General features: G+C 69.1%; 54 protein-coding genes and 1 pseudogene. 18 read left to right on the top strand and 37 right to left on the bottom strand.

Features of this window, described 5'->3' with window-relative positions; all coding sequences use genetic code 11:
* The 4 genes from AC2YHT_RS19590 to rimP all read right to left on the bottom strand — a co-directional run.
* Positions 1-395: translation initiation factor IF-2 associated domain-containing protein (locus tag AC2YHT_RS19590; protein ID WP_487291583.1), on the bottom strand; the 395-nt coding region annotated here is incomplete at its 3' end.
* Positions 396-600: 205 nt separating this feature from the next.
* Positions 601-1,251, bottom strand: coding sequence for an RNA-binding protein (locus tag AC2YHT_RS19595; protein WP_110118431.1), 651 nt, complete (start codon positions 1,249-1,251; stop codon positions 601-603).
* A gap of 63 nt (positions 1,252-1,314) precedes the next feature.
* Positions 1,315-3,033, bottom strand: coding sequence for a transcription termination factor NusA (nusA, locus tag AC2YHT_RS19600; protein ID WP_487291584.1), 1,719 nt, complete (start codon positions 3,031-3,033; stop codon positions 1,315-1,317).
* A 2-nt stretch (positions 3,034-3,035) separates the two neighbouring features.
* Positions 3,036-3,662, bottom strand: coding sequence for a ribosome maturation factor RimP (gene rimP / locus AC2YHT_RS19605; protein ID WP_110118429.1), 627 nt, complete (start codon positions 3,660-3,662; stop codon positions 3,036-3,038).
* Positions 3,663-4,016: 354 nt separating this feature from the next.
* Here rimP and ppa point away from each other — a divergent pair, with 354 nt between their 5' ends.
* The 9 genes from ppa (at position 4,017) to trmB (ending at position 12,571) form a co-directional block, all read left to right on the top strand.
* Complete coding sequence (gene ppa, locus AC2YHT_RS19610) at positions 4,017-4,550, top strand: inorganic diphosphatase (RefSeq protein WP_110118428.1); 534 nt, start codon at positions 4,017-4,019, stop codon at positions 4,548-4,550.
* Positions 4,551-4,690: 140 nt separating this feature from the next.
* Positions 4,691-6,043: a tRNA (N6-isopentenyl adenosine(37)-C2)-methylthiotransferase MiaB gene (gene miaB / locus AC2YHT_RS19615; protein WP_487291585.1), complete on the top strand. Its 1,353-nt coding sequence runs from the start codon at positions 4,691-4,693 to the stop codon at positions 6,041-6,043.
* The gene (locus AC2YHT_RS19620) at positions 6,040-6,987 is read left to right on the top strand and encodes a PhoH family protein (protein ID WP_487291586.1); all 948 of its coding nucleotides are present in this window, start codon (positions 6,040-6,042) and stop codon (positions 6,985-6,987) included. Before miaB ends, AC2YHT_RS19620 begins: the two co-directional genes overlap by 4 nt.
* A gap of 11 nt (positions 6,988-6,998) precedes the next feature.
* Positions 6,999-7,475 (top strand): rRNA maturation RNase YbeY, encoded by a 477-nt coding sequence (gene ybeY, locus AC2YHT_RS19625; protein WP_487291658.1) that lies wholly within the window; start codon positions 6,999-7,001, stop codon positions 7,473-7,475.
* A 12-nt stretch (positions 7,476-7,487) separates the two neighbouring features.
* The gene (locus tag AC2YHT_RS19630; RefSeq protein WP_110118426.1) at positions 7,488-8,393 is read left to right on the top strand and encodes a transporter associated domain-containing protein; all 906 of its coding nucleotides are present in this window, start codon (positions 7,488-7,490) and stop codon (positions 8,391-8,393) included.
* Positions 8,390-9,991, top strand: a complete 1,602-nt coding sequence (lnt, locus tag AC2YHT_RS19635) for an apolipoprotein N-acyltransferase (protein WP_487291587.1) — start codon at positions 8,390-8,392, stop codon at positions 9,989-9,991. Before AC2YHT_RS19630 ends, lnt begins: the two co-directional genes overlap by 4 nt.
* Positions 9,992-10,024: 33 nt before the next feature.
* Entirely contained in the window at positions 10,025-10,450 is a 426-nt protein-coding gene (locus AC2YHT_RS19640) for a helix-turn-helix domain-containing protein (RefSeq protein WP_110118424.1), read from the top strand.
* A 124-nt stretch (positions 10,451-10,574) separates the two neighbouring features.
* Positions 10,575-11,798, top strand: a complete 1,224-nt coding sequence (gene metK, locus AC2YHT_RS19645) for a methionine adenosyltransferase (RefSeq protein ID WP_487291588.1) — start codon at positions 10,575-10,577, stop codon at positions 11,796-11,798.
* A 92-nt stretch (positions 11,799-11,890) separates the two neighbouring features.
* Entirely contained in the window at positions 11,891-12,571 is a 681-nt protein-coding gene (gene trmB / locus AC2YHT_RS19650) for a tRNA (guanosine(46)-N7)-methyltransferase TrmB (RefSeq protein WP_487291589.1), read from the top strand.
* Positions 12,572-12,652: 81 nt separating this feature from the next.
* Here trmB and AC2YHT_RS19655 read toward each other — a convergent pair whose 3' ends face one another.
* From AC2YHT_RS19655 to rhuM, 12 genes are all read right to left on the bottom strand, one after another.
* Positions 12,653-13,060 carry a Fur family transcriptional regulator gene (locus AC2YHT_RS19655; protein WP_109101055.1) on the bottom strand — a complete coding sequence of 136 codons (408 nt, stop codon included), beginning with the start codon at positions 13,058-13,060 and terminating at the stop codon, positions 12,653-12,655.
* A gap of 47 nt (positions 13,061-13,107) precedes the next feature.
* Positions 13,108-13,560, bottom strand: a complete 453-nt coding sequence (locus tag AC2YHT_RS19660) for a GNAT family N-acetyltransferase (RefSeq protein ID WP_487291590.1) — start codon at positions 13,558-13,560, stop codon at positions 13,108-13,110.
* The gene (tsaB, locus tag AC2YHT_RS19665) at positions 13,557-14,201 is read right to left on the bottom strand and encodes a tRNA (adenosine(37)-N6)-threonylcarbamoyltransferase complex dimerization subunit type 1 TsaB (protein ID WP_487291591.1); all 645 of its coding nucleotides are present in this window, start codon (positions 14,199-14,201) and stop codon (positions 13,557-13,559) included. Before tsaB ends, AC2YHT_RS19660 begins: the two co-directional genes overlap by 4 nt.
* Positions 14,202-14,203: 2 nt before the next feature.
* Positions 14,204-14,863: a DUF1131 family protein gene (locus tag AC2YHT_RS19670; protein WP_487291592.1), complete on the bottom strand. Its 660-nt coding sequence runs from the start codon at positions 14,861-14,863 to the stop codon at positions 14,204-14,206.
* A gap of 69 nt (positions 14,864-14,932) precedes the next feature.
* Positions 14,933-15,520 (bottom strand): malonic semialdehyde reductase, encoded by a 588-nt coding sequence (locus tag AC2YHT_RS19675; protein ID WP_487291593.1) that lies wholly within the window; start codon positions 15,518-15,520, stop codon positions 14,933-14,935.
* A gap of 101 nt (positions 15,521-15,621) precedes the next feature.
* Positions 15,622-16,191: a NifU family protein gene (locus AC2YHT_RS19680; RefSeq protein ID WP_487291594.1), complete on the bottom strand. Its 570-nt coding sequence runs from the start codon at positions 16,189-16,191 to the stop codon at positions 15,622-15,624.
* Positions 16,192-16,264: 73 nt separating this feature from the next.
* Positions 16,265-17,299 carry a tryptophan--tRNA ligase gene (gene trpS, locus AC2YHT_RS19685; protein ID WP_487291595.1) on the bottom strand — a complete coding sequence of 345 codons (1,035 nt, stop codon included), beginning with the start codon at positions 17,297-17,299 and terminating at the stop codon, positions 16,265-16,267.
* 280 nt (positions 17,300-17,579) lie between these two features.
* Positions 17,580-19,217, bottom strand: a complete 1,638-nt coding sequence (gene murJ, locus AC2YHT_RS19690; protein ID WP_487291596.1) for a murein biosynthesis integral membrane protein MurJ — start codon at positions 19,215-19,217, stop codon at positions 17,580-17,582.
* Between the two features lie 91 nt (positions 19,218-19,308).
* A complete protein-coding gene (locus AC2YHT_RS19695; RefSeq protein ID WP_487291597.1) occupies positions 19,309-20,160 on the bottom strand; it encodes an alpha/beta hydrolase family protein in 852 nt (283 codons plus the stop codon).
* 160 nt (positions 20,161-20,320) lie between these two features.
* On the bottom strand, positions 20,321-23,143 hold the full coding sequence (locus AC2YHT_RS19700) for a [protein-PII] uridylyltransferase (protein ID WP_487291598.1): 2,823 nt from the start codon (positions 23,141-23,143) through the stop codon (positions 20,321-20,323).
* Between the two features lie 78 nt (positions 23,144-23,221).
* On the bottom strand, positions 23,222-25,924 hold the full coding sequence (mutS, locus tag AC2YHT_RS19705) for a DNA mismatch repair protein MutS (protein WP_487291599.1): 2,703 nt from the start codon (positions 25,922-25,924) through the stop codon (positions 23,222-23,224).
* Positions 25,925-25,957: 33 nt separating this feature from the next.
* A complete protein-coding gene (rhuM, locus tag AC2YHT_RS19710) occupies positions 25,958-27,013 on the bottom strand; it encodes a RhuM family protein (protein WP_487291600.1) in 1,056 nt (351 codons plus the stop codon).
* Positions 27,014-27,154: 141 nt separating this feature from the next.
* On the opposite strand from rhuM, the gene AC2YHT_RS19715 reads away from it, so the two are divergent.
* Complete coding sequence (locus tag AC2YHT_RS19715; RefSeq protein WP_487291601.1) at positions 27,155-27,661, top strand: energy transducer TonB family protein; 507 nt, start codon at positions 27,155-27,157, stop codon at positions 27,659-27,661.
* 71 nt (positions 27,662-27,732) lie between these two features.
* Here the strand turns inward: AC2YHT_RS19715 and dnaJ are convergent, their stop codons facing one another.
* The 4 genes from dnaJ to AC2YHT_RS19735 all read right to left on the bottom strand — a co-directional run bounded on the left by dnaJ (position 27,733) and on the right by AC2YHT_RS19735 (position 34,424).
* Positions 27,733-28,884, bottom strand: a complete 1,152-nt coding sequence (gene dnaJ, locus AC2YHT_RS19720; RefSeq protein WP_487291602.1) for a molecular chaperone DnaJ — start codon at positions 28,882-28,884, stop codon at positions 27,733-27,735.
* A 43-nt stretch (positions 28,885-28,927) separates the two neighbouring features.
* On the bottom strand, positions 28,928-29,377 hold the full coding sequence (locus tag AC2YHT_RS19725) for a hypothetical protein (RefSeq protein WP_487291603.1): 450 nt from the start codon (positions 29,375-29,377) through the stop codon (positions 28,928-28,930).
* A gap of 201 nt (positions 29,378-29,578) precedes the next feature.
* Entirely contained in the window at positions 29,579-31,483 is a 1,905-nt protein-coding gene (dnaK, locus tag AC2YHT_RS19730) for a molecular chaperone DnaK (RefSeq protein WP_487291604.1), read from the bottom strand.
* Positions 31,484-31,784: 301 nt separating this feature from the next.
* Positions 31,785-34,424, bottom strand: a complete 2,640-nt coding sequence (locus tag AC2YHT_RS19735) for a M1 family metallopeptidase (protein WP_487291605.1) — start codon at positions 34,422-34,424, stop codon at positions 31,785-31,787.
* Positions 34,425-34,517: 93 nt separating this feature from the next.
* Between AC2YHT_RS19735 and AC2YHT_RS19740 the strand changes: the two genes are divergently transcribed.
* A complete protein-coding gene (locus AC2YHT_RS19740) occupies positions 34,518-35,135 on the top strand; it encodes an alpha-ketoglutarate-dependent dioxygenase AlkB (protein ID WP_487291606.1) in 618 nt (205 codons plus the stop codon).
* On the opposite strand, the gene AC2YHT_RS19745 is transcribed toward AC2YHT_RS19740, so the two are convergent.
* The 6 genes from AC2YHT_RS19745 to mutM form a co-directional block, all read right to left on the bottom strand.
* The gene (locus tag AC2YHT_RS19745) at positions 35,132-35,500 is read right to left on the bottom strand and encodes a hypothetical protein (RefSeq protein WP_487291607.1); all 369 of its coding nucleotides are present in this window, start codon (positions 35,498-35,500) and stop codon (positions 35,132-35,134) included. The two genes, AC2YHT_RS19740 and AC2YHT_RS19745, sit on opposite strands and share 4 nt — an antisense overlap.
* Before the next feature lie 113 nt (positions 35,501-35,613).
* A complete protein-coding gene (dnaA, locus tag AC2YHT_RS19750) occupies positions 35,614-37,101 on the bottom strand; it encodes a chromosomal replication initiator protein DnaA (protein WP_487291608.1) in 1,488 nt (495 codons plus the stop codon).
* A gap of 425 nt (positions 37,102-37,526) precedes the next feature.
* Positions 37,527-37,802, bottom strand: a complete 276-nt coding sequence (gene rpsT, locus AC2YHT_RS19755; RefSeq protein ID WP_110118379.1) for a 30S ribosomal protein S20 — start codon at positions 37,800-37,802, stop codon at positions 37,527-37,529.
* Positions 37,803-37,940: 138 nt separating this feature from the next.
* On the bottom strand, positions 37,941-38,726 hold the full coding sequence (locus AC2YHT_RS19760) for an enoyl-CoA hydratase (protein ID WP_487291609.1): 786 nt from the start codon (positions 38,724-38,726) through the stop codon (positions 37,941-37,943).
* Positions 38,727-38,754: 28 nt separating this feature from the next.
* Positions 38,755-39,615: a TraB/GumN family protein gene (locus tag AC2YHT_RS19765; RefSeq protein ID WP_487291610.1), complete on the bottom strand. Its 861-nt coding sequence runs from the start codon at positions 39,613-39,615 to the stop codon at positions 38,755-38,757.
* Between the two features lie 48 nt (positions 39,616-39,663).
* A complete protein-coding gene (gene mutM, locus AC2YHT_RS19770) occupies positions 39,664-40,527 on the bottom strand; it encodes a bifunctional DNA-formamidopyrimidine glycosylase/DNA-(apurinic or apyrimidinic site) lyase (protein ID WP_487291611.1) in 864 nt (287 codons plus the stop codon).
* An 82-nt stretch (positions 40,528-40,609) separates the two neighbouring features.
* On the opposite strand from mutM, the gene AC2YHT_RS19775 reads away from it, so the two are divergent.
* Together AC2YHT_RS19775 and ubiB are read left to right on the top strand one after the other, a co-directional pair.
* Positions 40,610-41,368 (top strand): class I SAM-dependent methyltransferase, encoded by a 759-nt coding sequence (locus tag AC2YHT_RS19775; RefSeq protein WP_109455180.1) that lies wholly within the window; start codon positions 40,610-40,612, stop codon positions 41,366-41,368.
* Positions 41,369-41,372: 4 nt separating this feature from the next.
* Complete coding sequence (gene ubiB, locus AC2YHT_RS19780) at positions 41,373-42,881, top strand: 2-polyprenylphenol 6-hydroxylase (RefSeq protein ID WP_487291612.1); 1,509 nt, start codon at positions 41,373-41,375, stop codon at positions 42,879-42,881.
* A 132-nt stretch (positions 42,882-43,013) separates the two neighbouring features.
* Here ubiB and AC2YHT_RS19785 read toward each other — a convergent pair whose 3' ends face one another.
* Both AC2YHT_RS19785 and AC2YHT_RS19790 read right to left on the bottom strand, forming a co-directional pair.
* A complete protein-coding gene (locus AC2YHT_RS19785; protein WP_487291613.1) occupies positions 43,014-43,439 on the bottom strand; it encodes an HIT domain-containing protein in 426 nt (141 codons plus the stop codon).
* The gene (locus AC2YHT_RS19790) at positions 43,432-44,478 is read right to left on the bottom strand and encodes a MaoC family dehydratase (RefSeq protein WP_487291614.1); all 1,047 of its coding nucleotides are present in this window, start codon (positions 44,476-44,478) and stop codon (positions 43,432-43,434) included. The genes AC2YHT_RS19785 and AC2YHT_RS19790 overlap by 8 nt, the downstream gene beginning before the upstream one ends.
* A 132-nt stretch (positions 44,479-44,610) precedes the next feature.
* On the opposite strand from AC2YHT_RS19790, the gene mdh reads away from it, so the two are divergent.
* Complete coding sequence (mdh, locus tag AC2YHT_RS19795; protein WP_058347105.1) at positions 44,611-45,573, top strand: malate dehydrogenase; 963 nt, start codon at positions 44,611-44,613, stop codon at positions 45,571-45,573.
* 216 nt (positions 45,574-45,789) lie between these two features.
* Here mdh and AC2YHT_RS19800 read toward each other — a convergent pair whose 3' ends face one another.
* Positions 45,790-46,218: a CBS domain-containing protein gene (locus AC2YHT_RS19800; RefSeq protein WP_487291615.1), complete on the bottom strand. Its 429-nt coding sequence runs from the start codon at positions 46,216-46,218 to the stop codon at positions 45,790-45,792.
* Positions 46,219-46,308: 90 nt separating this feature from the next.
* A complete protein-coding gene (locus AC2YHT_RS19805; RefSeq protein ID WP_487291616.1) occupies positions 46,309-47,205 on the bottom strand; it encodes an NmrA family NAD(P)-binding protein in 897 nt (298 codons plus the stop codon).
* Between the two features lie 96 nt (positions 47,206-47,301).
* On the opposite strand from AC2YHT_RS19805, the gene AC2YHT_RS19810 reads away from it, so the two are divergent.
* Together AC2YHT_RS19810 and AC2YHT_RS19815 are read left to right on the top strand one after the other, a co-directional pair.
* Positions 47,302-47,715 (top strand): winged helix-turn-helix transcriptional regulator, encoded by a 414-nt coding sequence (locus tag AC2YHT_RS19810; protein ID WP_487291617.1) that lies wholly within the window; start codon positions 47,302-47,304, stop codon positions 47,713-47,715.
* Between the two features lie 1,009 nt (positions 47,716-48,724).
* Complete coding sequence (locus AC2YHT_RS19815) at positions 48,725-49,231, top strand: DUF1993 domain-containing protein (RefSeq protein WP_487291618.1); 507 nt, start codon at positions 48,725-48,727, stop codon at positions 49,229-49,231.
* A 5-nt stretch (positions 49,232-49,236) separates the two neighbouring features.
* On the opposite strand, the pseudogene AC2YHT_RS19820 reads toward AC2YHT_RS19815, so the two are convergent.
* The 3 genes and pseudogenes from AC2YHT_RS19820 to AC2YHT_RS19830 form a co-directional block, all read right to left on the bottom strand.
* Positions 49,237-49,330 (bottom strand): annotated as a pseudogene (locus tag AC2YHT_RS19820) (hypothetical protein); the annotation flags it as partial.
* 225 nt (positions 49,331-49,555) lie between these two features.
* Positions 49,556-50,431 carry a methylated-DNA--[protein]-cysteine S-methyltransferase gene (locus AC2YHT_RS19825; protein WP_487291619.1) on the bottom strand — a complete coding sequence of 292 codons (876 nt, stop codon included), beginning with the start codon at positions 50,429-50,431 and terminating at the stop codon, positions 49,556-49,558.
* Between the two features lie 56 nt (positions 50,432-50,487).
* Positions 50,488-50,964 (bottom strand): DUF2244 domain-containing protein, encoded by a 477-nt coding sequence (locus AC2YHT_RS19830; protein WP_487291620.1) that lies wholly within the window; start codon positions 50,962-50,964, stop codon positions 50,488-50,490.
* A 52-nt stretch (positions 50,965-51,016) separates the two neighbouring features.
* On the opposite strand from AC2YHT_RS19830, the gene nth reads away from it, so the two are divergent.
* Complete coding sequence (gene nth / locus AC2YHT_RS19835) at positions 51,017-51,715, top strand: endonuclease III (RefSeq protein ID WP_487291659.1); 699 nt, start codon at positions 51,017-51,019, stop codon at positions 51,713-51,715.
* A 3-nt stretch (positions 51,716-51,718) separates the two neighbouring features.
* Here the strand turns inward: nth and AC2YHT_RS19840 are convergent, their stop codons facing one another.
* Positions 51,719-52,942, bottom strand: a complete 1,224-nt coding sequence (locus tag AC2YHT_RS19840; RefSeq protein WP_487291621.1) for an MFS transporter — start codon at positions 52,940-52,942, stop codon at positions 51,719-51,721.
* A gap of 43 nt (positions 52,943-52,985) precedes the next feature.
* Between AC2YHT_RS19840 and AC2YHT_RS19845 the strand changes: the two genes are divergently transcribed.
* Positions 52,986-53,498 (top strand): MarR family winged helix-turn-helix transcriptional regulator, encoded by a 513-nt coding sequence (locus tag AC2YHT_RS19845; RefSeq protein ID WP_487291622.1) that lies wholly within the window; start codon positions 52,986-52,988, stop codon positions 53,496-53,498.
* A gap of 123 nt (positions 53,499-53,621) precedes the next feature.
* On the opposite strand, the gene AC2YHT_RS19850 is transcribed toward AC2YHT_RS19845, so the two are convergent.
* From AC2YHT_RS19850 to AC2YHT_RS19860, 3 genes are all read right to left on the bottom strand, one after another.
* Positions 53,622-53,963, bottom strand: a complete 342-nt coding sequence (locus AC2YHT_RS19850) for a DUF2218 domain-containing protein (protein WP_487291623.1) — start codon at positions 53,961-53,963, stop codon at positions 53,622-53,624.
* Between the two features lie 25 nt (positions 53,964-53,988).
* Positions 53,989-54,582, bottom strand: coding sequence for a PadR family transcriptional regulator (locus AC2YHT_RS19855; RefSeq protein ID WP_487291624.1), 594 nt, complete (start codon positions 54,580-54,582; stop codon positions 53,989-53,991).
* Positions 54,583-54,671: 89 nt separating this feature from the next.
* On the bottom strand, positions 54,672-55,172 hold the full coding sequence (locus AC2YHT_RS19860) for a hypothetical protein (protein WP_487291625.1): 501 nt from the start codon (positions 55,170-55,172) through the stop codon (positions 54,672-54,674).
* Positions 55,173-55,257: the final 85 nt, after the last annotated feature.

The following is a 55,257-nucleotide window of genomic DNA, read 5'->3' on the forward strand; positions in this document are numbered from 1 at the left end:
GCCGCGTTCGCCTCGGCGGCGGCGCGGGCCTCGGCGGCGCGACGTTCGGAAGCCTGACGCTCCTGGTTTTCGCGAGCGGCTTCGATGGCGCGCTGACGCGCGCGCATCTCGTCCTGCGACAGACCGCCGGCCGACGAACCGCCGCCACCGCCCTGCCCTTGCGGACGCGGAGCGTCGTAGCGACGCTCGGCCTGCGACGGCGCGGCGAGGTTGCCGGCGGCGGGCGCATGCGGACGCGTGCGCTTGGTCTCGACGACCACCGTCTTCGTCCGGCCGTGGCTGAAGCTCTGCTTCACAACGCCCGCGCTCACCGAGCCCTGGCGGGGCTTCAGGGTGATGGGGGCTCGCCCACCGGGGTTGGAACCAGGCCGACCGTTATCGTTCTCGTCGCTCATGCGCTCGCTTGTACTTCCGCCGGGCGGGTTCCCGGCCCAAAAACCGATCAATCCATACGAGAAAGGGGCCTGGACGTACCTCCAATAGGAAGCGCGTTTCCCGGCCCTTCGCTCAAGAGCGCGACGCCTTAGGCGGCTTGCTCCAACATTCAGGTTCTAGACCTTTCGCACCGCCGGATGAAGTCATCCGAGGACGCATCGAAGCCTAGGGCTCCTCGTTCTGACGCACCACCCAGTCCGGCGGCATGAGAGGACGGAAGCCTGATAACCGCTCGACATCCAAAGTCCAGCGATCCGTGCCTCGCCCCGTGAGGAGCGCCGTGTGTATCACATTCTCCCCGCCCAAGGCCAAACCCAATTCGTCGGATGTGAACATCCCGAGGATTCTGGGCGTGTTAGGCGCTTTGCGGGCGGCTGAAAACACCTTGCGGCGGCCGTCTTCGGCGCCATTGGCGGCTTCGATCAGCCAGGCGGTCTTGCCCGAGGCGAGGGCCGCCAGAACCTTTTCGTACCCGGAGATAATGCCGCCGGAGCGTCGTGCAAGGCCCAGCCCGTCCAGAACCCGCTTGGCAAGCAGCCGTTCCACCTGGTCGGGCAGATCGGCGGGCGCGGCCAGCTTGGTCTTGGCCGAGCGCGAAAACGCGTTCTTCTTCACCGCCGCGGCGACGGACTCGCGATCGGACGCGACCCACATGCCCCGGCCCGGCAGCTTGCGAGCCACGTCGGGCACCACCACGCCGTCGGGACCGGCCACGAACCGCACCAGGCGCGCCTCGTCGACCGCTTCGCCCAGGACGACGTCCTTGCGCTGGCGGTTGGCTTCGGCGTGCGTCTTGGGGGCGGCCTGGTCGATCATGAAGTCCGTGACGGGGTCCTGAAAGGAAGCGGCCCCTCCGAAGGCCGGAGGGGCCGGGGTTTCTTACTGCTCTTCGGCGGCTTCTTCGGAGGCGGCCTCTTCGGCGGGGGCTTCTTCGGCGGGGGCTTCTTCGCCTTCCGCCTCGATCTCGCCTTCGAGCTCGGCCTCGGCGTCAGCCTCGCCCTCGAGAGCCTCTTCTTCTTCGTATTCCGGCTCCGGCGGAGCCTCGACCCAGCCCATGACGATGCGGGCGCGCATGATCAGCGCTTCGGCGTCGTCGGGCGACAGGTTGAAGCTTTCGAGGATGCCCGGCTCGCGCACGCGCTCGCCGTTCTTGCTCTCGAACCAGCCGCGCATGTCGTCGGGCACCAGGCCAGCCAGGTCTTCCACCGACTTCACGTCGCCTTCGCCCAGGGCCACGGCCATGGCGAGGGTCACGCCTTCGATGGCCAGCAGGTCGTCCTCGACGCCCAGCTCGACGCGCTTGGCGTCGAGGGCGGCGGCTTCCTTCTCGAGGAACTCGCGGGCGCGGGCCTGCAGTTCTTCGGCGGTCTCCTCGTCGAAGCCCTCGATCGAGGCGACTTCGTGCGACTCGACATAGGCCACGTCTTCCACGGCGGTGAAGCCTTCGGTGACCAGCAGCTGGGCGATGACTTCGTCGACGTCCAGGGCTTCCTGGAACAGGGCGGTGGCCTCGGCGAACTGCTTCTGACGGCGCTCGCTCTCCTGGCTTTCCGTCATGATGTCGATCTGCCAGCCGGTCAGCTGCGAGGCCAGGCGGACGTTCTGGCCGCGGCGGCCGATGGCCAGCGACAGCTGCTCGTCCGGCACCACGACTTCGACGCGCTCGTCTTCCTCGTCCATGACGACCTTGGAGACTTCGGCCGGGGCCAGGGCGTTGACGATGAAGGTGGCTTCGTCTTCCGACCACTGGATGATGTCGATCTTCTCGCCCTGCAGCTCGGCGACCACCGCCTGCACGCGCGAACCGCGCATGCCGACGCAGGCGCCGACGGGGTCGATCGAGCTGTCGTTCGAGATGACGGCCATCTTGGCGCGCGAACCCGGGTCGCGGGCCACGGCGCGGATTTCGATGACGCCGTCGTAGACTTCCGGCACTTCCTGCGCGAACAGCTTGGCCATGAAGCCGCCGTGGGCGCGGCTCAGCATGATCTGCGGGCCCTTGGTCTCGCGACGGACGTCGTAGATGTAGGCGCGGATGCGGTCGCCGACGTTGAAGTTCTCGCGCGGGATCGACTGGTCGCGGCGCATGATGCCTTCGCCGCGGCCCAGGTCGACGATGACGTTGCCGTACTCGACGCGCTTGACGCTGCCGTTGACGATCTCGCCCGAGCGATCCTTGTACTCTTCGTACTGGCGCTCGCGCTCGGCTTCGCGAACCTTGTGCATGACGACCTGGCGGGCCATCTGGGTCTGCACGCGGCCGATCTCGAACGGCGGCAGGGATTCTTCGTAGACCTTGCCGATCTCGGCGTCGCGCCAGGTGCGCTTGGCCGACGAGATCTGGACCTTGCCGATCTCGCCTTCCATCTCGTGGTCGTCGCCGACGACTTCGATCACGCGCTTCTGGGTGGTCTCACCGGTGCGCGGATCGATCTTGACGCGGATGTCGTGCTCGGCGCCGTAGCGGGCGCGAGCGGCCTTCTGCAGGGCCTCCTCGATCGCCTCGATGACGACTTCCTTCTCGATGCCCTTCTCGCGGGCGACCGCGTCGGCGATCTGCAGCAGTTCAAGCCGGTTGGCGGCGATGCCGATGGCCATGGTCAGTCCTCTTCACTTTCGGACAAATCGTTGTCGTTCTCGGCGCCCACGCGGGCGGCGCGCTGGTCGGCGCCCCGCTTCATCAGCTCGTCGGTCAGAACGAGCTTCGCGTCGACGATCCAGGCGAACGGGAAATAGACGGTGACGTCGTCCTCGCCCTCGATGTTGAGGCCGACCTGGTCGTCCTCGACGCCGGCGAGTTCGCCCTTGAAGCGCTTGCGGCCCTCGGCCACGCGGTCGAGCTCGATGCGCACTTCCAGACCGGCGTAGGTCTCGAAGTCCTTCAGGCGGGTCAGCGGGCGGTCGACGCCCGGGCTGGAGACTTCCAGGGTGTATTCGCCGGCGATCGGGTCGGCGGCGTCCATGACCTCGGAGATGGCGCGGGACAGCTTGGCGCAGTCCTCGACGTTCATGTCGCCGCCCGTTCCATCTTCCTGGAGCGGACGTTCGGCCATGATCTGCAGGCGGCGCTGCTCGGCCCCGCCCATCAGGCGCAGGCGGACGATCTCGTAGCCGACGGTCTCGGCGACGGGATCGAGAATCTCGATCAGGTCCAGGTCTTCTCGCGTCTTGCCGCGCACGGTTCTCTTCTCAAATTCGCGGGCCGCCCGAGCCGACCAGAAAGCCAAGCTGGCGAGCGACCAAAGAAAAAGCGGCAGCCTTTCGGGCCGCCGCTCGAAAGCGCCATCTAGCGCTAACGGACGATGTAGGAGCTATATAGCGCGATAGGCGAGCGGGTGGAAGCCCCTAGCGAACGGGCCCCGACAGCGGTCGGCGCGCCCCGTCCCCGCCGTCCGTAAACCACGTCGTCGCGCTGTTCTCACGGTCACTGAACGGGCGCGGTCGTAGATCCGATATGCTTTCTGCGGCCAAGTCGAGGCGCGAGCACGCCCCCTCTTTCGCATCGCAACACTTGTGGCCTATACAGGCGGCCGCTTGAGGCCCGCCTCCCCGCGGGAACCTTCCCACAACGAAGAGTCACTATGGACCTCTCCAAGATCGCCGTGGGCGTGAACCCGCCCTACGACCTGAACGCCGTCATCGAGATCCCGCAGGGCGGCGAGCCGGTGAAGTACGAGATCGACAAGGAAAGCGGCGCCCTGATGGTGGACCGCTTCCTGCACACGGCGATGTTCTACCCGGCCAACTACGGCTTCATCCCGCACACCCTGGCCGACGACGGCGACCCGGCCGACATCATGGTCGTGGGCCCGACCCCGGTGGTGCCCGGCGCGATCATCCGCTGCCGCCCGATCGGCGCCCTGATGATGGTCGACGAGGCTGGGTGCGACGAAAAGATCCTGGCCGTGCCGGTCGACAAGCTCCACCCGTTCTACACGGGCGTGAACAGCTGGCGCGACCTGCCGACCATCCTGACCGAGCAGATCGCCCACTTCTTCCAGCACTACAAGGATCTGGAAAAGGGCAAGTCGACCAAGATCACCGGCTGGGCCGATCCGGACGAGACCGCCGAACTGATCCGCGCGGCGATCAAGCGCCACGACGAGAGCTACTGATCTTTCCAAGATCGAAGAACGACGGCGCCGGAGACCTCTCCGGCGCCGTTTTCTTTTGGGGCTTCTTCAGCGGGTTCGGCCGCCGGGTGTGACCATGGCGACCTTGCGCGCGGGGCCGCTCGACCCCATAACCTCGCCGGATGAGCGAGACCCCGCAAAAGCGCCTCTATATCAAGACCTACGGCTGTCAGATGAACGTCTACGACAGCGAGCGCATGACCGACGTCCTGCGTCCGCTGGGCTATGGCGTGGTCGATGATCCCGAGGGCGCGGATCTCGTCGTGCTCAACACCTGCCACATCCGCGAGAAGGCCACCGAGAAGGTCTATTCGGAACTCGGCCAGATCAAGCTGATGAAGGACCGCAAGGCCCAGGCCGGCGGCAAGATGACCATCGCCGTGGCCGGCTGCGTCGCCCAGGCCGAGGGCCAGGAGATCATGACCCGTCAGCGGGCCGTGGATCTCGTGGTCGGCCCGCAAGCCTATCACCAGCTGCCCGAGCTGATCGCCCGCGCCCATCGGGCCAGCGGCGAGCGCCTGGCCGCCGACTTCGCGGCCGACGAGAAGTTCGACGCCCTGCCGGCCGAGCGTAAGGTCGACGGCGTCACCGCGTTCCTGACCGTGCAGGAAGGCTGCGACAAGTTCTGCACCTTCTGCGTGGTGCCCTACACCCGCGGCGGCGAGTGGTCGCGGCCTCCGGAAGCCATCGAGGACGAGGCCAGGCGCCTGGCCGACCAGGGCGTGCGCGAGGTCACCCTGCTGGGCCAGAACGTCAACGCCTATGACGGCGGCGGCCTGACCCTGGCCAAGCTGGTCCGTCGCCTGGCGAAGATCCCCGGCCTGGACCGCATCCGCTACACCACCAGCCACCCGCGCGACATGGGCGACGACCTGATCGAGGCCCACGGCGAGCTGCCGCAGCTGATGCCCTATCTGCACCTGCCGGTGCAGGCCGGATCGGACAAGATCCTCAAGGCCATGAACCGCGACCACACGGCCGAGAGCTATGTGAAGCTGATCGAGCGCATCCGCGCCGCCCGGCCCGACATCGCCATGAGCGGCGACTTCATCGTCGGCTTCCCCGGCGAGCGCGACGGTGACTTCGAGAAGACCCTCGACCTGGTGCGCGAAGTCGGCTTCGCCAGCGCCTTCTCGTTCAAGTATTCGCGCCGCCCCGGCACGCCGGCCTCGGCCATGCCCGGCCAGGTCGACGAGGCCGTGAAGTCCGAGCGCCTGGACCGCCTGAACCAGCTGCTCGACGAGCAGCAGCGGGCCTTCAACGCCAGCCAGGTCGGCAAGACCCTGCCGGTGCTGTTCGAGAAGGCCGGCCGCCACCCCGGCCAGATCGTCGGCCGCAGCCCCTATCTGCAAGCCGTCCACGCCTCGGGCGGGGAGCACCTGATCGGGACGATCGTTCCCGTCCGTATCGAGAGCGCCGCCAAGATGAGCCTGGCCGGCGTGCTCGCCAATGAACCTGTTCTGGAGACCGCGTGAGCCGCACGCCTGAGTTCCTGCCGCTTTCCGACGACGCCGTCGTCGCCGTCACCGGCCCGTCCGGCCGCCACGCCGCCCTGATCGAGGACGCCTTCAAGGTCCTGCTCGAAACCCCGGGCGGCGGGATCAAGATCACCGGCGACGTCAAGGGTCGCTCGTCGGCCAAGCGCGCCCTGATCGCCCTGGCCGAGCGCGCCGACGCGGGCCATGAGGTGGTCGAGGCCGACATCCGCGTGGCCGTGGGCGAAGCCCACAGCGCCGGCGGCCAGGCCTCGCCGCGCGCCGTGCGCCGCGGCGCCGTCTCGCCCAAGACCAAGAACCAGGCCCGCTACATGGAGTCGATGACCCGGCATCCGCTGGTCTTCGGCCTGGGTCCCGCCGGCACCGGCAAGACCTTCCTGGCCGTCGCCCAGGGCGCGGGCATGCTGCTGCGCGGCGAGGTCGACCGCCTGATCGTCACCCGCCCCGCCGTCGAGGCCGGCGAGAAGCTCGGGTTTCTGCCGGGCGACCTCAACGAGAAGGTCGACCCCTACATGGCCCCGGTCTGGGAGGCCCTGACCGACATCATGGGCGCCGAGCAGCTGCGCCGCCGCCGCGACAAGGGCGAGATCGAGGTCGCCCCGATCGCCTTCATGCGCGGCCGCACGCTGGCGCACGCCTTCGTCATCGTCGACGAGGCCCAGAACTGCTCGCGCCTGCAGATGAAGATGGTGCTGACCCGCCTGGGCGAAGGCGCCCGCATGGTCGTCACCGGCGACCCCACCCAGATCGACCTGTTGAACCCCCGCGACTCCGGCCTGGCCCACGCCGTCTCGATCCTGGAAGGGGTCGAGGGCGTGGACGTGGCCCGCTTCACCGCGACCGACGTCGTGCGCCACCCGCTGGTGGAGCGCATCGTCAAGGCCTACGACGCCGACGCGGCCCTGCTGGCGACTCCCCGATGATCACCGTTGATATCGAAATCGAAGACGAGGCCTGGACCAAGGCCGAGCCCGAAGCCGAGGCCCTGGTCTGGCGCGCCGCCCAGGCGGTGCTGGACGCCCACGAGGACATCGAGGGCAAGGGCATCGTCATCCTGCTGGCCGACGACGACAGCGTCCAGGCGCTGAACCGCGACTTCCGGCAGAAGGACTACGCCACCAACGTGCTGTCCTTCCCCGCGCCCCAGGACCCGGCGGCCAATCCGGAAGGCCAGATCGGCGACATCGCCCTGGCCTACGGCGTCTGCGTCCGCGAGGCGGCCGAGCAGGGCAAGCCCCTGGCTCACCACCTGCAACATCTTGTGGCGCACGGGGTGCTGCATCTTTTAGGATACGACCACGAGGGCGACGACGAGGCCGAGGCCATGGAAGCGCTCGAACGCGAGATCCTGGCGGGACTGGACGTTCCCGATCCTTACGCCGACGATGCGTCGGCGACCGACGAGGGGTAGACACCTAAAGGCATGCCCGACGACGACCAGAGTTCCACGCCCGCCGGCCCGGCTCGACTTAGCCGAGGCCTGCGGGCGTTCTTCCGCAAGCTGCGTCGCGGCGGCGCGCCGGCCGAGCCCGCGCGACCGATCGATCCCGACACGCCCCCCGCCCCCGACCTGGTCGACCAGGCCGAGGCCTTCAAGACGCTGAAGGTGGGCGACGTCATGACCCCCCGCCCCGATGTGGTGGCGGTCGAGGTCGAGACCCCCTTCGCCGTGGTCGTGGCCCAGTTCGTCGAGGCCGGCCATTCGCGCATGCCGATCTATCGCGAGGCCCTGGACGCCCCGATCGGCGTGGTCCACGTCAAGGACGTGTTCCTGCTGCTGGCCGACGGCGACCTGCGGCCCGAGCCCGAGGATCGCATCCTCGAACAGCTGCGCCGCGACATGCTGCTGGTCCCCGCCTCGATGCGGGCCGCCGACCTGCTGCTGAAGATGCGCACCAAGCGCATCCACCTGGCCATGGTCATCGACGAGTTCGGCGGGGTCGACGGCCTCGTCACCATGGAAGACTTGATCGAGTCCGTAGTCGGCGACATCGACGACGAGCACGACGACGCCGCGAGCGTCAGCGTCACCGTCACCGACGACGGCGCGCTGGAGACCGAGGGCCGCACGCCGCTCGAGGATCTCGAAGCGATGGTCGGCGAGACCCTGGCCCCGCCCGAGCACGAGGAAGAGGTCGACACCGTCGGCGGCCTGGTCGCCGCCCTGGCCGGCCAGGTGCCAGAGCAGGGCGAGATCGTGCGCCATCCGGCCGGCTTCGATCTCGAAGTGCTGGAAGCCGACGCCCGGCGGGTGCTGCGCGTGCGCGTACGCCGCGCCGAAGAGACGGCCGAGGCCGACGTCCCGCTCGACGCGGTGGACGTCACTTGAAGCTTTCCGTGCTGACCAAGCGATCACCGTGGCGTGACCGCGTCCTGGCGCTGGTCGCGGGCCTGGCCGCGGCCCTGGCCCATCCGCCGTTCGGCATCCTGCCCGGCCTGCTGGGCTACGCCCTCTTGCTATGGCTGCTGGACGGGATCGACGGGCCCCGGCCGCTGCGCTCGGCCTTCCTGCGCGGCTGGCTAGCGGGCCTGGCCTATTTCGGCCTCGGCACCTGGTGGATCGGCGAGGCCTTCATGGTCGACGCCGCCAACCAGGGCTGGATGGCGCCCTTCGCGGTGGCCGCCATGGCCGCCGGCCTGGCGCTGTTCTGGGGCCTGGCCGCCCTGCTCTATCGCCGCTTCCGCCCCGCCGGCGCCGTGCGCGTGCTAGCCTTCGCCGCCGCCCTGTCGGCGCTGGAGTGGGTGCGCGGCCACGTGTTGACCGGCTTTCCCTGGAACCTGCCGGGCGAGACCTGGCGGGCCGGCTCGGCCCCGTCCCAGGCCGCGGCCCTGATCGGCGCCTACGGCCTGACCTTCGTCACCCTGGCCATCGCCGCCGCCCCCGCCGTCTGGCGCCAGGGCCGTTCGGGCCGGATCGCGCTCGGCGTGGCCGCCGCGGCCCTGGTCGGCCTCTATGCCCACGGCGCCTGGCGGCTGCTGAACGCTCTGGAGTTTACCGCCTCCGCCGTCGCGCCCCGGGTGCGCATCGTCCAGGCCAATGTCCAGCAGGCCGCCAAGTGGGACGCCGCCAGCTTCCAGGCGATCGTCCGCGACTACGTGACGCTCACCGCCCAGCCCTATGCCGACGGCAAGCCGGCCGAGGTGGTGGTCTGGCCCGAAGGCGCCCTGCCCGCCGCCATCGACGACTATCTGGCCCCCGGAACCTGGGTACGCCAGGCGATCACCGACGCCCTGCAACCAGGCCAGCTGCTGCTGATCGGCGGCTACCGCTACGAAGGCTCGGCCGAGCACCCGACCTACTACAACAGCCTAGTGGCCCTGCGCCGCGATGCGGGCGGCCTGTCGGTGGTCGGAATCTACGACAAGCACCGGCTGGTGCCGTTCGGCGAATACCTGCCGGCCGAGGGCCTGCTGACCGCGATCGGCGTCAAGAGCATGGCCCACCTGGGCGACGGCTTCGCCATAGGCCCCCGCCCCGCGCCGCTGGCGATCGCGCCGGGCCTGAAGGTCCAGCCGCTGATCTGCTACGAGAGCCTGTTCCCGGGGCTGGCCCGCCCCGATCCGGCCGTGCGGGCGCTGGTCAACGTCTCCAACGACGCCTGGTTCGGGGTCACCTCCGGCCCGCTGCAGCACCTGAACCTGGCCAGCTACCGCGCCATCGAGGCCGGCCGGCCAATGATCCGCGCCACGCCCACGGGCGTCTCGGCCATGATCGACGCCCAGGGACGGGTGGTCGGCGGCCAGCGCCTCGACCTTGGCCAGCGCGGCGTGATCGACGCCAACCTTCCCGCGACCGGCCGCGACACGTTCGCGCCCAGGGTAGTGGACTGGCCGTTTTTGGCGTTCATTCTCGCGTCGGTGGCGATCTGTATCGGAAGTTCGCGTAACCGCGGCCGCAAGTTTGCCGACGTGAAAGATATAGGCTGAACTAAAACCGCAATCTCAGGTCTATGCCTAAGCATGACCGTCGCCATTGAATCCCCCACCGAAATCGAGCGCTCGCCCAACCCCGTGGACCTGCACGTGGGCGCCCGCATCCGCATGCGCCGCAAGATCCTGGGCGTCAGCCAGGAGAAGCTCGCCGAGAGCCTGGGCCTGACCTTCCAGCAGGTGCAGAAGTACGAGCGAGGCGCCAACCGCGTCAGCGCCAGCAAGCTCTACGAGATCGCTCGCAGCCTTCAGGCCCCCGTGGCCTACTTCTTCGAAGGCCTGGCCGATCCGTCCGAGCCCGGCGACGGCGAGGTCCGCAACGACCTCCAGGTCCACGAGTTCCTGATGACCCCCGAGGGTCTGGAACTGGCTGGCCTGTTCCCCAAGCTCACCAAGGCCCCGGTTCGTCGCCGGCTGCTGGACCTGGTGCGCTCCATGGCGGACGAAGAGCTCTAGCTTCAACGCCGTACGCGGGTCGGCTTCGGCCGACTTGCGGACATAAACTTATCTTTATATGCTCTGCGGCATGCTCGCGGGGCCGGTCGCCGCGTGGGCGCTGGTCCTAGCCGGAGCGTTCCACTTGAACCGTTCGTCCTACATTTTCACGAGTGAGAGCGTTTCCGAGGGCCACCCCGACAAGGTGGCCGACCGGATCAGCGACACCGTCGTCGACGCCTTCCTGAGCGTCGATCCCGAGGCGCGCGTCGCCTGCGAGACCCTGGTCACCACCAACCGCATCGTCCTGGCGGGCGAGGTTCGCGCCGGCAAGCCGGACGGCGACAAGGCCGCCAACAAGGCGCTGACCAAGGATATCCTCAAGTCGCTGGAGCCCAAGGTTCGCGCGGCGATCAAGGACATCGGCTACGAGCAGAAGGGCTTCCACTGGGAGAAGGCCAAGTTCGCCAACTACCTGCACGGCCAGTCGGCGCACATCGCCCAGGGCGTGGACGCCACTGACAAGAAGGACGAAGGCGCCGGCGACCAGGGCATCATGTTCGGCTACGCCAGCACCGAGACCCCGGAGCTGATGCCGGCGACCCTGCAGTACAGCCACAACATCCTCAAGCGCCTGGCCGAGCTGCGCCATTCGGGCGAGCTGTCGGAGCTGGAGCCCGACGCCAAGAGCCAGGTGACCCTGGAATACGACGGCGCCGGCGTGCCGCAGCGCGTCGTCTCGATCGTCGTGTCGCACCAGCACAAGAAGAAGATCGACGGCAAGACCCCGACCTCCAAGCGCGTGCTCGACCTGATCAAGCCGCACATCCTGCCGATCTTCCCCGAAGGCCTGATCACCAAGAAGACCCAGTGGCTGATCAACCCGACCGGCCGCTTCGAGATCGGCGGCCCGGACGGCGACGCCGGCGTCACCGGCCGCAAGATCATCGTCGACACCTACGGCGGCGCGGCGCCGCACGGCGGCGGCGCCTTCTCGGGCAAGGACCCGACCAAGGTCGACCGTTCGGCCGCCTATGCCTGCCGCTACCTGGCCAAGAACGTCGTCGCCTCGGGCCTGGCCGAGCGCTGCACCATCCAGATCGCCTACGCCATCGGCGTGGCCCAGCCGGTCTCGTTCCACGTCGACCTGCACGGCACCGGCAAGGTGGATCCGGCGATCCTGGAAAAGACCCTGCCCCAGCTGATCGGCGGCGCCACCCCGCGTTCGATCCGCGAGCACCTGCAGCTGAACCGTCCGATCTACGCCCGCACCGCCGCCTACGGCCACTTCGGCCGCACGCCGGACAACGAAGGCGGCTTCTCGTGGGAGAAGACCGACCTGGTGTCAGAGCTGAAGGGCCTGGCGTAAGCCTTTCCATCCTTCGGAATTGAAGAGCGGGCCTCGGTCACAAGACCGGGGCCCGTTTTCTTTTCGCCTTCAAGCCTCTAAAGACCCGCCCCATGACCAATCCCCAACAGCCCCACGGGCCGCTGCGCTCGTTCGGCCGCCTGAAGTCGCGGCCGGTGAAGCCCCGGCAGCAGGCCCTGCTCGACAGCCTGCTGCCGACCATCAGCGTGCCGCACGAGGCCTTCCAGCCCCGCGACCTGATGCCCGACGCCAAGGAAGTCTGGCTGGAGATCGGCTTCGGCGGCGGCGAGCACATGGCCGCCCAGGCCGGCCGCCGTCCGGACGTGCTGGTGATCGGGGCCGAGCCCTTCGTCAACGGCGTGGCCAGCGCCGTCCGCCACGTCGAGGAACAGGCCTTGGGCAACGTCCGCATCCACGAGGGCGACGCCCGCGACGTGGTCGGCTGGCTGCCCGACGCCAGCATCGACCGCCTGTTCGTGATGTTCCCCGATCCCTGGCACAAGGCCCGGCACAACAAGCGCCGGATCATCCAGCCGGAGTTCGTGAACGAGCTGGCCCGGATGCTGAAGCCCGGCGCGGCCTTCCGGTTCGCCACCGACTGGGCCGACTACGCCGAGTGGACGATCGAGCGGGTTCTGGCCAGCCCCGCCTTCCGCTTCGCCGAAGCGGACGCCGACCGTCAGGCCATCCCGGCCGACCACGTCACCACCCGCTACGAAGAAAAGAAGCTGGGCGACTGCGCCCCCGTGTTCCTCGACTTCGTGCGGACCTGAGCCGTCCCTGAACCGCCGAGGCCGGACCCAAAAGAAAAGGGCGCGGGTTGAACCCGCGCCCTTTGTCTTGATCCAGGTCAATCACTCTTCGATCGGCACGCCGTAGAGTTCGAGCCGGTGATCGATCAGCTTGTAGCCGAGCTTTCGGGCGATCGCGTGCTGCAGGGCCTCGATCTCCTCGTCCACGAACTCGACGACCTTGCCGGTCTTCATGTCGATCAGGTGGTCGTGGTGATGGGTCGGGGTCTCTTCGTAGCGCGAGCGGCCGTCCCGGAAGTCGTGGCGCTCGATGATGCCGCTCTCCTCGAACAGGCGGACGGTGCGATACACCGTCGCGATCGAGATGTGCGGGTCGATGGCGTGGGCGCGGCGGTGCAGCTCCTCGACGTCGGGATGGTCGTCAGCCGACGACAACACACGGGCGATGACACGACGCTGGTCGGTCATGCGCATGCCTTTTTCGATGCAGAGCTTTTCGAGGCGGTCCAAAGCGCAATCTCCGTCGGGGGATTCGCGGCACAATAGGCAATCGCTTCTTAAGTGTTAAGCGCCCGCCGCATGACGACGGCGTCCTTGGCGCCGTCAGGATGGGGATAATAGCCCTTCCTGAGACCCACTTGCGAAAAGCCGGTCGCCTTGTAGAGCCCGATCGCCGCCAGATTGTCGGCCGCGACCTCCAGGAACAGGTCGAAGGCCTTGGCTTCCGTGGCGATCCCGGCGGCCATCTCGACCAGGGCCGCGCCCCAGCCGCGTCGACGGGCGGCCGGATCGACGGCGATGGTCAGGATCTCGGCCTCGCCGGCGATCGCCCGGCACAGGATGAAGCCGCGCGGCGCTTCGGGATCACCGGAACCGCCCAGCACCGCGAAGACCCCGGGCGAGTTGAACAGGGCCTCGAACTCAGTCGGGCTCCAGGGGCGGTCGAAGGCCTTTTCATGCAGGTCCGCCAGGTCCCAGCACGCTTCCAGTCCGACAGGGCGCAGGTTCATGCGGCGGGCATCGTGGCGTAAGGGGCGCGCAGATAGAGCGGCCGAGGCGAATGGGTCGGGGCCGGCCGGGCGGCGGCCAGGCGGGCGATGGCGACCGGATCGGCGGACGCCGGGGTCAGGACGGTGGCCTCGGCCAGGACGCCCTCCAGCAACGGCGCGCCGGAGCCCACCAGGGTCGCCGGACCGCCGGAATAGAGCTCGGCCAGTCGGGCCGTGGCCGCGCCCAGGTCGAGGGCGTCAGGAGCCATCAGCGCCGTCCCGCCGTCGAAGACCTGCAGATAGACCTGGCCCATCTTGGCGTCGAGCACGGCGGCGACGAAGCCCTTGGCCTCCGACGAGGCCGCCAGGGCCTCCAGGCTGTTGACGCCCACGCAGGGGATCGACAGCGCCTGGGCCAGGCCCTTGGCGAAGGACAGCCCCACGCGCAGGCCGGTGAAGGATCCCGGGCCGACGGTGACGGCGATGCGGTCAAGCTGGGAAAAGGCGATCCCGGCCTCGGCGGCGACCGCCTTGGCCAGGGGCGCGATGCGCTCCTGGTGGCCGCGGGTCATGGGTTCGGTGCGGGCGGCCAGGGTGCGGCCGTCCTCGATCACGGCGACCGAGGCGGCCGCCAGGCAGGTGTCGACGGAAAGAACGCGCAAGGTCAGGCGGCCCCGACCTGGGCGGTCTCGGCCGGACGCCAGACGAATTCGTTGAGCTGAGCCTTGGCCTTCAGGGTCTTTTCGTCGGGCACGCCGCCCTTGGTCCAGCCGGGCACGCCGAAGACGTAGGACACGGTCGGGGCCTCGGGGCGCACGCAGACCACCGCATTGACCGTGCGGCCCTCGCCGGCCCGGCACTGATCGACGGTGAAGCCCAGGGCCTCCCACTTGGCCAGCAGGCTCTCGCCCTTGGGGCCGCGCACGTCGCCGGCCGCCAGGCGGATCTCGGAAATGCCGCCGTCGGCGCCCTTGCCGATCTCCAGCAGCGGGACCTTGTCCTGCTCGACGACGATGATCGGCCCGGGCGGGCCCTCGCCGACATGGATGAAGGCGCTCTTGACCTGGGCCTTCGGGAACAGGGCCGCGATGGTCGGCTGGTCGAAGGCGGTGGCGGCGGTGATCGGTCCCACCCCCGCGGCGCCCACCTGCAGCGGACCGCCGACATAGGGGGTGATCTTCACGGCGACGGGACCGTCGGCCGGCTTGCCCGCTTCCTGCTCGGCCTGCGGAGCCGCTGCGGATTTGGCGGGGGTCTTTTCGGCGGGGCCGCAGGCGGCCAGCAGGGCCAGCGGGGCGGCGAGGAGCGCGAGACGAAGGGTCATGACGAGGTTCTAACGCCGAAGCGCGAAAATCGCACGCCATCGTGCGATTTTCGCGCCTGGGGTCGCACGTCAGACGATCGAGGCGGCTTCCTCGAAATCGAGGCGCGGGCTGCGCGGGAACAGGTTCTCGTCGGTGCCGTAGCCGATCGAGGCGATGAAATTGCTCTTGATGTTGGTGCCCTCGAAGAAGGCCGCGTCGACGCCGGCGTTGTCGAAGCCCGACATAGCCCCGACGTCCAGGCCGAGCGCCCGGGCCGCGAGGATGAAATAGCCGCCCTGCAGCGAGCTGTTGCGGAACGCGCCCCATTCCTTAGCCACGGGGTCGCCGAACCAGTTCTTGGCGCCCGGCGCGTGCGGGAACAGCTTGTCGAGGGTCTCTGGGAAGTCGAGGTCGTAGCCGACGATGACGGTGACCGGGGCCTGGCGGATCTTCGGGCCGTTGGAGCCCGACGACAGGGCGGCCAGCTTCTCCTTGGCTTCCGGGCTGGTCACGAAGACGAAGCGGGCCGGGGTCGAGTTGGCGGCGGTCGGGCCGAACTTCACCAGGTCGTACAGCTCACGCAGCACCGCTTCGGGCACGGGGTCGGACTTCCAGCCGTTGCGCGTGCGCGCCTCGGTGAACAGTTGGGCCAGGGCGGCGGTGTCGAGCTTGGACATCAGCAATCCTTATAGGGAGCCATAATAGCAACTTATAGAGTTACAGTATGGTGTTCCCAGCGGATCACGGCAAGGCCGGCGATGCGCGCCGGGACCGAAAATCAGAGCGTCTGCTCGACCCGGGTCACTTCCGGCACATAGTGCTTGAGCATGTTCTCGACGCCCGACTTCAGCGTCGCCGAGGACGACGGGCAGCCCGAGCAGGCGCCGCGCATGTGCAGCCACACGACGCCCGTGGCCGGCTCGAACTTGCTGAACACGATGTCGCCGCCGTCCTGGGCCACGGCCGGACGGATGCGGGTGTCGAGCAGTTCCTTGATCTCGGAGACGATCTGGGCCGCCTCCTCGTCATAGACGCCGTCGTCGTCGTGGCCGCTCTCGACCTGGTCCAGCAGCAGCGGGCGGCCGCTGGTGAAGTGGTCCATGATGGCGGCCAGGATCGGCGCCTTCAGGTGCGGCCACTGGGCGTCCTCACCCTTGGTGACGGTCAGAAAGTCCGGACCGAAGAACACCCGCGTCACATCGCCCAGCCGGAACAGGGCGTCGGCCAGCGGCGAGGCCTCGCCTTCCTCCGGCGTGCGGAACTCCCGAGCGCCCTCGCCCAGCACTTCGCGGCCGGGCAGGAACTTCAGGACCTCGGGGTTGGGCGTGGTTTCGGTCTGGATGAACATGGGCGAGATGTGGCGCTTGGATGAGTGAAGAACAAGGGGGCGCGGCGCCGCGCCCCCTCCGAAGGGTCCGCGATCAGGCCCCCCAGAAGCCGACCAGCTTCTTGACCTCGGCCACCGTCGGGGCGGCGACCTCCCGGGCCTTTTCGGCGCCGGCGGCCAGGATGCGGTCGAGCTCGCCCTTGTCGGACAGCAGGCCGCGCATCTTCTCGCCCACCGGGGCCAGCTTCTCGACCGCCAGTTCGGCCAGGGCCGGCTTGAAGGCGCCGAAGCCCTTGCCGGCGTAGTCGGCCAGCACCTCGGCCTTCGAACGGCCCGACAGGGCGGCGAAGATGCCGACCAGGTTGTCGGCCTCGGCGCGGGTCGCCAGCTCCTCCAGGGTCTCGGGAAACGGCTCGGGGTCGGTGCGGGCCTTCTTGATCTTGCCGGCGATGGCGTCGGCGTCGTCGGTCAGGTTGATGCGGCTGTAGTCCGACGGATCGGACTTGCTCATCTTGGCCGAGCCGTCGCGCAGGCTCATGACCCGCGCGCCCGGACCCTGGATCAGCGGATCGGGCTGCGGGAAAAAGCCCGGGGCCTTGAAGTCGTGGTTGAACTTCTGGGCAATGTCGCGGGTCAGCTCCAGGTGCTGCTTCTGGTCCTCGCCCACCGGCACGTGGGTGGCCTTGTAGATCAGGATGTCGGCGGCCTGCAGCACCGGATAGGTGTAGAGGCCCACGCTCGAGCGCTCCTTGTGCTTGCCGCTCTTCTCCTTGAACTGGGTCATGCGGTCGAGCCAGCCCAGGCGGGCGACGCACTGGAAGATCCAGGACAGTTCGGCGTGCTCGGGCACGGCCGACTGCGGGAAGATGGTGGCCTTGGCCGGGTCGAGGCCGGCGGCCAGATAGGCCGCGGCGATCTCGCGGGTCTGATCGGCCAGGGCTTCCGGCTCCTGCCAGACGGTGATGGCGTGCAGGTCGGCGACGAAGATGAAGGTGTCGATCTCGTGCTGCAGGCGGGCGAACTTCACCAGCGCGCCGAGATAGTTGCCCAGGTGCAGGGCGCCCGAGGGTTGGACGCCGGACAGCACGCGGGACGGACCCGTATAGGCGACGGGAGCTTGATCGGTCATGGCTTCAGCCTTGGATGTCGGAAACGGGTATGGCGGGACGCGCGGAAGCGCGGGCCGCATCCGGAGACGCGGCGGTCGGGTTCAGAGCCAGTTGCGCCATCGGGGCGCATGGGAACCGTTGAAAGCCATGCAAGGCTGGTTAGCTGGCCGGGAGCCCTAGAGCAAGCCTCCCCACATCCGAGCGCCCCCGCGAAGGCGGGGGTCCAAGCGGAATTTCCGCTGTGGCGCCCCAAGCTCAGCTTGGGTCCCCGCCTTCGCGGGGAAGGACGGAGATCCTAGCTCAAGCCTTGCCCCGCCGCAGGACGGCCTTCAGCTCGCTGGGCTTAACGCCTCCGAACAGGAACAGCAGCGGCGGATAGACGGCCGCGCCGGCCAGACAGGTCAGGGCCAGGGCGAACTCCTTGGCGCCGATGGCGTGGCCGGTCAGGCCGATGCCGCGCAGCGGGGCCTCGATCAGGTGACGCCAGTGCGAGGCGGCGGCCAGCAGCAGGGCCATGCCCAGGCTGGCGGCCAGGATCCGCGCCAGGCGCGACCAGGTGTCGAGCGAGGGGTTGTAGTCCTTCTTGCGCCACAGGCCGAAGGCCATCTGGCCGACATTGAGCCACGAGGCCACGGCGGTGGCGGCGGCGATGCCCTTCACCCCCATCAGCTGGAACAGCAGGAGGCCCAGGCCGATGTTGACCGCCACCGAGATCAGGGCGAAGCGCATCGGGCTCTTGGTGTCGCCGCGGGCGAAGAAGGCCCGCGAATAGAGCTGCTGCAGCACGAAGGCCGGGGTGCCCAGGCCGTAGAAGAACAGCGCCGCGGCCGTCTGGCTGGCGTCGAAGGCGGTGAACTCGCCGCGGGTGTAGAGGCCGTCCGACAGGAAACCCGGCATGGCCGCCAGAGCGGCGGCGGCCGGCAGGGTCAGGGCCATGGCCAGGGCGACCGCCTGGTCCATCGCCCCTTGGGCGTCCTCGCGGTCGCCCGAGTGCACGGCGCGCGACAGGCGCGGCAGCAGGGCGACGCCGATGGCCACCCCCACCAGGCCCAGCGGCAGCTGGTACAGGCGGTCGGCGGTGGCCAGCCAGGTGCGGCCGCCGGGAACGTGGCTGGCCAGGGCCCCGGAGATGAAGATGTTGACCTGGGTGGCGCTGGCCGCCAGGGCGCCGGGGATGGCCTTGCCGATCAGCTCGCGCACTTCCGGCGTCAGGCGCGGCAGCCGCCAGTGCACCTTGGCCCCCGACTTGTTGACGCCCCAGGTCAGCAGCGCGGCCTGGGCGACGCCCGCCACCACCACGCCGACCGAGCCCCAGGTGGCCGCCGAGACCGCCGTGGTCTGGGGCAGGATGAAGGCCAGGGTGAAGATGTTCAGCAGGATCGGCGCGCCGGCCGACAGGATGAAGCGGTCGCGGGCGTTCAGCACCCCCGACAGGTGGGCCACGATCGCCATGCACGGCAGGTAGGGCATGGTGATCTGGGTCAGCAGCACCGCCAGCTTGTACTTGTCGGTGCCCCAGCCGAAGCCCGGGCTGATCAGCATCATCAGCCACGGCATGGCCAGCTGGCAGATGACGGTGATGATGATGGTCGAGGCCGCAAGCGTGGCCATGGCGTCGGCGGCCAGGATGTCGGCCTTCTCCTCGCCGTCGCGCTGCAGCGACTTGGCGTAGGCCGGCACGAAGGCCGCCGCGAAGGCGCCCTCGGCGAAGAACCGGCGGAACAGGTTCGGGAAGGCCAGGGCGGCGTTGTAGGCGTCGGCCGCCGGGGTGGCGCTGGCGCCCATCCGGTAGGAGACGGCCAGGTCCCGCGCGAAGCCCATGAACCGGCTGACCAGGGTCAGGCCGGAATAGATCGCCGACGACCTGAACAGCCCTCCGCCCTTCTTGGCGGCGGGAGCGGGCGTCGGTTCGGGCGCGGCGGCGGGAGTGTCGGTCACGTCCGGCTTCTGGGCGCTGAGCGAACAGGCGTCAAGCTACGGCGCGGCGGCTGCATCGAGGTTTCACCGGAACTGCACCAAAGCCCCCGTCTCAGAACGGCGTCAGCGTCACTTGAGCCGGCAAGGTCACGCGCGCCATGCCGCCGCCGGCCGCCACCTTGGCGTTGATCGCGGTCAGGATCATGGCCAGGGTCGCCGCGTCTGGACCATGGCCGGCGCCGTGGACGGCGAACATCGCGCCCGGCCGGCGGGCGGCCACCGCCGCGGCCCGCAGGGCCTGGCCCTGGGCGAAGGGGACGACGTCGTCGGCGTCGCCGTGGATCAGGAAATAGGGCTCGTCCAGCTTCGCCACGGCGGCCTTGTTGTCGTAGCGATCGATCAGTAGCGGCCGGGCGATCGCCGGCGCCATGGCATGCAGGCTCGAAAACGTGCCGATGGTGACCAGGGCGTCCAGGGTCTGACGACCGGCCAGGCCGAAGGCGACGCCGCCACCCAGGCTGTGGCCGACCACGATCAGCTTGCCCGCGCCGGCCGTCTGTCGCGCCCGGGCGTAGAAAGCGTCGGCGTCGGCCGCCAGGCCCTTCTCCGACGCTCGGCCCGGATTGCCGCTGTATTCGCGATACTCGGCCGCCACCACGCCGTAGCCCTCGGCGATCAGCGGGGAGAGCCAGTCGATGCTGTCCGACGCGGCCGAGCCGTTGCCGTGGAAGAACAGGAAGGTCGGCATGCCCGGCCTGGGCGCGACCTCGATCCCCTTCAGCGGCAGGCCATCGGCCGCAGTCACGGTGATGAAGGCCGAGCCCTCCGGCAGGCCCGAGAGGCTCAGCGGCGCGGTGGGAGCGGGATAGACCCTCTGATGCACCTGACCGAAGGCGGCGACGCCCACGCCCAGTACGGTCAACACGAGAGCCACGAGGATCGTCCAGCGCCGGCGATGGGTCATGTCCTGCGCTCTCCCCCTCGCGCGTCGCCTGGTCGCTACCGACGACGAAACCGCATGCGGTCAAGCTAGGCCGTGATCGACTTCGACGCCAAGTTGAATCGCGCCACCCCTTTTGGAGCGCATCAGGCGGCGAAACCGCTCAGACTTTCGCCTGACGCGCTCAGCGCGCCACGCTGGCCCGGGCCCGCTTCAGGCCCGGACGGGTGCTGGGCGCGCCGGCTTCGTTCTGCTCCAGGGCGGCCAGCAGGTCAGCCTTGAGGGTCGAGATCTTGCGGCTATCGCCCAGTTTCCCGCCCTCGGCGGTCTGGACGTAGAAGGCGTCGACCGCCCGCTCGCCATAGCCGTCGATATGGGCCGACTGGATGGACAGGCCGTTGTCGGCCAGGGTGCGGGCCAGGGCCTGCAGCAGGCCAGGCCGATCGCGGCCCGAGGCCTCGACGACGGTGGCCTCGTTGGAGGCCTCGTTGTCGACCACCACGGTCGGGGCGATGGCGAAGGCGGCGGTACGGGCCAGTTCCGCGCCGCGCCGGCTCTCGACGCTGACGCCCTCGCCGCGCCCGGCCGCTTCCAGGGCGTCGGCCAGGCGGCGCAGGGCGCGCGGGTTCTCGCAGCCGAGCGGCGCGCCGGTGACGTCCTGCACGTAGAACACGTCCAGCGCCTGCCCCTGGCGGGAGGTGAAGACCCGCGCCCCGACGACGTTGCCGCCCAAGGACGAGATGGCCAAAGCGAGGTCGGCGAACAGGCCGCGACGGTCCTTGGCGGCGATGACGACCTCGGCGGCGTTCGAGCCCGAGGCCACCCGCCCCTCGGCGGCGGCCCCGCCCTGGATGGCGGCGCGGCGGGCGAGAGCGGCGTGGTCAAGCAGGTCCTGCGAGCCGAAGGCGCCGAAATAGGCGTCCTCCATGGCCGCGGCCCAGCCCTTGGCGGCCGGATCGGCGGCGACCAGGGTCTCGCGCGCCCCGGCGGCGGCGGCTTCCTGGTGGCGCTGGACGTGGATGGCCGCGTCGCTGCCGCGCCCGCCGCGGAACACGGCCTCGGTGGCGTTGTAGAGCTCGCGCAGAAGCTGGCCCTTCCAGCCGTTCCACACCCCCGGCCCCACGGCCCGGATGTCGGCGACGGTGATGACCAGCAGCAGGCGCAGGCGCTCGGGGTTCTCGACGATGCGGGCGAAGGCCGCGACCGTGCCGGGATCCGAGACGTCGCGCTTCTGGGCGAAGTCGCTCATCACGAGATGGTTCTCGACCAGCCAGGCGACGAGCTCGACCTTGCTGCGCTCGACGCCCAGGCGCTCGCAGGCGCTGCGGGCCGATCGGGCCCCGGCCTTCTCCTGGCCGCCCACGCCGCCCTTGCCGGTGTCGTGCAGCAGCATGGCCAGGAACAGGGCCTCGCGGTCCTCGATCAGCGGCATGATCGACACGGCCAGCGGGTGGTCTTCCGACAGCCGCCCGGCGGCCATGTCGCCGATCAGGCCGACGGCCCGCAGGGTGTGCTCATCCACCGTGTACGAGTGGTACATGTTGAACTGCATCTGGGCCACGACCCGGCCGAACTCCGGGATGAAGCGGCCCAGCACGCCGGCGTCGTTCATCAGGGTCAGGGTGCGGTAGCTGCGCTTGCCCCGCGCCAGCAGGTCGAGGAAGGCCTGGGTGGCGTGCGGGTCGCGACGCACCTTCGAGGTGATGAGGCCCAGATTGCGGGTCACCGCCGTGAAGGCGTCGGGGTGCAGATCCAGGTCGCGCTCGTCGGCGATCTTGAACAGGCGGATCAGGTTGACCGGATCGCGCTCGAAGACCTCCGGCCCCTCGATGTTCAGCCGGCCGCCGTCCTCGTAGAAGCCCGGCGCGTCCAGGGCCTTGCGCTTGGGCTTGCCGCCCGGGAGGAAGCGCGAGATGCCCTTGGGCTCGTTCTTGAAGTGCTCGGCCTCCAGCTTGGCCGAGAAGGCGCGGGTCAGGGCCCCGACCTCCTTGGCGATCAGGAAGTAGCGGCGCATGAAGCGCTCGACCGCCGGGGCGTCGCCACGGTCGCCATAGCCCATGCGGCGGGCGATCTCGGGCTGCAGGTCGAAGGTCAGGCGCTCTTCGGGCCGGCCGGTCGTGAAGTGCAGGTGGGCGCGCACCGCATGCAGGAAATCGAAGGCGCGGATGAAGGCCTTGGTCTCGCGGCCGGAGAACAGCTCCAGCTTGAAGACGTCCTCGGGCTTGTCGACCGGATGCAGGTACTCGGCGATCCACACCAGGGTGTGCAGGTCGCGAAGACCGCCCTTCCCTTCCTTGACGTTGGGCTCGACCATGTAGCGGCTGGCGCCGGCGCGGGCCTGGCGGTCGTCGCGCTCCTTGAGCTTGGCGGCCACGAACTGCTGGCCGGTGCCCTTCATGACCTCGTCGCGGAAGCGCCTCTTGAGGTCGGCCGCCAGACGCTCGTCGCCGGTCAGCCGCCGCGCCTCGAGGATCGAGGTGCGGATCGTGAAGTCCTCCTTCGACAGGCGGACGCATTCCTCGATGGTGCGCGAGGCGTGGCCGACCTTGAAGCCCAGGTCCCACAGCGCATAGAGCATGTACTCGATCACGCTCTCGACGTGCGGCGTCTGCTTGTAGGGCCGCAGGAACAGCAGATCGATGTCGCTGAACGGCGCCAGGGTGGCGCGGCCGTAACCGCCCACGGCCAGCAGGGCCAGGCGCTCGCCCTCGGTCGGGTTGCGGGCCCGGAACACGTGCACCGTCGTGAAGTCGTAGAGGGCGGTGATCACCTCGTCGGTGACGCCGCTGAGCAGGCGGGCGGTCTCGACCCCGCTGGCGCCGTTCTCCAGCCGCTCCTTGGCGATCATCCGGCCGCGGAACAGGGCCTGCTTGAGAATCTCGATGGCCCGGGCGCGCTGAGCGGCCTCGTCGCCAATGGCGTCCAGCGCGGCGGCCGAGAGGCGCGCGCGCAGGGCGTGGCCGTCGACGACGTGTTCCAGGGGCGTGGGGCGAAGGCGACGGGGCATGACGGTTATATGGTTACCCCAACGAGACGGCCAAAGCAGCCGCCGTGAGCGGCCGCCGCCATGCTCCTATGATTGATCTCAAGCCTTGAGCAGACCCTTAAGACGATAAAGCGCCTCCAGGGCCTCGCGCGGGCTCATGCCGTCGACATCGAGGTCCTTGAGGGCCGCATCGACGACACTGGGCGCCGAAACCGCAGGCGCCGCCATGACCGGGGCCGAGGCCGCGAACAGCGGCAGGTCGTCGAGCTTGGCCGGTGATTCGGTCTTGCTCTCCAGGCGGTCGAGCACCTCCTTGGCGCGGGCGACCACCTGCGGCGGCACGCCGGCCAGCTTGGCCACCTGTACGCCGTAGGAGCGGTCGGCCGGACCGTCGGCCGCCTCGTGCAGGAAGACGAGGTCGCCGTTCCACTCCTTGGCCCGGAGGCTGAGGTTGGAGACGTACGCCATCCGCTCCTCCAGCGTCGCCAGCTCGTGATAGTGCGTGGCGAACAGGGCGCGGCAGCGGTTGGTGTCGTGCAGCGACTCCGCGCAGGCCCAGGCGATGGCCAGGCCGTCATAGGTGGCGGTGCCCCGGCCGATCTCGTCGAGGATGACGAGGCTGCGCGGCGTGGCCTGGGTCAGGATGGCGGCGGTCTCGACCATTTCCATCATGAAGGTCGAGCGGCCCCGGGCCAGGTCGTCGCCGGCGCCGACGCGGCTGAACAGGCGGTCGACCACGCCGAGCCGGAAGCTCTTGGCCGGCACGTAGCAGCCCGACTGCGCCAGGATCGCCAGCAGGGCGTTCTGGCGCAGGAAGGTCGACTTACCGGCCATGTTCGGGCCGGTGACGATGGAAAGACGCGCGGCGACCTCGCCGGCGGCGTCCAGCCGGCAGTCGTTGGGGGTGTAGGGATCGCCGGCGCGGCGCACGGCGGCCTCGACCACCGGGTGGCGGGCGGCCTTGGCCTCGAAAGCCAGCGACTTGTCGACCACCGGCCGCACGGCCCCGGCGTCCTCGGCCCACTCGGCCAGGGCGGCGGCGACGTCGAGACGGGCCAGGGCCTCGGCGGCGGCCTGGATCGGCGCGGCCAGGGCGGCGGCCTCGGCGCGCCAGTCCTCGAAGGCGGCGACCTCCATGGCCAGGGCCCGCTCGGCGGCCTGGGCGATGCGGGCGTCGAGATCGGCCAGCTCCACCGTGGTGAAGCGCACCTGGTTGGCCAGGGTCTGGCGGTGGATGAAGGTGGCGTTCAGCGGCGGCTGGAACAGCGGGTCGGCCTTGCCGGCCGTGGCCTCGACGAAATAGCCGAGCACGCCGTTGTGGCGGATCTTCAGCGGGACGCCCGCCTCTTGAATGAGCCGCTGCTCCAGCGCGGCCACCACCCGGCGGCTGTCGTCGCGCAGGGAGCGGGCCTGGTCGAGCTCGGGACGCACGCCGGGGGCCACGAAGCCGCCGTCGCGGGCCAGGGCCGGCAGGTCGGGACCAAGGCCGGCTTCGAGGGTGCTCAGGAGCTGCGAAATCCCCTGGTGCAGAGACGGCGTCAGGGCCGAGAGCGCGCCCTCCAGCTCGACCGGCGGCGGCGACAGCGGGTCGCCCGAGCCGCCGACCATGCCGGCCAGCTTCTCGCCGGTCTTCAGGCCGTCGCGCAGGCAGGCCAGGTCGCGCGGACCCCCGCGCCCCAGCGCCAGGCGGGCCAGGCCCCGCGCCATGTCGCCCGCGCCCTTCAGCTGCTCGCGCAGGCGCTCGCGCAGGGAGCGGTGATCGACGAACCACTCGACGGCGTCCAGGCGCTGGTCGATGACGGCCGGGTCGAGCAGCGGCCGGGCCAGGCGCGCGGCCAGCATGCGCGCGCCGCCGGCGCTGACCGTGCGGTCGATGACCGCCAGCAGAGAGCCGTTGCGGTCGCCGCCCTGAGTGCGGTCGATCTCCAGGCTGGAGCGGGTGGCCGGGTCGATCGACATGACGTCGGCCTCGGCCGCGCGGCGCGGGGCGCGCAGGGCCGGCAGCTTGCCGGCCTGGGTCATTTCCAGATGCGCGGCGATCAGGCCCAGAGCGCCGACCTCGGCGGGGGAAAGTCCGCCAAAGCCGTCCAGGGTGTCGACGCCGTAGAGGCGCTTGACCCGGGTCTCCGAGGCCTGCGGCTCCGACAGGGCCGAGGGCATGGGCTGGATCAGGCCGCCGCAGATCTTCAGGGTCTGGGCCAGGTGGTCGTCGGACAGCAGGCGGTCGGCGACCAGGGTCTCGGACGGCGACAGGGCCGCCAGCAGCGGGCCGACCCCGTCCTTGCCGGTCGAGAAGCACTCGACCTCGCCGGTGGAGAGCTCGACGGACGCCACGGCGGCCTGGCCGGCGCGGATAGCCACGGCCGCCAGGCGGTTGGCCCCCCGGGCGTCCAGCAGGCCGTCCTCGGTCAGGGTGCCCGGCGTGACCACCCGGACGATGTCGCGGCGGACCACCGACTTGGAGCCGCGCTTCTTGGCCTCGGCCGGATCTTCCATCTGCTCGCAGACGGCGACCTTGAAGCCCATGCGGATCAGCTTGGACACATAGGCCTCGGCCGCGTGGTGCGGCACGCCGGCCATCGGGATCGGCTGGCCGTTGTGGTTGCCCCGGAAGGTCTGCGAGATGCCCAGGGCCGCCGCCGCGCGGATCGCGTCGTCGAAAAACAGCTCGTAGAAATCGCCCATCCGGAAGAACAGCAGCGCGTCGGGCTGCCGGGTCTTCATGTCGAAGAACTGCTGCATCACCGGCGTGGCGCCGGTGGCGTCGAAGGTCTGAGTGGGCGGAGAAACCGGGGCGTTCATCCGACCGGAAACTACAGAGCGTCGCGGTTTTCGTTAAGGGGTGCGACGGGGGTTTTTCGGCCCAGGACGAACTTTCGGCAGGGCCTTGTCGGCCGCCTTTAACGCGGAAAGTTCGCGATCGACTTCCGCACGCCGCGAGATTTTTCGCCGCTCATCGAACAGCCTGTACTGGGCCTTAGCGCCAGCTTCGGCCTGATCGTGTCGGACACGACCGCCGTGATCCAGCACAAGGCGGTTCAGGTTCGCCAATTGCTGGTCCAGCAAGCCAGCGGCCTGCTCCATCGTCACCAGACGGCCGATCTCCAACTGGTCCTCGAAGATGCCGAGCAGAATGTCGGTGAGACGGTTCAATTCCTTGAGTTCCCCTGGGGCCAGATAGTTCTTGGCGATCAGGGCGTCGGCCTGCCGGATCTCGTCCTTTGGCCAGGACTGCAGTCCCATGTTCGGCACAGCGGCGTCGGCGCGCTCTTCCAGCACCTCGGACGGCGTGCGATTGACCACCGCGTAGAACAGCTTGGCCTGGGTGCGGCGATAGAACGTCGTCGCAGCCTGCGAGCTCGGCTCATAGTCCTGGCACATCGCGCAGATGCGCCTGAGCTCGGCGTAGAGATTGGCCTCCGAGGCTCGAATGTCGCGAACGATCTCGCGCAGTTCGCGGACGCGATCGTTCTCTTCAGGATTCTTCAGACGGGCGGCGTCGATGACGAAGCCCTTGGTGGCGAAACGGACCAGGACGCCTGTGGCCCATTTCCGAAACAAGGTTGCTTGAACGGAACTGACTCGGTAGCCAACCGAGATCACCATATCGAGGCTGTAGAGGGTGCCGGGACGCCCCGCGCCAATTACTTGCATTTTTTGCAAGTTATTCGCTTCTGCCAGTTCGCCTTCGTCGAGGATGTTGGTGACGTGGCGATAGATGACGGAAGGGTCCCGCCCAAACAGCTGCGCCATCTGGGCCTGGGTCATCCAGAGAGCGTCGCCGTCATGGCGCAGTTCGACGCTGACGCCGCTTTCGGTCGCGTAGATCAGGAAGCGGTGGCCGTTGTCATCTTCGATCAGATGAACCGGCGTTGCTTGATCCTGCTCCAAGTTCGTCGCCCTCGGTGAATAAGAACGTTGATAGAACAAGAATGCCACAACCGATAGCCATCCCCTGTGGAATCCCCAGCAATAAGTGCGATTGCCCGAGCCAGCCCCCCTCCCTAAGCTCGAACCGAACGCGGGGGCGGCATGAGCGGCGACGGGAATAGCGGGACGAGCACCTACAGGCCCGACTGGCTGCGCAAGCCGACGGCCGACCAGATGGCCGAGTACTATCCGGAGCAGGCGCAGAAGGACGAGGTCGGCGGTTCGGCCGTCATCCGGTGCAAGGTCGGGATCGCAGGACGGCTAAACACCTGCGAAGCCATCAAGGAAACACCCGAAGGCTACGGCTTCGGCCAGGCGGCGGTGCGCCTGTCGGCCGAGTTCCTGATGACCTCGCCGCCGCCCGAACTGATCGACCAGAAGGAGGTGACCATCCCGGTCACCTTCAGTGTTCCGCCGCCCTCGCCGCTGTTCGAGCCGCCCGCCGCCCTGGTGCAGGCCGGGGCCAGGATCACCCGAGCGGTGGACGACGCCGGCCGTTTCGCCCGCTCGGACGCCGGCACGGCGACGATCCTGGCCGCCGCGATCCTGATCGGCGGCCTCTTCGGCCTGATCCGCGCCCTGAAGGCCGATCGCCGGACCGATCTCTAGGCCCGTTCAGACGCGAAAAGGCCCGCCACAAGGGCGGGCCCATCCTGCAACCACATCGGGGCCGTCCGGCCTCAGCTCCCCGTCACTTCTTCCCAGAAGCGCTTGGCCTTGCCGACGAAGTTGGCCGACTTGGGGTTCTGCTTGTCGTCGCACAGGCCGGCCAGCTCCTTGAGGAGCTCCTTCTGCCGGGCCGACAGGTGGGTCGGGGTCTCGACGAACAGCTCGACCACCAGGTCGCCGCGCTGGCGGTTGCGCAGCGACGGCATGCCCTTGCCTTTGAGGCGGACGGTCTTGCCGGTCTGGGCGCCTTCGGGAACCTTGACGCTGACGCGGCAGGTGCCGTCGCAGGTCTCGCCGCCCTTCAGGCACGGGGCCTCGATCTCGCCGCCGAGGGCCGCGACCGTCATCGGCACCGGCACGGTGCAGAGCAGATCCAGGCCGTCGCGCTCGAAGAGCTCGTGCGGGGTCACCGACAGGAAGAGGTAGAGGTCGCCGCGCGGACCGCCGCGCACGCCCGCGTCGCCCTCGCCCGCCAGGCGGATGCGGGCGCCGTCGTCGACGCCGGCCGGGATGCGCACCGACAGGATGCGTTCCTTGCGGACCTGGCCGTGGCCATGGCAGCCGGCGCAGGGGTCGAGCACCAGGCGGCCCGAGCCGCCGCAGCGCGGACAGGCGCGCTCGACCGAGAAGAAGCCTTGCGTGGCGCGCACGCGGCCGGCGCCGCCGCACGAGCCGCAGACGGTGGGGCTGGTGCCGGGCTTGGCGCCCGAGCCGTCGCAGACCTCACAGGTCATGGCCGCCGGGACGGTGATCTCGACCTCGGCGCCGGCATAGGCCTGCTCGAGGCTGATCTCCAGGTCGTAGCGCAGGTCCTGGCCGCGTTGCGGGCCATTGGACTGGCGACGGCCGCCGCCGAACATCTCGCCGAAGACGTCACCGAACACGTCGCCGAAGATGTCGCTGGCGTCGAAGCCCTGGCCGCCGCCGGGACCGCCCTGCGGGCCGTTGACGCCGGCGTGGCCGAAGCGGTCGTAGGCCGCGCGCTTCTGCGGATCGGAGAGAACCGAATAGGCCTCGTTGATCTCCTTGAACCGCCCGCTGGCGTCCTCGCAACCGCCGTTGCGGTCGGGGTGGTGCTGCATCGCCAGCTTGCGGAAGGCGGACTTCAGGCCCGCGTCGTCGCAGGTCCGGTTCACGCCGAGGATTTCGTAATAGTCGCGCATCGGCCTTACATCTCGCCGCGGAAAACGGCTCGACCGCTCCGCGTCAGGTTAACGCTGTTCCAGGCTTTCGCCGCGTCACGGCTCGGGATTTCTGCCAGGCCGCCTGGATCAGGCTCCAGGCGATGACGACGACCAGAACGAGCCAGAACGAATAGCCAAGCAGATATTGAATGGGATGGATCTGATAGGCGGGAAGCGGGTCGGGCAGAAGCCCGGCCTTCTGGGCGATGGCGATCTTTTCCGGCGTCAGGACGTAGTAGGCCTTGTCGTCCCCGGCCACGCCCAGGACGTAGCCGTCGTCCTTCAGATAGAGGCCGCCGCCCAGCCAGTAGGTGGTGATCTTGTTGCCCAGATAGAGGCTCTCGCCGCTCGGCCCGGGAAGCGAGACCGGCGCGATCCGCTGGACCTCTTCCCGCTTGCCGAAGCGCGCGGCGCTCGCCGCCGTCGGCACGAGCAGCATCAGTCCCAGCAGCAGGACGACGAGACGCTTCATGATATCCCCCAACCATAAGATTAGGGAAATCTACCGACGCAACCTTGCGATTGCAACGACGGGACGCGCTTTGCGCCCCTGGGGAGCGCGGCGATGGAAGAGCTTTCGACATCGGCCTGATCGCTACTGACACCCGAATGAGGTGGGGGACGGGGAACCCCGGCGCAAGACGTTCGCGCCCGGGTTCCCCGCGACCCTTGGTCACGCGGCCGGCTTGTCGTTGCCGTCGACTTCCTCGAACTCGGCGTCGACCACGCCGTCGTCCGCGGCGGCTTGCGCGCCGTCAGCGCCCTCGCCGTCCTGCTGCGAGGCGTACATGGCTTCGCCCAGCTTCATCGAGGCCTGGATCAGCGCCTGGGTCTTGGCCTGGATGGCCTCGACGTCTTCGCTTTCCAGAGCGGCCTTCAGCTCGGTGATCCCGGTCTCGATGGCGGCCTTCTCGGGCGCGCCGACCTTGTCGCCGTGATCGGCCAGGGCCTTCTCGGTCGAGTGCAGGATCGCCTCGCCCTGGTTCTTGGCCTCGACCAGCTTCTTCTTCTGCTCGTCGGCGGCCTTGTTGGCCTCGGCTTCCTTGACCATGCGCTCGATGTCCGCGTCCGACAGGCCGCCATTGGCCTGGATGCGGATCGAGTGCTCCTTGTTGGTCGCCTTGTCCTTGGCGTGGACCTGGACGATGCCGTTGGCGTCGATGTCGAACGTGACCTCGATCTGCGGCACGCCGCGCGGCGCCGGCGGGATGCCCACCAGGTCGAACTGGCCGAGGATCTTGTTGTCCACGGCCATCGGGCGTTCGCCCTGGAACACGCGGATGGTCACGGCCGACTGGTTGTCGTCGGCGGTCGAGAAGGTCTGCGAGCGCTTGGTCGGGATGGTGGTGTTGCGCTCGATCAGCGGGGTGAACACGCCGCCCAGAGTCTCGATGCCCAGCGTCAGCGGGGTCACGTCGAGCAGCAGCACGTCCTTGACGTCGCCTTGCAGCACGCCGGCCTGGACGGCCGCGCCCAGCGCCACGACTTCATCGGGGTTCACACCCTTGTGGGGTTCGCGACCGAAGAAGTCCTGCACCGCCTGCTGGACCTTGGGCATGCGGCTCATGCCGCCGACCAGGATCACTTCGTCGATGTCGCTCTTCTTGAGGCCGGCGTCCTTGAGGGCCTGTTCGCACGGACCGATGGTGCGGGCGATCAGGTCGTCGACCAGGGCTTCCAGCTTGGCGCGCGACAGCTTGATGTTCAGGTGCAGCGGGCCCGAGGCGTTCATGCTGATGAACGGCAGGTTGACCTCATACTGAGCCGTCGAGGACAGCTCTTTCTTGGCCTTTTCCGCCTCTTCGCGCAGGCGCTGGAGAGCCAGCTTGTCCTTGCGCAGGTCGACGCCCTGCTCCTTCTTGAACTCGTCGGCCAGGTAGTCGACGATCCGAAGGTCGAAGTCCTCGCCGCCCAGGAAGGTGTCGCCGTTGGTCGACTTCACCTCGAACACGCCGTCGCCGATCTCAAGGATCGAGACGTCGAAGGTGCCGCCGCCGAGGTCGTAGACGGCGATCTTCTTGCCGTCATTCTTGTCCAGGCCATAGGCCAGGGCGGCCGCGGTCGGCTCGTTGATGATGCGCAGCACTTCCAGGCCGGCGATCTTGCCGGCGTCCTTGGTAGCTTGGCGCTGGGCGTCGTTGAAGTAGGCCGGAACGGTGATGACGGCCTTGGAGACCGGCTCGCCGAGGTGGGCTTCGGCGGCTTCCTTCATCTTCTGCAGAATGAAGGCCGAGACTTCCTGGGGCGAGTAGTCCTTGCCGTGGGCCTTGACCCAGGCGTCGCCGGTCGGACCCTTGACGATCTCGTAGGGCACCATGCCCTTGTCCTTCTCGACCACCGGGTCGTTCGCGTTGCGGCCAATCAGGCGCTTGATCGCGAACAGGGTGTTGGTCGGGTTGGTCACGGCCTGGCGCTTGGCGGGCTGGCCGACCAGGCGCTCACCGTCCTCAAGGAAGCCGACCACCGACGGGGTGGTGCGAGCGCCTTCGGCGTTCTCGATCACCTTCGGGTTCTTGCCGTCCATGATGGCCACGCACGAATTCGTGGTGCCAAGGTCGATACCGATAATCTTGCTCATGTGTGGTGCCTGCAGCTCCTCGAATGGCGGACGGCGGTGACAAGGGCCTCATGAAAGCGCCCCGGTTTTTCTCGGTCCGTCCCCGTTGGTCGCGTTGATCCAAAATCCTGCCGCCCGCGAACGGGCGAAAGGAGAGGGTTCAATCGAAGTTGACGAGCCCGTCAACCCCGCTTCGATGCCCGATATGGGGGATACGCAGCGACCCGCAAGCCCATTCCCGCAGGGAAAGAAGGGGAATCTGCAAGACAGAAGGCCGCAGCGTCGGGCTGTCGACGCTGCGGCGATGCTTTGAAAGGCCCGTTCAGCCGGCCTTGGCGACCCAGGCGGTGATCGCCGGCAGGCGCTCGGACCGCACCTTGGCCCGATATTCGATGGCCGCGATCGCCTTGTCGGCCTCCTTGCGCGAGCCTTCGGCCAGGTTCGCCGCCGCCCAGGCCTTCAGCCTGGCGGCCGTCTCCGGCTTGCCCGAGGCGGTGGCGAGGCTGGGGATGAAGCGGGTGCGGGCGCCGTTGTCGACCTTGTCGTTGACCGCGTCCTTGTGGGCGGCGGCGAAGTCGAAGGCCAGGTCCGGATGGCGGCCGGCCACGCCCGAGATCATGCTCGAGGCGTTGGTCTCGCCCGGCTCGGCGGTCAGGGCCAGGTCCAGCGCCTTGCGGGCCAGGGCCTCGTCGCGGGCCGAGGCCAGCAGGCTGTAGAGCTGGGCGCGGACCAGCGGGGTCTTCTCGGCCGCCGCCCGGGCATGGATCGCGTCCCAGGTCGCCGCGTCGGCGTTGACCGCCACCACGCCGAGGATCGCCTTGCGCAGCGGACCGGGGATCGCGGTCGGATCGGTCTTGTCGGCGGCGAAGCGCCGCTGCGCCTCGGCGACCACCGCCGGGTCGCCCAGTTCGCCCAGCGTGGCGATCAGGTCGCCGCGCAGAATGGCCACCGGATCGGGCTCGCCGGCCTTGGGCGCCCAGCCCACGCGGTCCAGCATCGGCGCCAGGCGGGCGACGGCCAGCTTGCGGAAGGCGGCGCGCTCGGGCTGGCCCTGGTAGTAGCCGTCGATGGCCGACAGCACCGAGGCCACCTTGGACAGCACCTGCGGGTCGGCGTCGGCCGGCGCAGCGGCGATCAGGTCCAGGGCGTCGGCCGCGCCCTGCTGGCCCGCCGTGCCCATGGCCCAGGCGTCGGACAGCAGGCCCAACTGGTCGATGGCCGCCAGCTTGCCGAAGCTGGCCGCCAGAGCCTGGAAGCGGGCCGGCGCGTAGAGGGTGCGGTAGTAGCCGCTCTGGCCGGCGTTGACGACGACCGGGCCGCAGCCCTCGACCGTCAGGCTGGCCTTGCCGCCCTCGACCACGGTCTTGGCGATGCTCGAGCCGTCCAGCGCCTTGGCGTTGACCGGCACGCGCCAGGCCAGCGGCGTCTTGTTGGGGAAGTCCTTGCTGTACTCGCCCTGGGTCAGGGTCAGGACCTGCTTGCCGGCCTGGCAGGCGCCGCCGTCGACGCGGATCAGCGGCACGCCAGGCTGCAGGGTGAAGTCGTGGGCGATGGCGGTGATCGGCTTGCCCGCCGAGGCCTCGACCGCCTTCCACAGGTCGTCGCTGACCGTGTTGCCGTAGGCGTGGGCCTTGATGTAGGCGCGCACGCCGCTGCGCCAGGCGTCCTCGCCGACATAGCCCTCGAGCATGCGGATCACCGCCTCGCCCTTCTGGTAGGTGATGCCGTCGAAGGCCTGGCTGGCCTGCTCCACCGTCTCGACGTGCTGCACCACCGGGTGGGTCGAGGACAGGCCGTCGAGGTTCATGGCGTATTCGCGCCCCGCCACCGCGCCCAGTTCCGACTTCCACTCGGGATGGAACTTCTCGGTGGCCCGGCCCTCCATCCACGAAGCGAAGCCTTCGTTGAGCCACAGGTCGTCCCACCAGGCCATGGTCACCAGGTTGCCGAACCACTGGTGGGCGGTCTCGTGGGCGATGGTGGTGTAGACGTTCTGGGCGTCGCGCTGGGTCGAGATCGCCGGATCCATCAGCAGGGCGTATTCGAAATAGAAGATCGCCCCCCAGTTCTCCATGGCGCTGAAGAACTGGCTGCGGCCGGGGGCGGCGATGTGGTCGAGCACCGGCAGCGGATAGTCGACGCCGAAATAGTCGTTGTACCAGGCCACCAGCGGCCCGGCGGATTCCAGGGCGAACCTGGCCTTGGGCAGGTCGCCCTTCTTGGTGACCACCCCGATGTCGACCCCGGCGGACTTGATGCTGGCGCGGTCGAACTCGCCCAGGCCGAAGAACAGCAGATAGGTCGACATCTTCGGCGAGGTCGCGAAGGTCACCCGCGTCTTGCCGCCGGGAAGGTCGACGCTCTTGGCGAACGGCATGTTGCCCAGGGCCATCTGGCCGGTGGGGATGGTCGCCTCGACGCTGAACGTGGCCTTGTGGAACGGCTCGTCCCACGAGGGGATGAACCGGCGGGCGTCGGAGTTCTCGAACTGGGTGTAGAGGGCGCGCCTGGAGCCCTCCTCGGTGTCGTAGTCGAGGGCGAACAGGCCCGCGGCCTGGGTGTAGATCTTGCCGGCGTAGTCGGCGCTCAGCAGATGCTTGCCCTTGGCCAGGGGCGCGGCCAGGGTGAAGGTCACGGTCTGAGCCTCGTCGTCGACCGTGACGGTCGCCGGCTTGCCGTCGATCGCGGCCTTGGCGAAGGTCAGGTCGGCCGCCTGCAGGGTCAGGGTGCGGGTCGGCTGCGTCACCTCGACGGCGATCTTCACCGAGGCGGTGAAGCTCATCTTGGCCGCATCGGGCGTGAACGAGAGGTCGTAGTGGATCGGATGGGCGTTGCGCGGCAGCTGGGTGGTGACCGTGGCGGGCGTCGCGCCCTTGGTTCCGATCGGGACGGTCGCCGCCAGGGCGGCCTCGGAAGCGAAAAGCAGCGCGACCGCCGCGGCGGTGGACAGAAGACGACGCATGTACGGCCCTGGTATGCAACGATCGTGCGGCCAACGGCCGCTTGGCGCGAAACCAACACCCATCCGGCCGCTGGGCGGCATTAATTCCGCGTAATGATGAACCCCGTCAGCCTCGTACCCGGCTTCGATCTCTGGCCCGGCCTGTTGTCGCCGGACGCTCAGCAGGCGCTGGTCGAGACCGTGCTGGCGGCCGCCGCGATCGCGCCGCCGGCCCACTACGCAACGCCCTACGGCAAGGCGATGAGCGTGGCCATGACCAGCCTCGGCCCGCTCGGCTGGACCAGCGACGCCGACGGCTACCGCTATGCAGACCGCCATCCCGGCACGGACGCGCCCTGGCCGGAAATCCCCCAGGCCCTGCTCGATCTCTGGGCGCGGTTCGGCGACCCCGAGGTCCCGCCCGACGCCTGCCTGGTCAACCTCTACGGCCCCGAGGCCCGCATGGGCCTGCACCAGGACCGCGACGAGGCCGACCCGCGCTTTCCGGTGCTGTCGATCTCGCTGGGCGACACGGCGGTGTTCCGCATCGGCGGAACCTCGCGCAAGGACCCGACTCGCTCGGTGCGGCTGTCATCGGGCGACGTCTGCCGGCTGTCGGGGCCCGCGCGTCTGGCCTTCCACGGCGTGGACCGGATCCTGCCGGGCTCCTCGCGGCTCGTGCCGGGCGGAGGGCGGATCAATTTGACCTTGAGAAGGGCGCGGCCGGGCTAGTTCTCAGACCTGAGAAGTTCCTGATTGTAGACCAGGGCGTAGGCGGCGGCCTTCTTGTTGAACCGTGCATGCCCGAAGTCACGGATCTGGTCGCCGGTGTCCTCGATGAACAGGACCGGCCGACCAGCGGCGGCGGGGTCGTCTACGCCGGGAACGAGGGCGCTGTAGCCATGGACGCCCAGCAGGTGATGGTCTCCGCGGCCGAGCGCCTTGGCGGCGTCCGCCCGGGCGTTGCCGGGATTCACCTGCGCCATCGAAAGCCTGATCTCGTCCCGCGCCACGGGCTGGCCCGCGTGCGGGTTCGCATACGGCGGCGAACACCCGGTGATCGCCACCAGCAGCAAGAGCCAGGCTGTCCGTTTCATTCCAGTCCCCCGCCCATCGGCGAGCACCATGGTTATGACGGTCGCCGCCTGTCGCCCAAACGAAAAAGGCCGCCCCTTGCGGAGCGGCCCCTTCGGTCGTCTCGGAAGTCCGATCAGCCGCGCAGCTTGCGGGTGATGGTCTCCAGGTCCTGGCTGAGCACGGCGTCGTCCTGGCGCAGGGCCTCGATGCGGCGCACGGCGTGCAGGACGGTGGTGTGGTCGCGACCGCCGAAGCGACGGCCGATGTCCGGCAGCGAGCGGGTGGTCAGCTGCTTGGCCAGCCACATGGCCGCCTGGCGCGGACGGGCAATGGCGCGGTTACGGCGTTCGCTGAGCAGGTCGGCCTGCTTCATGCCGTAGTGCTCGGACGTAGCCTTCTGGATGTCGTCAATGGTGATCCGCTTTTCACCGCCGCGCAGGTGCGGGCGCAGGATCGCCTGGACCTCGTCCAGCGTCAGGCGCGGCAGGCGCTCGCCGGCGCGGGCCGTCAGGGTGTTCAGCGCGCCTTCCAGTTCGCGGACGCTGTCGGTGAAGCGGTCGGCCAGGAATTGCAGCACTTCGGGACGCACGGCGCCGACGAAGCCCTGGGCGCGGCCCAGCGCCTCGATCTTGCGCTCCAGGATGCCCAAGCGCAGCGAGCGGTCGGCCGGCTCCAGGCCGCAGACCAAGCCCGCCGACAGGTGCGAGCGCAGGCGGGCGTCCATCTCGGTCATGGCCGAGGGCGGACGGTCGGCCGAGAACACTACCCGGCGGCCGTCCTCGACGAGGGCGGTCAGGGTATGGAACAGCTCTTCCTGGCTCGACTGCTTGCCGGCGATGAAGTGCACGTCGTCGATGATCAGCAGGTCGGCGCCGCGCAGCTCGTCCTTGAAGGCCGTGGTCTGGCGATCCATCACCGCCCGCACGAAGGTCGACAGGAAACGCTCGGCGGTCAGGTACACGACGCGCTTGTTCGGCGCGTTGCGCATGGCTTCCCAGGCCAGGGCGTTCAGCAGGTGCGTCTTGCCGAAGCCGTAGGGGCCGTGGAACAGCACCGGGTTGAAGTGGCCGTCGGCCCAGCTGGCGACGCGGCGCGCCACGGCGTGGGCGAATTCGTTGGCCGGACCGGGGACGAAGGTGTCGAAGGTGAAGCGTTCCTGCAGGCCCTGCACCGGCGAGGTCTTGCCGGCGGCCGGGGCGGGCGCGGCGGGGACGTCGCTGGAGACCGGCAGCACGATCTCGATCGGCTGGGCCTTGGCTTCGACATAGACGGCGCCGGCGGTGGCCGAGGCGGCGTCGGCCGAGGCTTCGAATTCGAGGCGCGACTTCAGATCGAGGCGGCGGCCCACGGCGTCGCCGGCGGCCCACAGCTCGCCGATGCGGCGCCAGGCGCTGCGACGGATCCAGTCGCGGGCGATGCCCGTGGGGGTGACGAGGACGACGTCGCCGCCTTGCGTTTCACGCAGCACGGCGGGCGCGATCCACGAACCGAAGGCGGCGTCGCCCAGTTCGCGCTTCAGCGAGACGCAGACCTTGTTCCAGACGATGCCAGCAGGCTCCCGCGTGACAGCCGCATACGCAGCCGACAATTCCTGACTGGCCACCCCGACCTTGATCGACATCAGTTCACCGCCTCGCGCCTGCATACACACAATTACAGATTGCCGGTCGCAAGCCCCCCATGGCGCACGACCGTGCTCAAACACTACCCCCACATTTATTGAAGACACACAGGGGCTTACCCGGCGAACGCATGGTGTTCGCCGCCGCCGCTGTCGTCAAAGACTGGGAGAGCGTTGAGACGCTTAAACTAGCCACCGGCCCCCGCCGGTCAAACGGAAAACTTGCGTCCGATCGCGGATATTTCTGTTGACTCGCGAGACCTCCTCGCTCGTCAAGGGAATGCCGTTTTAGAGAGTTTCGTTCGACGACCTGAGGGGCAGGTATAGGGGTACATAGACAAAGCAAAAGCCGACCGAGTTTCCCCGATCGGCTCTTACAAGTCTTTGATTTCGCTGAACGAACGGTGTTCGTTCGCGATCTGGACTTAGGCGGCGGCCTTGTCCAGCTTCTTCAGGCGGGCGGCCAGGCGCGAGACCTTCCGCGAGCCGGTGTTCGGGTGGACGACGCCCTTCGAAACGGCGCGCATCAGTTCCGATTGCGCCTCGACGAAAGCGGCCTTGGCGACGGCGACGTCGCCGGCGGCCAGGGCGTCTTCGAACTTGCGCAGGAAGGTGCGCACGCGCGAACGGCGAGCGGTGTTCACTTCGGTGCGACGGGCGATCTTGCGGATCGCTTTCTTGGCGCCGGGATTATTGGCCATGAGTTGGACCTTCAAACGGACAGCCACGCGGGCGGCCGCGAAGCAGGAAAAATCAAGAGCGCGCGGATATACGGGAACCCCGGGATCGGGTCAATCCATCCACATGGGGATTCTTCGCCGCCGGGCCACGGCCCAGCTTCACGAACCCTTGAACGCCGGTTTGCGCTTCTCGACGAAGGCCGCCATTCCTTCCTTCTGGTCGTCGAAGGCGAACAGCGAGTGGAAAAGGCGGCGCTCCAGCGCCACGCCGGTGGTCAGGGTCGTCTCGTAGGCGGCGTTGACCAGTTCCTTGTTCATCGCCACGGCCAGCGGCGACTGGGCGGCGATCTTGGCCGCGACCTTCAAGGCCTCGTCGACCAGCTGGTCGGCAGGGAAGACCCGCGAGACCAGGCCCGAACGCTCGGCCTCGGCCGCGTCCATCATCCGGCCGGTCAGGATCATGTCCATGGCCTTGGACTTGCCGACGAAGCGGGTCAGGCGCTGGGTGCCGCCGATGCCGGGGGCGACGCCGAGATTGATCTCCGGCTGGCCGAACTTCGCCGTATCGGCGGCCAGGATGAAGTCGCAGATCATCGCCAGCTCACAGCCGCCGCCCAGGGCGTAGCCGGCCACCGCGGCGATGATCGGCTTGCGGATGGTCTCGATCGCCCGGGCCTGGGCGGTGAAGAAGTCGGCCTTGAACATCTCGGCATAGGACTTCTCCGACATCTCCTTGATGTCGGCCCCGGCGGCGAAGGCCTTGGGCGAGCCGGTCAGCACGATGCAGCCGACGCCGTCGTCGTTCTGGGCGTCCGCCAGCGCTTGGCCAAGCTCGGTCAGCAGCACGCTGTTGAGGGCGTTCAGGGCCTCGGGCCGGTTCAGGCGGATCAGCGCCACGCCGGGCGCGGTTTCGGGGCGTTCGACGATCAGGGTCTCAAAGGCCATCGGCCGTCCTTCCTCAAGTCCTGGCCGTCTATCGCGGCCCTTGTACGTCATAGCCCAGCGCGCGCAGGCGGGCGGGCAGGCCGTCGGGACCTAAGAGGTGCCCGGCGCCGACCACCACCACCGTCCGGCCGGACCCGGCCAGGCGCGCTTGCAGGGCGTCCATCCACCGTGCGTTACGCTCGACGATGAAACGGCGATAGAGGGCGGGCGAAGATTTCCGCATTCCGCCGACGACGGCGCGCTCGAGCGCCTTCTGGTCGCCCTTCGACCACGCCGCGACCAGCCGGCGATAGGCGCCGGGATCCTTTTCCAGCTGCCTGACCGTGGCGTTCAGGGTCTTGATCTGATCGGCCTGCGAGGCGCCGGCGAACAGGGCCATCTGCTGGTCGGGGGTCTCGAAGGCCTTGCGGACGACGGTCGGCGGCGCGGCCGCCTGCAGCCGCCGCTCGACCCCGTCCTCGGCCAGGCCCTGGTCCAGGGCGAAGGCGGCCGTGGTCAGCCGCACCTCGGCCATCCAGGGCTGCAGGCGCTCCAGCTCGCTCATCGGCACGGAGAGGCGATCGGCCAGCTTGCGCAGGCGGGCGGCGGCCCGGGGCTTCAGCCGCGAGGTCAGGGTCTGGCCAGGCGGCAGCAGACCGTAGGCGCCGGCCAGGGCCTGCATCCGCTGGTCGGCGGCGGCGTCCATCGGCAGTTCGAACCACAGGTCGTCGGCCTTCGACAGCGCCGCATCCAGAGCCGGCGGCTTCCAGTCCAGGTCCTTGGGCAGCACGTGCATCGAGCCGAACAGCACGATCTCGGAATCCGCGTCGCGCACCGTCCACATGGCCGGCTCGGCCAGGGCCGGCGTCGCCAGCAGCGCAGCGAGAGCGACGAGAAGCGAGCGGAACATCGAACCCACCGGAAAGCCGCGCCTCAGCTCAGCAAGGCGCGGTCAGGGTCATTTCTGACAAACGGGGCAGAAGAAGGTCGAACGCCCCGCCTGCACCTCGCGGGCGATCACGCCCTTGCAGCCAGCGGTCGGGCACGGCTCGCCCTCGCGGTCATAGACCCGAAAGCGATGCTGGAAGTAGCCCAGCGCCCCGTCGGCCGCCGCGAAGTCCTTGAGCGACGAGCCGCCGACCTCGACGGCCTCGGCCAGCACCTCCTTGATGGCCGTGGTCAGCGGTCCCAGCCGCTTGCCGGCGATCTGGCCCGACGGCTTGAACGGCGAGACGCCCGAGCGGTGCAGGGCCTCGCAGACATAGATGTTGCCCAGGCCCGCCACGGTCTTCTGGTCGAGCAGCAGGGTCTTGGGCCCCTGCTTGCGACCGCCGAAGGCCTTCACCAGCGTCTTGGCGTCGAAGGCCTCCGACAGGGGCTCGGGACCCATGGTGGCGAACCAGGGGTGGCGATCGACGCGGTCGGTGGCGATCAGGTCCATGAAGCCGAACCGGCGCGGATCGTAATAGGTGACGGTCGCGCCCTCTTCGGTCTCGAAGACGACGTGGGCGTGCTTGTCGTCGGGCTTGACCTCGCGGGCGAAGTCGCCGGGCCGCACGGATCCTTCCGGCGCGGCGATCTCGAACCTGCCGGTCATGCCAAGGTGCATGACGAGCGTGTCGCCGCGATCGAGCGGGGCCAGCAGGTACTTGGCCCGCCGGTCCAGCCGCAGGATCTTCGCGCCCGTCAGCCGCTGGACGAAGCCCTCGGGCAGGGGAAAGCGCAGGTCGGGGCGGTTGGCGCGCACACGGATCAGGCGGGCGCCGGACAGGACGGGCTCCAGGCCCCGGCGGACAGTCTCGACTTCGGGCAGTTCGGGCAAGACGGCTCCTTAAGACGGTGACGCGACGCAAGGCGCGGTCTAATAGGCGAAGATCATATAGAGAGCCCGACCCGTAGACGTCATGAGCAAGCCCTCCGCCACTTTCGGATTCAAGGACGTCGATCCCGCCCTGAAGGCGGGTCTGGTGCGCGGGGTCTTCGACCGCGTGGCCAAGAACTACGACCTGATGAACGACCTGATGAGCGGCGGCGTGCACCGGCTCTGGAAAGATGCGGTCGCGGCCAGGCTCAACCCGCAGCCGGGCGAGATCATCATCGACTGCGCCGGCGGCACCGGCGACATGGCCCGCCGCTTCGCAAAGATGGCCCGCAACGCTCAGCAGCGCCGCGGCGGCCCCGACGCGACGATCAACATCATCGACTACAACGCCGAAATGATCATGGCCGGGATCGAAAAGGGCGGCGAGCCCGAGATCACCTGGACCGTGGGCGACGCGCAAGCCCTGCCGCTGCCCGACGCCTATGCCGACGCCTATGTCATCTCGTTCGGGATCCGCAACGTCACCGACATCGACGCGGCCCTGCGCGAGGCGCGCCGGGTGCTCAAGCCCGGCGGCCGGTTCCTGTGCCTGGAGTTCTCGCGCCCCGCGACCGAGGCCCTCGCCAAGGCCTATGACGCCTACAGCTTCAAGGTCATCCCGCAGGTCGGCGAGTGGGTCGCCAAGGACCGCGACGCCTATCAGTACCTGGTCGAGAGCATCCGCCGCTTCCCCGACCAGAAGACCTTCCTGTCGATGATCGAGGCGGCCGGCTTCAAGCGGGCCACCTACACCAACTTCACCGGCGGCGTGGCGGCCCTGCACCAGGGCTGGGCGCTCTAGGCCCATGCAACGCCTGTCCGCGTTCGTCCGCCTGATCGGCGCCGGCTGGCGCCTGGTGCGCGCCGACGCCCTGGTTCCGCGCGAGGTCGAGCCGCTGCTACCGCCGTCGGCGCGGCTGGCCGGCCGGTTCCTGCGCCTGTTCGCCGGCGGCAAGAGCCGCCAGGGCCGTCCGGGCGAGCGTCTGGCCCGCGTGCTGGAAGGCCAGGGCCCCGTCGCCATCAAGATGGGTCAGTTCCTGTCGACCCGGGCCGACATCTTCGGCGCGGTCTTCGCCGAGGACCTGTCGCACCTGAAGGACCGGCTGCCGCCGTTCCCCACGCCGATCGCCCGCGCCGAGATCGAGCGCAACCTCGGCCGCAGCATCGAAAGCCTCTACGCGACCTTCGGCGAAGCGGTGGGCGCGGCCTCGCTGGCCCAGGCCCACGAGGCGACCCTGCACGACGGCGCCAAGGTGGCCGTGAAGGTGCTGCGCCCCGGAATCGAGCGCCGCGTGGCGCAGGACAGCGAGACCCTGCGCCTGGCCGCCGACCTGTCGCACCGCCTCGTCCCCGCCGCCCGCCGCCTGCGTCCGCGCGAGTTCGTCGAGGTGGTGATCCGGGCTCTGGACCTGGAGATGGACCTGCGCTTCGAGGCGGCCGGCGCGGCCGAACTCGGCGAAGCGATGGCCCAGGACGTCCACATGCGCGCCCCGGCCGTCGTCTGGGACGGCGTCGGCAAGCGGGTGCTGACCCTGGCCTGGGCGGAAGGCGTGCCGCTGTCGGATCCCAAGGCGCTGGAGCAGGAAGGCCTGGACCGCAAGGCCCTGGCCGAGAACGTCACCCGCGGCTTCCTGGCCCAGGCCCTGGACCACGGCCTCTTCCACGCCGACCTGCACGAGGGCAATCTCTTCGTCAGCGCCCCGGCCGCCATCACCGCCGTCGACTACGGCATCGTCGGGCGCCTCGGCCCCGCCGAGCGCAAGTACCTGGCCGAGATCCTCTACGGCTTCCTGCGCCGCGACTATACGCGGGTGGCCAAGGTTCACTTCGACGCCGGTTACGTGCCCGCCCACCAGGACATGGACGCCTTCGCCCAGGCCCTGCGCGCGGTCGGCGAGCCGGTGTTCGGCCGCGACGCCCGCGACGTGTCGATGGGCCGGCTGCTGGCCCAGCTGTTCGAGATCACCGCCCTGTTCGAGATGGCCCTGCGGCCCGAGCTCGTGCTGCTGCAGAAGACCATGGTCACGGTCGAGGGCGTGGCCCGCCGCATCGACCCGGCCCACGACCTGTGGGCCGCCGCCAATCCCGTCGTCAGCCGCTGGATCGCCCGCGAGCTGTCGCCGGTGGCGCGGATGAAGGAGCTGGCCGAAGAGGCCGTGCGCGCCCTGCGCGCCATGGCCCGCTACGCCGAACAACCGCCGGCCCCGCCGACGGTGATCGTCGAGAAGCGCCCGGCCTGGCCGTGGTTCCTGGCGGGAGCCGCCGCCACGGCGCTGGCCTTCGCGGCGGGCCTGGGCGCGGCGAGCCTCTTCTGATCCTTCTCCACTTGCGGGAGAAGGTGGCGGCGAAGTCGACGGATGAGGGGTCGAAAGCCCTGTCCGACAATTCTAAGAGACCCCTCACCCGACCTCCTTCGGAGGCCACCCTCTCCCGCAAGGGGAGAGGGGTCAGAGGTTAAGCGCCCCGCGCGCCGCAGCGATTGCCGCCTCGCGCACGTCGCCGGCATAGGCAACCCCCGCGCTGTGCCCCCACACCGGCCCCGGCCAGGCCGGGTCGCCGGCGCGGCGGCCCAGGACGTGGACGTGCAGTTGCGGGGTGACATTGCCCAGGGCGCCGACATTCAGCTTGTCGACCGGCAGGCCCAGCACCGCCGCCACGGCCCGGACGGCCGCGCCGAGAGCGACGATCTCCTCGGTCAGGGCGATGCGGCCCTCCGGCGACAGGTCCTCGATCTCCACCAGGCCGTCGGCGCGGGGGATCAGCACCAGCCACGGATAGCGGGCGTCGTCGTGCAGGCGCACGTGGCAGAGCGGCAGCTCGCCGACGGCGTGGGAGGAGGCCGGGAAGGCCGGGTGCAAATCGAAGTCAGCCACGTTTCGGAACCGCCGCCCAATAGTCGAAGTCGAGGATCACGGCCGGGTCATAGACGCCTTCGCCATCCTTGTCGGGGAAATCGGCGCAGGGCCGATCCTTGGTCGCCACCAGCCGCAGACGCAGGGCGCCGACGCCTCCCAGATCGGCCTTGTCGAGCACCTCGCTCCAGGCGAACACCGTCGCGCCGGCGAAGAACGGGGCCACGTGCCGGCCGCCGTTGATCCCCAGGATCAGGCCGGCGTTCTGCAGGCCGTTGAACGACAGGGCCTTGGCGGTCGAGATCACCACCCCGCCATAGACGAGGCGCCGGCCCGACGGGTCTTTCGATCGCTCGAACTGGTTGAAGTGCACCTTGGCCGTGTTCTGCCACAGCCGCGTGGCCATCTGGGCTTCGGCTTCCTCCACCACCATGCCGTCGACATGGTCGATCTTCTCGCCGACCGCGTAGTCCTCGAAGGCGTGCGGGGCGCCGGCCAGCGACCAGTCGTAGCCTGAGAAATCCAGCCCCGCCGGAACGATCAGGTCCGCGGGCGCAACCGCCTTGGCCAGGTCGGGAACCGACTGGCCCTCGACCACGGCCGACGGATCGCGCTTTCGCACCATCACCCAGCGCACGTAGCTCAGCACCGCCTCGCCGCGCTGGTTGGCCCCGGTGGTGCGGACATAGACGACCCCGGTCTTGCCGTTCGAATTTTCCTTCAGGCCGATCACTTCGGAGGTCGCCGTCAGGGTGTCGCCGGGGAAGACGGGTGCTAGGAACCGGCCTTCGGCGTAGCCCAGGTTGGCCACGGCGTTCAGGCTGATGTCGGGCACGGTCTTGCCGAACGCCACGTGGAAGGCGACCAGGGGATCGACGGGGGCGGCGGCCAGGCCGCTCGCCCGGGCGAATTCGTCCGACGAGAACAGCGCAAAACGCGGTCCGTACAAGGCGGTATAGAGAGCGACGTCGCCCGCCGTCACCGTGCGCGGCGTTGCATGGACCAGCACCTGGCCCGGCTCGAAGTCCTCGAAAAACCGTCCCGGATCGGTCTTGCTCACGGCGCCTCTCCTTGTCGTTGTTGTGATCGTTTTGCCGCAGCGCAGCGAAACGGGAAAGGGGGCTTGAGACTAAGCCGCTAGGGGCGTAGACCGCGCCCCGACATTTCCTGTCCACAGCCTGATGGAGACACCATGGCTCGCGCGAAGATCGCCCTTATCGGCGCCGGCATGATCGGCGGCACCCTGGCCCACATCGCCGCTCGCGAAGAGCTGGGCGACGTGATCCTGTTCGACATCGCCGAAGGCACCCCGCAGGGCAAGGCGCTCGACATCGCCGAAGCCTCGGCCGTGTTCGGCAAGGACGTGGCCCTGAAGGGCGCCAACGACTACGCCGACATCGCCGGCGCCGACGTCTGCATCGTCACCGCCGGCGTGCCGCGCAAGCCGGGCATGAGCCGCGACGACCTGCTGGGCATCAACCTGAAGGTCATGAAGGCCGTCGGCGAAGGCATCAAGGCCCACGCCCCGAACGCCTTCGTCATCTGCATCACCAACCCGCTCGACGCGATGGTCTGGGCCCTGCAGCAGTTCTCGGGCCTGCCCAAGGAAAAGGTCATCGGCATGGCCGGCGTCCTGGACTCGGCGCGCTTCGCCTACTTCCTGGCCGAAAAGACCGGCGTGTCGGTCGAAGACATCCACGCCTGGACCCTGGGCGGCCACGGCGACGACATGGTCCCGATGGTCCGTCACTCGACCGTCGGCGGCCTGCCGCTGCCGGACGCCGTGAAGGCCGGCTTCCTGACCCAGGAAGAACTGGACGCCATCGTCGAGCGCACCCGCAAGGGCGGCGGCGAGATCGTCGCCCTGCTGAAGACCGGTTCGGCCTTCTACGCCCCGGCTGAAAGCGCCATCGCCATGGCCACCAGCTACCTGAAGGACAAGAAGCGCGTCCTGCCGTGCGCCACCTTCCTGAACGGCGAATACGGCCTGTCGGACCTCTATGTCGGCGTGCCGGTCGTCATCGGCGCCGGCGGCGCGGAAAAGATCATCGAGTTCGAAACCAACGACGCCGAGAAGGCGATGTTCGCCAAGTCGGTCGAGTCGGTGAAGGGCCTGATGGAAGCCTGCAAGACCATCGACCCGACCCTGGTCTAATCGCTTCCGCGATCACCAAAACGACGAAGGGCGGCTCCTCGCGGGGCCGCCCTTTTTCTTTGTTCCCTCTCCCATGGGGAGAGGGAGGGGCCCAGGCGACAGCCTGGGAGGGTGAGGGGGTACGCCGCCAACCGGCGCGCCGGCGCGCCGTCAGACCTCGTAACCCCTCATCCGGCGCTTCGCGCCACCTTCTCCCTCTGGGAGAAGGGAGAACGGTCAGTGCGCCGCCTCGGCGTCCTGCGAGATCTCCTCCAGCGTCTTGCCGACCTGCTTGGCGCCGTAGTCCTTGGCCACGTCGCCCAGCGACAGGATACCGGTCAGGCGGCCGGTGTCGTTCAGCACCACCAGGCGGCGGACCTGGTTGTTGGCCATCTTGGCGGTGGCGTCGGCCAGGATGTCGTCCTCCTTGACCGACAGCACCTCGCCGTCGCTCATCACTTCGGACACGGGGCTGTCGAAGCTGCGGCCTTCGGCGACCACGCGCAGCACGATGTCGCGGTCGGTGACCAGGCCCAGCACCTTGCCGTCCTCGACCACGGGCACCACGCCGCTGTCGACCTTGGCCATCACCTCGGCGACCTTGCGGATGCTGTCGCCGGGACGGGCGACCGAGACCTGGCTGGTCATGGCGTCGCTGACTTTCATCGGGTGTTCCTCCTTCAGGGGGAATGCAAATTGGACCCGCTAGAAACCCCGCGACGCCGAAGACCGTTCCGCTTGCCCGGTCGGCGACGCTTAGCCCAGGGCCGCCTTGTTGGCCGCCAGGAAGGTCGCGACCGAGGTGGGGGCCTTGCCGGTCAGGCGCTCGACAGCGTCGGTGACGATGGCGTGCTGGCCTTCTGCGGCCTGGGCGTCGAAGTCGGCCAGGACGTCGACATAGACGCTCGGCAGGCCGGCCTGGGCCAGGCCCGCGCGCAGGGCGTCGAGCGGGATGTCCTGGTGCGCGACCGGCTTGCCCGAGACCTGCGCCAGCAGGGCGGCCAGCTGGTCCTGGGTCAGGGCCTGCGGGCCGGAGACGTCGAGGATCTGGCGGCCTTCCGCGCCCAGCAGGGCGGCGGCGTCGATCGCGGCGCAGTCCTCGCGGGTGACATAGGCGCGGCCCTGGCCGGCCGTGGCGGCGTAGAGCGTGCCGCCGGCGATCGCCTGGCCCGCGCCCAGCAGGATGGTCTCGGCATAGAGGTTGTGGCGCAGGATCGTCCAGTTCAGGGACGGGGCGGCGATGATCGCCTGCTCGCTCCAGAAGTGGTCGTCGATCACGCCGCCGCCGGCCTGGGGCCGCGCCCCGGGGGCCGAGGTGTAGAGCACATGGCTCACGCCCGCCTCGACCGCCGCGGCGACGGCCGCGCGGATCTGGGCGATGCGGGTTCCCCATTGGCCCAGGCTGTCGGTGCTGACCAGCAGCACCCGGTCGGCGCCGGCGAAGGCCGTCTTCAGCGAGGCCGGATCGTCGAAGTCGGCGGCGCGGACGTCCACGCCCCTGGCCGCCAGGTCGGCGAGCTTGGCCGGATCACGGGTCGTGGCGATCACATGCGGGGCGCCGGCCTCGAGCAGGAGCTCGACGATGCGGCGGCCCAGCTGGCCTCCGGCGCCGGTCACCAGAAGGCGGTCATTGAGGAAGGGGCGAGCGGTCATCGAGGGCGTCCTTTGCTGGTCTCTTTTCGAGACCTAGTGTAAATGTGAGAGCAAGGCCCCGTCGTAAAGACGGCAGTTTTCCGGGAGATAGGCACCTTGAAGGAACCACCATCGCTTTCTCCGGAAGCGCTCTGCGACGCGCTGGACGGCTGGAAGGGCCAGGGCTTCACGGCGTCGGACTGCCCGGTGCGCGACGTCATCGACCACCTGGGCGACAAGTGGAGCACGCTTTTGCTGTCGCTGCTGGCCACCGGCCCCAAGCGGTTCGGGGCGCTGCGCCGGGCCGTGCCCGACATCTCCCAGCGCATGCTGACCCAGACCTTGCGCGACCTGCAGCGCGACGGCCTGATCCTGCGTGAGGTCTTCCCCACCAAGCCGCCCAGCGTCGAATACAGCCTCTCGCCCCTGGGGACGTCGCTGCAAGGCCCCCTCAACGCCCTGATCGCCTGGGCCATGGACCACCACAACGCCATCCGCGCGGCCCGGGCGCGATATGACGAGGCCGCCTGATCCCCTCTCCCCTTGCGGGAGAGGGTGGCCCCCGCGAAGGCGGGGGTCGGGTGAGGGGTCTCTCAAACCTTTCAGCGCCACTCCTCCCCCGTAAAACGGGGGAGGGGGACCGCGAAGCGGTGGAGGGGGCGAGGCTGGGCTCGGGGCCTGACCTCTCTCTCCCGTAAAATCCCCGCGAAAGCGGGGACCCAGGTGTTTTATCGTCGAGCGCGGCGCGTTTCAGAAAAAGCCTGGGTCCCCGCTTTCGCGGGGATTTTACGGAGTTGGGTGGGCCTTACGCACGCTACTCACACGGCGTAATCGGAAAAGAGTCCAGCAAACTCAACGCCCTGCAACTTTATAACCCCAACTTATCCCCACCTGCTCGAGCCGCCCCATAATCATCCCCATCCCAGCCATGGGGAGGGCTCTTGGTACCGGCCCGAGTTAGCGGCTGCGGATCGCATCGAGCGGGGCCGCTTGGGGCGTCATGGGAAGGGCGGGTTTGCAGGAGCGCTCGGAAGGCGTGATTGGGCCGCCAGCCGTTCCGTGACGAGACAAGCGGGTCGACAGGGCCGGGATCGTTTCAAACCGGCCTAACAGGATCAGCCGAGGCGCCGCCGGATCACCGCGGGGCTATTGGTCCTGCCCGTCCGAGGGACAACCGGGTCCAGGGTTGAAAAAGCACCCGCGCCCCCGGTCCTTCGAGCCTACGGTGTGGCGGAGCGGTCAGACGAAGCCGAAACGCTAAACCACATCACGGTCTCCGGGCTCCGCCCGGCCGCTCCGCGCCTCCCCATCAACTTTCGTGAGTTTTCACGGGAGGGCGAAGTCGCATGCCTGCGCTGGCCCCCTCAGTCGCTCCGCGACAGCTCCCCCAGAGGGGGAGCATCTTTCTGGCGATGCGTCGGCCAGATCCTCCCCCTCTGGGGGAGGTGGCCCGGAGGGCCGGAGGGGGTCCCCGTTCAGGGGACTGCCGCTTTCCCCCAAACCGCCCTACATCCAGCGCCAAAGCCTCACCGGAGCCTCCATGACCATCACCGCCCACCGCGTCAGCGTTCCCGTCTTCGTCCAGGGGCTGAAGGGCCTCGCCGGCGTGCTGGCCAAGGCCGCCGCCCATGTGGAAGCCCACAAGCTCGATCCCGAGGCCCTGCTGAAGGCGCGGCTCTATCCCGACATGTTCCCGCTGATCCGCCAGGTGCAGATCGCCACCGACTTCGCCAAGGGCGCCAGCGCGCGCCTCGCCGGCCTCGAGGTTCCGGCCTGGGACGACGCCGAGACCAGCTTCGCCGACCTGTCTGCCCGCGTCGAACGCGCCATCACCTATGTCGAAGGCCTGGACCCGGCCGCCTTCGACGGCGCCGAGGACCGCACCGTGGCCCTCACCCGTCGCGGCGAGACCACCGAGCACAACGCCCTCGACTACCTGACCGCCCAGGCCCTGCCGAACTTCTACTTCCACCTGGCCACCGCCTACGGGATCCTGCGCAAGAACGGCGTGGTCGTGGGCAAGCGCGACTTCCTCGGCACGACCTGAGTTACGAAACCTCGCCCTTCGACAAGCTCAGGGTGAGGTTTCTATTGCACGGCCTATGAAGTGGTCCTCACCCTGAGCTTGTCGAAGGGCGAGGACCACCCACCGCGGCTCAGGGCCGCCGCCGAAACGCCCACACCAGTCCGGCCAGGGCCGTCACCACGCCGGCCACCGCCGACAACACCACCGCCAACTCCTTCAGTACCTCCGGTTCCATAGCTCCACCCGTTACTCAGCCCGCATCGCGGTTACGGGTCAGAGTGGCTCAAGCCGACGTCGAGTCCGGACGTATGTTTCTATTTTGTTCCAGAACATGAGAGAGAGGCGTCACGCCACCTCCTGCACCGACACCGCCTCCATCCCGAGGATCGCGGCCTTGCGGGCCAGGCCCCAGTGGTAACCGGTGAGGCGGCCGTCCTTGGCGATGGCGCGGTGGCAGGGGATCAGCAGCGAGATCGGGTTGGCCCCGATCGCCCCGCCGGTGGCCTGGAACGCCTTGGGCTTGCCGGCCCAGGCGGCGACCTGGCCGTAGGTGGCGGTCTCGCCGGCCGGGATGCGCAGCAGGGCCTTCCAGACCTGCACCTGGTAGGGCGAGCCGATCAGCACCACGGGCAGGGGACCTTCGCCCACGCCAAAGGCCCGCAGGGCCGTCTCCTGGGCCGCCATGTCGTCGCGCACCCAGTCGGCGCCGGGCCAGCGGCGGTGCATGTCGGCGAAGGCGAAGTCGTCGTCGCCGTCCGAGAAGGCCAGGCCCGCCAGGCCCCGCTCGGCCAGCACGAACAGGCCGCGCCCGAACGGGGTGGGCGACCAGCCCCAGCGCAGGGTCATGCCGGCGCCGCGCCGGCGCACGTCGCCCGGGGTCGCCGCCTCCTGGGCGATGAACAGGTCGTGCAGCCGCGAGGGGCCGGAAAGGCCGGCGTCATAGGCCGCGTCCAGCACGCTGGCCCCGGCTTCGAGCGAGCGGCGGGCCTCGGCGTGGGCGATGGCGGCGACGAAGGTCTTGGGGCTTACCCCGGCCCAGCGGGTGAAGATGCGCTGGAAGTGGAACGGCGACAGGCCCACCGCGCCGGCGGCCTCGTCCAGCGACGGCCGGTCCATCCAGCGCTGCGCCAGCCAGTCGAGGGCGACGGCCATGCGGTGATAGTCGGCCGAGCGTTCGGCCAGGCGCGCGAGGGTTTCGGAAGGCGAGACGTCGAGAGGCATCGGTTCACTCTAGCCCCGGGAGGGAAGGGCGTCCGCCCGGTTCTTGCGGCTGGAACTCACGACCACCGCTCGGCCCGCGCACTCTTGATCGCCCGCTCCAGGGCATGCGCGAAAGCCACCCGCTCGTCCGGACTGAGCGCCCGGGCCAGGGTCAGGCGACGGCGCGACATGAAGATGCGCACGCGGCTCTCGTGCTCGCCGGGCTGGTCGAGATCGACGCGGGTGAAGGCGGTCGGCGAGGTCCAGACCACCTTGGCCCCCTTGGCGTCCTCGCGGCTGACGGTGATCGCCTCGGCCGTCACCCGCACCCGCTCCGAGCGCGACAGGGCGCGGTTGCTGGCGCGCAAGGCCAGCCACAGGGCCAGGACGTCGAGTCCCAGGAACGGCAGCACCGGCGGCGCGCCCAGCACCAGCAGGAACACCCCGACCATCAGGTTGAAGGCGATGACCACGCCCAGCACCACGGCCATGCCGGTCCTGCCGAGCGACCGGTTGGGGCGAATGACGGCGTCCATGTAGAGGGCTGCGGCCATGACCAGGATTTACGCCGCTTGCGCCGCCTTGGCGAGCCGGCCGCATCACGGCATGGTCGCGGCGATGGCCGTCGCAAAACCCCTTGTCAAGAAACGCCCCGCCGCCAAGCGGATCTCGCCCGCCGAGCGCGAACGCGTGCGCATCCTGTTCGAGCGCTTCGAGAGCCTGGAGCTACGACCCAAGACCGAGCTGAACTATTCCAACCCCTACGAGCTGGTCACCGCCGTCGCCCTGTCGGCCCAGGCCACCGACGTCCAGGTCAACAAGGCCACCGGCCCGCTGTTCCAGGTCGCAGGTAGCGCCGAAAAGATGCTGGAACTCGGGGAAGACGGGCTGATCAAGTACATCGCCTCGATCGGTCTCTTCCGCACCAAGGCCAAGAACGTCATCGCCTCGGCCCACATCCTGATGGACCGCTATGGCGGGCAGGTGCCACTGAACCGCGAGGCGCTGGAAAGCCTGCCCGGCGTGGGCCGCAAGACCGCCAGCGTGGTGCTCAACGAGCTGGACGTCGAACCGGCAATCGCCGTCGACACCCACGTGTTCCGCGTCTCGCACCGCCTGAAGCTGTCGGCCGGCAAGACCCCCGACGCGGTCGAGGACGACCTGATGCGGATCGTGCCCGGACCTTACCAGACCCGCGCCCACCACTGGCTGATCCTGCACGGCCGCTATGTCTGCATCGCCCGCAAGCCCAAGTGCGAGATCTGCAAGATCGCCGACCTCTGCCCGTCGATCGGGCTTTTCTAGCTCTTAGGCGACCCGCGCGCCCGGCTTGAACCGCGCGGTCATCACCATCATCGCCACCACGCCGACCGCCATCAGCAGCCAGGCGCCCGACAAGTCCGACGAGGCGTCGCGCACCCAGCCGGCCAGGAACGGCATGACGCTGGCCATGACGTAGCCGCCGCCCTGGACGAAGGCCACCAGGTCGCCGGCCTGGTCGGGGTCGGCCGCGTGGTCGAGGGTGACGATCAGAGACAGCGGGAAGATCGCGCCGATGCCCGCGCCCAGCAGGCAGACGGCCGGCAGGACGAGCCAGGGCGCCAGCAGCAGGCAGGCGATGCCGCTGAGCAGCGAGGTCAGGGCGGCGATCAAGAGAGGACGGCGATCCGGACGGCGGGCGATGGCCGCCGAGACCGTCAGGCCCGCCAGCACCTCGCACACCGTCAGGGCGGAAAGCGCATAGCCGGCCTGGTCGGCGATCAGGCCCCGGCTGGCGTAGAACGGCGGGAACCAGGCCAGCACCAGGGTGTAGGCGCCGGTGCCGACACCGAAGAAGGTCAGCAGCAGCCAGGCGCGGGGGCTCTTCCACAGGGCGTGACGGCGCACGACGCGCGGCCCGCCGGCCGGAACGGCGACCGAGCGCTTGGTCGCGCCCGTCCACAGCAACAGGGCCAGCACGGCTGGCAGGGCCCACAGGCCGAACATCGCCTGCCAGCCGGCCAGACGGGTCAGGCCCGAGGCGCCCGCCGCCGCGACGGCGGCGCCGGCCATGATGCCGGTGGTGTAGAGGCCGGTGAGGCGGGCGGCGTCATCGCCGGCGAAGCGCTTGATGAAACCGGGCATCAGGGCCTGGACGGCGGCGACGCCGATCCCGACGATCGCGGCGCTGACGAACAGGCCACTGAGGCTGGGCCACAGGGCGCGCAAGCCGCAGGCGAGGGCGATGGCCGCAAGGCCCGCGGCCACGCCCATGCGCTCGCCCAGCATCCGCCGAAGCGGCGCTGCCAGCAGGGCGCCCAGGCCCATCAGGAAGATCGGCAAGGTGGTCAGCAGGCCCGCCGCGGCCGACGAGGCGCCGGTGGCCGCCTTCACCGTGTCGAGCACCGGACCCAGCGCCGCCAGGGCGGGGCGCAGGTTCAGGGCCGCCACGACGATCGCCGCGATGGTGAGCACGGCGCCGCTTTTGGCGGCACGGGCGGCAAGAAGCGCATGTTCGCGCGTCTTGGCGTCTTCTTCGTAAGCGAGGACCACGATATATCTCGAAAGCAAGTATCTTTATGGCGAGATATATCCGATGACGGCGAAAGCCAAGCGTCACGACCGCGCAGGCGCGGCTTCGGCCCAATGGCGGCGTGAGCGGCCGGACCTCGATCCGTTCCCGATGGAGCTGGTCGGCCGCCTCTGCGAGGCCGCCGAGATCGTGCTCAAGGACCGCCTGGCGCCGCTGTTTTCGGCGCACGGCCTGCAGCGCGGCGAGTTCGACGTGCTGGCCACCCTGCGCCGGGCCGGCGGCGATTTCGCCCTGACCCCGACCGACCTCTACGAGACGGCCATGGTCTCGTCGGGCGGCATGACCGCCCGCATCGACCGGCTGGAGAAGATGGCCCTCGTCGAGCGTCGCCCGCATCCCAGCGACCGGCGGGGCACGCTGGTGGCGCTGACGGACGAGGGATTGGCGCTGCTGGACCGGATCCTGCCGCTGCACATCGACAACGAACGGGGCTTGTTGGCGGCGCTCGATGGCGAGGAGCAGCAGGCGTTGAATGGCCTGTTGGCCAAGCTGCTGGCGGGGCTGGAGGCAGAGTAGGGGGGGGGGCGAAACCTCGCCCTTCGACGGGCTCAGGGTGAGGTTTTCAATCGCCGAGCCTATCCTTGGTCCTCATCCTGAGCTTGTCGAAGGACGAGGACCACGCAGCGTGCCGACAGAAACCTAGAGCCCCAACCCCAGCCCGCCCCGCGCCTTGGGCGGGTTGATGTGGCCGGCTTCACGGGCGCGGGTCCAGTGCAGCTTCTCGACGTTTTCGCGGAAGGCGAAGCGGAGGATGTGGTCGGCGACCACCTGCTCCAGCTTCTCCAGGGCCTCGAAGTCGTCGGCCTCGACGGTCATGTCGAGGCCTTCGGCGTCGGCGGTCATGCGGCAGGGCCCCAGCGGCAGCGGGAAGGCCGCCGTGGTCTCGGTCAACTCGACCTCGAACTTGTGGCCCCAGTGCTTGGCCAGCTGGGTCATGTAGCGGGCGGCCTTGTCGGTGACGAGGCGGGCGTGGCTCTGCATGGCTCTGCTCCTTGGCTCCCCGACGTCAGACAGCTTCGATCGCCGCGGCCGCGTCGTCCAGGGCCTTGGCGATCGCCGCGATCTGCTCGGCCGACAGGCTGCCGGCGTGCAGCTTCAGCCGCAGGGCGGTCTTGAGGTTCTCGCGGGCCCGCAGGATCTGCGGCGCGAAGGCGGCGCTGCGCGAGGCGGCTTCGGCCATGCGGGCGAAGAGGCCGTTCACCGGCTGGGCGTTGGCTTCCAGGAAGGCCTGGCCTTCGTCGGTGATGGTGTAGAGTTTCTTGCCGCCGCCGGCGTCGGTCGCGGCGACGTAGCCGAGCTCTTCCAGCAGGGTCAGGGTCGGGTAGATCACGCCGGGGCTGGGGCTGTAGGCGCCGCCGGCCGCGGTCTCGACCGCCTTGATCAGTTCGTAGCCGTGGCTGGGCTTCTCGGCGATCAGCTTCAGGACCACGAGGCGCAGGTCGCCGTGGTCGAAGAACCGGCCGCCGCCGCGCGGACCGCCGCGGCCGAAGCCCCGACCGCCCATGCCGCCGCCGTGTTCGCGACCGTCGAAGCCGAACGGATGGCGGCTGTGATGACCGCCGTGGCGGCCGTGGTGGGGATGATGATGACGTCCAAACATGTATGCTCTTTCGATGCAGTTTCGTTATATCGAAATGATAGATATATCGAAATCGCAAGGCGTCAAGAGCTATTTAGATATATCTGATGCTATCGGTTTGCGACCGCCGCCGGAAAGGCCTGGTGGCAGACCTCCTCGCCGAAGGCGTCGCTGAGCTGCTCCTCGGCCTCGCCCATCTTGATGACGGCCAAGCGGCCGCCGACGATGGTCTTGCCGATGGCGTAGTCGCCAACCACCTTGCCGGTGCGCACATCGACCAGCCGGGCCTTGCCGCGCAGCACGTTGGCGCCGGCGACCAGGGCGGTCAGGGCCGGGTTGGCCTTGTCGAAGCGGTCGAGTTTCGCTTCCAGCCGCAACGGCCGGTCGCCCTTGGCGCAGCCGTCGAGCTTGGCCTGGACGTGCTGCTTGAACAGGGCGTCGAAGCCCTCGGTGACCTTGAGATCACCCCGCGTGAGGCGCACCTCGGAGACGCGGGCCTGGGCGCGCCAGTCGGACGGCAGGGTCTCGACCGCCGTGCTGCGCGAAAGGCTGACGCAGCCCGAGGCCGTCATCGCAACGCCCAGCAGGGCCAAGGTCATCGCCGTCTTCATCGTGCGCTCCAGTTCCGGTCCCGGCTGCAACGCGCCGAGCGGGGGAAAGGTCGCAGACTCGAAGAACGATGGTCTTGGACGAAGG

This window comes from Caulobacter sp. SRI_008 (assembly GCF_057586355.1).

Excerpts from the sequence above, each read along its gene's own strand:
- nusA (WP_487291584.1), bottom strand. The coding sequence starts at position 3,033 with ATGGCCATCGGCATCGCCGCCAACCGGCTTGAACTGCTGCAGATCGCC.
- AC2YHT_RS19680 (WP_487291594.1), bottom strand. The coding sequence starts at position 16,191 with ATGTTCATCCAGACCGAAACCACGCCCAACCCCGAGGTCCTGAAGTTC.
- AC2YHT_RS19695 (WP_487291597.1), bottom strand. The coding sequence starts at position 20,160 with ATGACCCATCGCCGGCGCTGGACGATCCTCGTGGCTCTCGTGTTGACC.
- AC2YHT_RS19760 (WP_487291609.1), bottom strand. The coding sequence starts at position 38,726 with ATGGCCTTTGAGACCCTGATCGTCGAACGCCCCGAAACCGCGCCCGGC.
- AC2YHT_RS19805 (WP_487291616.1), bottom strand. The coding sequence starts at position 47,205 with ATGACCGCTCGCCCCTTCCTCAATGACCGCCTTCTGGTGACCGGCGCC.
- nth (WP_487291659.1), top strand. The coding sequence starts at position 51,017 with ATGGTCGCGGCGATGGCCGTCGCAAAACCCCTTGTCAAGAAACGCCCC.
- mutS (WP_487291599.1), bottom strand. The coding sequence starts at position 25,924 with ATGAACGCCCCGGTTTCTCCGCCCACTCAGACCTTCGACGCCACCGGC.
- AC2YHT_RS19725 (WP_487291603.1), bottom strand. The coding sequence starts at position 29,377 with ATGAAGCGTCTCGTCGTCCTGCTGCTGGGACTGATGCTGCTCGTGCCG.
- AC2YHT_RS19815 (WP_487291618.1), top strand. The coding sequence starts at position 48,725 with ATGACCATCACCGCCCACCGCGTCAGCGTTCCCGTCTTCGTCCAGGGG.
- rpsT (WP_110118379.1), bottom strand. The coding sequence starts at position 37,802 with ATGGCCAATAATCCCGGCGCCAAGAAAGCGATCCGCAAGATCGCCCGT.
- AC2YHT_RS19630 (WP_110118426.1), top strand. The coding sequence starts at position 7,488 with ATGCCCGACGACGACCAGAGTTCCACGCCCGCCGGCCCGGCTCGACTT.
- trpS (WP_487291595.1), bottom strand. The coding sequence starts at position 17,299 with ATGACCGATCAAGCTCCCGTCGCCTATACGGGTCCGTCCCGCGTGCTG.
- ppa (WP_110118428.1), top strand. The coding sequence starts at position 4,017 with ATGGACCTCTCCAAGATCGCCGTGGGCGTGAACCCGCCCTACGACCTG.
- trmB (WP_487291589.1), top strand. The coding sequence starts at position 11,891 with ATGACCAATCCCCAACAGCCCCACGGGCCGCTGCGCTCGTTCGGCCGC.
- AC2YHT_RS19660 (WP_487291590.1), bottom strand. The coding sequence starts at position 13,560 with ATGAACCTGCGCCCTGTCGGACTGGAAGCGTGCTGGGACCTGGCGGAC.
- AC2YHT_RS19715 (WP_487291601.1), top strand. The coding sequence starts at position 27,155 with ATGAGCGGCGACGGGAATAGCGGGACGAGCACCTACAGGCCCGACTGG.
- AC2YHT_RS19845 (WP_487291622.1), top strand. The coding sequence starts at position 52,986 with ATGACGGCGAAAGCCAAGCGTCACGACCGCGCAGGCGCGGCTTCGGCC.
- AC2YHT_RS19800 (WP_487291615.1), bottom strand. The coding sequence starts at position 46,218 with ATGAAAGTCAGCGACGCCATGACCAGCCAGGTCTCGGTCGCCCGTCCC.
- AC2YHT_RS19860 (WP_487291625.1), bottom strand. The coding sequence starts at position 55,172 with ATGAAGACGGCGATGACCTTGGCCCTGCTGGGCGTTGCGATGACGGCC.
- AC2YHT_RS19850 (WP_487291623.1), bottom strand. The coding sequence starts at position 53,963 with ATGCAGAGCCACGCCCGCCTCGTCACCGACAAGGCCGCCCGCTACATG.
- AC2YHT_RS19735 (WP_487291605.1), bottom strand. The coding sequence starts at position 34,424 with ATGCGTCGTCTTCTGTCCACCGCCGCGGCGGTCGCGCTGCTTTTCGCT.
- AC2YHT_RS19775 (WP_109455180.1), top strand. The coding sequence starts at position 40,610 with ATGAGCAAGCCCTCCGCCACTTTCGGATTCAAGGACGTCGATCCCGCC.
- AC2YHT_RS19765 (WP_487291610.1), bottom strand. The coding sequence starts at position 39,615 with ATGTTCCGCTCGCTTCTCGTCGCTCTCGCTGCGCTGCTGGCGACGCCG.
- dnaA (WP_487291608.1), bottom strand. The coding sequence starts at position 37,101 with ATGTCGATCAAGGTCGGGGTGGCCAGTCAGGAATTGTCGGCTGCGTAT.
- AC2YHT_RS19740 (WP_487291606.1), top strand. The coding sequence starts at position 34,518 with ATGATGAACCCCGTCAGCCTCGTACCCGGCTTCGATCTCTGGCCCGGC.
- miaB (WP_487291585.1), top strand. The coding sequence starts at position 4,691 with ATGAGCGAGACCCCGCAAAAGCGCCTCTATATCAAGACCTACGGCTGT.
- mdh (WP_058347105.1), top strand. The coding sequence starts at position 44,611 with ATGGCTCGCGCGAAGATCGCCCTTATCGGCGCCGGCATGATCGGCGGC.
- dnaK (WP_487291604.1), bottom strand. The coding sequence starts at position 31,483 with ATGAGCAAGATTATCGGTATCGACCTTGGCACCACGAATTCGTGCGTG.
- AC2YHT_RS19595 (WP_110118431.1), bottom strand. The coding sequence starts at position 1,251 with ATGATCGACCAGGCCGCCCCCAAGACGCACGCCGAAGCCAACCGCCAG.
- AC2YHT_RS19830 (WP_487291620.1), bottom strand. The coding sequence starts at position 50,964 with ATGGCCGCAGCCCTCTACATGGACGCCGTCATTCGCCCCAACCGGTCG.
- AC2YHT_RS19675 (WP_487291593.1), bottom strand. The coding sequence starts at position 15,520 with ATGTCCAAGCTCGACACCGCCGCCCTGGCCCAACTGTTCACCGAGGCG.
- AC2YHT_RS19670 (WP_487291592.1), bottom strand. The coding sequence starts at position 14,863 with ATGACCCTTCGTCTCGCGCTCCTCGCCGCCCCGCTGGCCCTGCTGGCC.
- AC2YHT_RS19700 (WP_487291598.1), bottom strand. The coding sequence starts at position 23,143 with ATGCCCCGTCGCCTTCGCCCCACGCCCCTGGAACACGTCGTCGACGGC.
- AC2YHT_RS19825 (WP_487291619.1), bottom strand. The coding sequence starts at position 50,431 with ATGCCTCTCGACGTCTCGCCTTCCGAAACCCTCGCGCGCCTGGCCGAA.
- AC2YHT_RS19855 (WP_487291624.1), bottom strand. The coding sequence starts at position 54,582 with ATGTTTGGACGTCATCATCATCCCCACCACGGCCGCCACGGCGGTCAT.
- dnaJ (WP_487291602.1), bottom strand. The coding sequence starts at position 28,884 with ATGCGCGACTATTACGAAATCCTCGGCGTGAACCGGACCTGCGACGAC.
- ubiB (WP_487291612.1), top strand. The coding sequence starts at position 41,373 with ATGCAACGCCTGTCCGCGTTCGTCCGCCTGATCGGCGCCGGCTGGCGC.
- AC2YHT_RS19640 (WP_110118424.1), top strand. The coding sequence starts at position 10,025 with ATGACCGTCGCCATTGAATCCCCCACCGAAATCGAGCGCTCGCCCAAC.
- AC2YHT_RS19745 (WP_487291607.1), bottom strand. The coding sequence starts at position 35,500 with ATGAAACGGACAGCCTGGCTCTTGCTGCTGGTGGCGATCACCGGGTGT.